The sequence below is a fragment of the Cobetia sp. 2AS genome, assembly GCF_029846355.1.
Lineage (GTDB): Bacteria > Pseudomonadota > Gammaproteobacteria > Pseudomonadales > Halomonadaceae > Cobetia > Cobetia amphilecti.
This window is the reverse complement of record NZ_JARWKQ010000010.1, coordinates 1-53,264: the sequence shown is the minus strand read 5'-3', so window position 1 is coordinate 53,264 and position 53,264 is coordinate 1. Positions and strand designations below refer to the sequence as shown.

Annotated in this window: 45 protein-coding genes, 3 tRNA genes and 1 pseudogene; 23 read left to right on the top strand and 26 right to left on the bottom strand. The window is 64.2% G+C overall.

Annotated elements, in window-relative coordinates; all coding sequences use genetic code 11:
* Positions 1-804: 804 nt before the first annotated feature.
* A complete protein-coding gene (locus tag QD356_RS17585) occupies positions 805-1,701 on the bottom strand; it encodes a Tim44-like domain-containing protein (protein WP_054557289.1) in 897 nt (298 codons plus the stop codon).
* A 74-nt stretch (positions 1,702-1,775) separates the two neighbouring features.
* Between QD356_RS17585 and QD356_RS17580 the strand changes: the two genes are divergently transcribed.
* Positions 1,776-2,381 (top strand): isochorismatase family protein, encoded by a 606-nt coding sequence (locus QD356_RS17580; RefSeq protein WP_225996686.1) that lies wholly within the window; start codon positions 1,776-1,778, stop codon positions 2,379-2,381.
* 27 nt (positions 2,382-2,408) lie between these two features.
* On the opposite strand, the gene yaaA is transcribed toward QD356_RS17580, so the two are convergent.
* The 3 genes from yaaA to QD356_RS17565 all read right to left on the bottom strand — a co-directional run bounded on the left by yaaA (position 2,409) and on the right by QD356_RS17565 (position 4,869).
* On the bottom strand, positions 2,409-3,197 hold the full coding sequence (yaaA, locus tag QD356_RS17575; protein WP_043336567.1) for a peroxide stress protein YaaA: 789 nt from the start codon (positions 3,195-3,197) through the stop codon (positions 2,409-2,411).
* A 107-nt stretch (positions 3,198-3,304) separates the two neighbouring features.
* Positions 3,305-3,757: a DMT family transporter gene (locus QD356_RS17570; RefSeq protein ID WP_043336565.1), complete on the bottom strand. Its 453-nt coding sequence runs from the start codon at positions 3,755-3,757 to the stop codon at positions 3,305-3,307.
* A gap of 80 nt (positions 3,758-3,837) precedes the next feature.
* A complete protein-coding gene (locus QD356_RS17565) occupies positions 3,838-4,869 on the bottom strand; it encodes an NADP(H)-dependent aldo-keto reductase (RefSeq protein ID WP_043336563.1) in 1,032 nt (343 codons plus the stop codon).
* Between the two features lie 317 nt (positions 4,870-5,186).
* On the opposite strand from QD356_RS17565, the gene QD356_RS17560 reads away from it, so the two are divergent.
* Both QD356_RS17560 and QD356_RS17555 read left to right on the top strand, forming a co-directional pair.
* Positions 5,187-5,672, top strand: coding sequence for a sel1 repeat family protein (locus QD356_RS17560; RefSeq protein WP_192839473.1), 486 nt, complete (start codon positions 5,187-5,189; stop codon positions 5,670-5,672).
* A 235-nt stretch (positions 5,673-5,907) separates the two neighbouring features.
* Positions 5,908-6,414, top strand: coding sequence for a hypothetical protein (locus QD356_RS17555; RefSeq protein ID WP_107335865.1), 507 nt, complete (start codon positions 5,908-5,910; stop codon positions 6,412-6,414).
* A 190-nt stretch (positions 6,415-6,604) separates the two neighbouring features.
* Here the strand turns inward: QD356_RS17555 and QD356_RS17550 are convergent, their stop codons facing one another.
* Positions 6,605-7,573: an NAD(P)H-quinone oxidoreductase gene (locus QD356_RS17550; protein WP_043336555.1), complete on the bottom strand. Its 969-nt coding sequence runs from the start codon at positions 7,571-7,573 to the stop codon at positions 6,605-6,607.
* 212 nt (positions 7,574-7,785) lie between these two features.
* Here QD356_RS17550 and QD356_RS17545 point away from each other — a divergent pair, with 212 nt between their 5' ends.
* Positions 7,786-9,567: a lysophospholipid acyltransferase family protein gene (locus tag QD356_RS17545; RefSeq protein ID WP_192839474.1), complete on the top strand. Its 1,782-nt coding sequence runs from the start codon at positions 7,786-7,788 to the stop codon at positions 9,565-9,567.
* Positions 9,568-9,733: 166 nt separating this feature from the next.
* On the opposite strand, the gene QD356_RS17540 is transcribed toward QD356_RS17545, so the two are convergent.
* Positions 9,734-10,276, bottom strand: coding sequence for a TIGR00730 family Rossman fold protein (locus QD356_RS17540; protein WP_043336551.1), 543 nt, complete (start codon positions 10,274-10,276; stop codon positions 9,734-9,736).
* Positions 10,277-10,625: 349 nt separating this feature from the next.
* Between QD356_RS17540 and QD356_RS17535 the strand changes: the two genes are divergently transcribed.
* Positions 10,626-11,966, top strand: a complete 1,341-nt coding sequence (locus tag QD356_RS17535) for a sodium-dependent transporter (protein ID WP_192839475.1) — start codon at positions 10,626-10,628, stop codon at positions 11,964-11,966.
* A 100-nt stretch (positions 11,967-12,066) separates the two neighbouring features.
* On the opposite strand, the gene QD356_RS17530 is transcribed toward QD356_RS17535, so the two are convergent.
* The 9 genes and pseudogenes from QD356_RS17530 to QD356_RS17490 all read right to left on the bottom strand — a co-directional run bounded on the left by QD356_RS17530 (position 12,067) and on the right by QD356_RS17490 (position 19,018).
* Positions 12,067-12,594: a DUF501 domain-containing protein gene (locus QD356_RS17530; RefSeq protein ID WP_043336547.1), complete on the bottom strand. Its 528-nt coding sequence runs from the start codon at positions 12,592-12,594 to the stop codon at positions 12,067-12,069.
* Entirely contained in the window at positions 12,572-12,901 is a 330-nt protein-coding gene (locus QD356_RS17525; RefSeq protein WP_043336543.1) for a hypothetical protein, read from the bottom strand. Before QD356_RS17525 ends, QD356_RS17530 begins: the two co-directional genes overlap by 23 nt.
* Positions 12,902-12,979: 78 nt before the next feature.
* The gene (gene ybaK, locus QD356_RS17520; protein ID WP_192839476.1) at positions 12,980-13,459 is read right to left on the bottom strand and encodes a Cys-tRNA(Pro) deacylase; all 480 of its coding nucleotides are present in this window, start codon (positions 13,457-13,459) and stop codon (positions 12,980-12,982) included.
* An 86-nt stretch (positions 13,460-13,545) separates the two neighbouring features.
* Positions 13,546-13,944: pseudogene (locus tag QD356_RS17515) on the bottom strand (thioesterase family protein); the annotation flags it as partial.
* A gap of 47 nt (positions 13,945-13,991) precedes the next feature.
* Positions 13,992-14,813, bottom strand: a complete 822-nt coding sequence (locus QD356_RS17510; RefSeq protein WP_192839478.1) for a hypothetical protein — start codon at positions 14,811-14,813, stop codon at positions 13,992-13,994.
* On the bottom strand, positions 14,810-15,832 hold the full coding sequence (locus QD356_RS17505) for a zinc-binding dehydrogenase (RefSeq protein ID WP_225996687.1): 1,023 nt from the start codon (positions 15,830-15,832) through the stop codon (positions 14,810-14,812). Before QD356_RS17505 ends, QD356_RS17510 begins: the two co-directional genes overlap by 4 nt.
* Before the next feature lie 216 nt (positions 15,833-16,048).
* Entirely contained in the window at positions 16,049-17,590 is a 1,542-nt protein-coding gene (locus tag QD356_RS17500) for an alanine/glycine:cation symporter family protein (protein ID WP_054557282.1), read from the bottom strand.
* 80 nt (positions 17,591-17,670) lie between these two features.
* A complete protein-coding gene (locus QD356_RS17495) occupies positions 17,671-18,108 on the bottom strand; it encodes a universal stress protein (protein WP_043336528.1) in 438 nt (145 codons plus the stop codon).
* A 484-nt stretch (positions 18,109-18,592) separates the two neighbouring features.
* Positions 18,593-19,018 (bottom strand): hypothetical protein, encoded by a 426-nt coding sequence (locus tag QD356_RS17490; RefSeq protein ID WP_192839479.1) that lies wholly within the window; start codon positions 19,016-19,018, stop codon positions 18,593-18,595.
* 120 nt (positions 19,019-19,138) lie between these two features.
* Between QD356_RS17490 and QD356_RS17485 the strand changes: the two genes are divergently transcribed.
* Positions 19,139-20,293 carry a PatB family C-S lyase gene (locus tag QD356_RS17485; protein ID WP_192839480.1) on the top strand — a complete coding sequence of 385 codons (1,155 nt, stop codon included), beginning with the start codon at positions 19,139-19,141 and terminating at the stop codon, positions 20,291-20,293.
* Between the two features lie 630 nt (positions 20,294-20,923).
* Here the strand turns inward: QD356_RS17485 and QD356_RS17480 are convergent.
* The 5 genes from QD356_RS17480 to QD356_RS17460 all read right to left on the bottom strand — a co-directional run bounded on the left by QD356_RS17480 (position 20,924) and on the right by QD356_RS17460 (position 23,015).
* Positions 20,924-21,889 carry a tetratricopeptide repeat protein gene (locus QD356_RS17480; RefSeq protein WP_043336518.1) on the bottom strand — a complete coding sequence of 322 codons (966 nt, stop codon included), beginning with the start codon at positions 21,887-21,889 and terminating at the stop codon, positions 20,924-20,926.
* 134 nt (positions 21,890-22,023) lie between these two features.
* Entirely contained in the window at positions 22,024-22,503 is a 480-nt protein-coding gene (locus tag QD356_RS17475) for an EVE domain-containing protein (RefSeq protein WP_192839481.1), read from the bottom strand.
* A 185-nt stretch (positions 22,504-22,688) separates the two neighbouring features.
* Positions 22,689-22,765: transfer RNA gene (locus QD356_RS17470), tRNA-Met, on the bottom strand.
* Between the two features lie 43 nt (positions 22,766-22,808).
* Positions 22,809-22,885, bottom strand: a tRNA-Met gene (locus tag QD356_RS17465).
* A gap of 53 nt (positions 22,886-22,938) precedes the next feature.
* A tRNA-Met gene (locus tag QD356_RS17460) sits at positions 22,939-23,015 on the bottom strand.
* Positions 23,016-23,385: 370 nt separating this feature from the next.
* Here QD356_RS17460 and phbB point away from each other — a divergent pair.
* Positions 23,386-24,132: an acetoacetyl-CoA reductase gene (gene phbB, locus QD356_RS17455; protein WP_043336510.1), complete on the top strand. Its 747-nt coding sequence runs from the start codon at positions 23,386-23,388 to the stop codon at positions 24,130-24,132.
* Positions 24,133-24,290: 158 nt separating this feature from the next.
* On the opposite strand, the gene QD356_RS17450 is transcribed toward phbB, so the two are convergent.
* Positions 24,291-27,134, bottom strand: a complete 2,844-nt coding sequence (locus QD356_RS17450; protein ID WP_192839482.1) for a DUF349 domain-containing protein — start codon at positions 27,132-27,134, stop codon at positions 24,291-24,293.
* A 525-nt stretch (positions 27,135-27,659) separates the two neighbouring features.
* Between QD356_RS17450 and minC the strand changes: the two genes are divergently transcribed.
* The 4 genes from minC to sbcB all read left to right on the top strand — a co-directional run bounded on the left by minC (position 27,660) and on the right by sbcB (position 31,218).
* Positions 27,660-28,418 carry a septum site-determining protein MinC gene (gene minC, locus QD356_RS17445; protein WP_107335876.1) on the top strand — a complete coding sequence of 253 codons (759 nt, stop codon included), beginning with the start codon at positions 27,660-27,662 and terminating at the stop codon, positions 28,416-28,418.
* A gap of 82 nt (positions 28,419-28,500) precedes the next feature.
* Positions 28,501-29,319, top strand: coding sequence for a septum site-determining protein MinD (gene minD / locus QD356_RS17440; RefSeq protein ID WP_054557277.1), 819 nt, complete (start codon positions 28,501-28,503; stop codon positions 29,317-29,319).
* A complete protein-coding gene (gene minE, locus QD356_RS17435) occupies positions 29,316-29,576 on the top strand; it encodes a cell division topological specificity factor MinE (protein WP_043336475.1) in 261 nt (86 codons plus the stop codon). Before minD ends, minE begins: the two co-directional genes overlap by 4 nt.
* A 166-nt stretch (positions 29,577-29,742) precedes the next feature.
* Positions 29,743-31,218: an exodeoxyribonuclease I gene (sbcB, locus tag QD356_RS17430; protein WP_192839483.1), complete on the top strand. Its 1,476-nt coding sequence runs from the start codon at positions 29,743-29,745 to the stop codon at positions 31,216-31,218.
* 164 nt (positions 31,219-31,382) lie between these two features.
* Here sbcB and QD356_RS17425 read toward each other — a convergent pair whose 3' ends face one another.
* Positions 31,383-34,367: an insulinase family protein gene (locus QD356_RS17425; RefSeq protein WP_192839484.1), complete on the bottom strand. Its 2,985-nt coding sequence runs from the start codon at positions 34,365-34,367 to the stop codon at positions 31,383-31,385.
* A 140-nt stretch (positions 34,368-34,507) separates the two neighbouring features.
* Positions 34,508-35,218 carry an SOS response-associated peptidase family protein gene (locus QD356_RS17420; protein ID WP_279878444.1) on the bottom strand — a complete coding sequence of 237 codons (711 nt, stop codon included), beginning with the start codon at positions 35,216-35,218 and terminating at the stop codon, positions 34,508-34,510.
* Between the two features lie 295 nt (positions 35,219-35,513).
* Here QD356_RS17420 and QD356_RS17415 point away from each other — a divergent pair, with 295 nt between their 5' ends.
* Together QD356_RS17415 and QD356_RS17410 are read left to right on the top strand one after the other, a co-directional pair.
* Entirely contained in the window at positions 35,514-36,158 is a 645-nt protein-coding gene (locus QD356_RS17415) for a TetR-like C-terminal domain-containing protein (RefSeq protein ID WP_043336466.1), read from the top strand.
* Positions 36,155-38,047 carry an MFS transporter gene (locus tag QD356_RS17410; RefSeq protein ID WP_192839485.1) on the top strand — a complete coding sequence of 631 codons (1,893 nt, stop codon included), beginning with the start codon at positions 36,155-36,157 and terminating at the stop codon, positions 38,045-38,047. The genes QD356_RS17415 and QD356_RS17410 overlap by 4 nt, the downstream gene beginning before the upstream one ends.
* Positions 38,048-38,169: 122 nt before the next feature.
* Here QD356_RS17410 and QD356_RS17405 read toward each other — a convergent pair whose 3' ends face one another.
* From QD356_RS17405 to ccsA, 3 genes are all read right to left on the bottom strand, one after another.
* Entirely contained in the window at positions 38,170-39,405 is a 1,236-nt protein-coding gene (locus QD356_RS17405; protein WP_192839486.1) for a multidrug effflux MFS transporter, read from the bottom strand.
* Between the two features lie 318 nt (positions 39,406-39,723).
* The gene (locus QD356_RS17400; protein ID WP_043336457.1) at positions 39,724-41,001 is read right to left on the bottom strand and encodes an HlyC/CorC family transporter; all 1,278 of its coding nucleotides are present in this window, start codon (positions 40,999-41,001) and stop codon (positions 39,724-39,726) included.
* A 99-nt stretch (positions 41,002-41,100) separates the two neighbouring features.
* Positions 41,101-41,898: a cytochrome c biogenesis protein CcsA gene (ccsA, locus tag QD356_RS17395; protein ID WP_043336454.1), complete on the bottom strand. Its 798-nt coding sequence runs from the start codon at positions 41,896-41,898 to the stop codon at positions 41,101-41,103.
* A 384-nt stretch (positions 41,899-42,282) separates the two neighbouring features.
* Here ccsA and ffh point away from each other — a divergent pair, with 384 nt between their 5' ends.
* The 10 genes from ffh to QD356_RS17345 all read left to right on the top strand — a co-directional run bounded on the left by ffh (position 42,283) and on the right by QD356_RS17345 (position 53,046).
* A complete protein-coding gene (ffh, locus tag QD356_RS17390) occupies positions 42,283-43,719 on the top strand; it encodes a signal recognition particle protein (protein ID WP_054557273.1) in 1,437 nt (478 codons plus the stop codon).
* Positions 43,720-43,942: 223 nt separating this feature from the next.
* A complete protein-coding gene (gene rpsP, locus QD356_RS17385; protein ID WP_043336448.1) occupies positions 43,943-44,194 on the top strand; it encodes a 30S ribosomal protein S16 in 252 nt (83 codons plus the stop codon).
* A gap of 7 nt (positions 44,195-44,201) precedes the next feature.
* Positions 44,202-44,768, top strand: coding sequence for a ribosome maturation factor RimM (rimM, locus tag QD356_RS17380; RefSeq protein WP_082388946.1), 567 nt, complete (start codon positions 44,202-44,204; stop codon positions 44,766-44,768).
* A gap of 25 nt (positions 44,769-44,793) precedes the next feature.
* Complete coding sequence (trmD, locus tag QD356_RS17375) at positions 44,794-45,546, top strand: tRNA (guanosine(37)-N1)-methyltransferase TrmD (protein WP_043336440.1); 753 nt, start codon at positions 44,794-44,796, stop codon at positions 45,544-45,546.
* 196 nt (positions 45,547-45,742) lie between these two features.
* The gene (rplS, locus tag QD356_RS17370; protein ID WP_043336437.1) at positions 45,743-46,099 is read left to right on the top strand and encodes a 50S ribosomal protein L19; all 357 of its coding nucleotides are present in this window, start codon (positions 45,743-45,745) and stop codon (positions 46,097-46,099) included.
* A gap of 270 nt (positions 46,100-46,369) precedes the next feature.
* Complete coding sequence (xerD, locus tag QD356_RS17365; protein ID WP_192839491.1) at positions 46,370-47,275, top strand: site-specific tyrosine recombinase XerD; 906 nt, start codon at positions 46,370-46,372, stop codon at positions 47,273-47,275.
* A 39-nt stretch (positions 47,276-47,314) separates the two neighbouring features.
* A complete protein-coding gene (locus tag QD356_RS17360) occupies positions 47,315-48,085 on the top strand; it encodes a DsbC family protein (protein WP_043336436.1) in 771 nt (256 codons plus the stop codon).
* Positions 48,086-48,257: 172 nt separating this feature from the next.
* A complete protein-coding gene (locus QD356_RS17355; protein WP_153636631.1) occupies positions 48,258-49,574 on the top strand; it encodes a homoserine dehydrogenase in 1,317 nt (438 codons plus the stop codon).
* 115 nt (positions 49,575-49,689) lie between these two features.
* Complete coding sequence (gene thrC, locus QD356_RS17350; protein ID WP_192839487.1) at positions 49,690-51,081, top strand: threonine synthase; 1,392 nt, start codon at positions 49,690-49,692, stop codon at positions 51,079-51,081.
* 159 nt (positions 51,082-51,240) lie between these two features.
* Positions 51,241-53,046, top strand: coding sequence for a DHHA1 domain-containing protein (locus QD356_RS17345; protein ID WP_192839492.1), 1,806 nt, complete (start codon positions 51,241-51,243; stop codon positions 53,044-53,046).
* Positions 53,047-53,264 lie beyond the last annotated feature (218 nt).

The window sequence follows — 53,264 nt, the reverse complement described above, 5'->3', positions numbered from 1 at the left end:
ATGTGAGAGTAGGTCATCGTCAGGCACTTATACCGAACCGCCCCTGCAGCCTTGCTGCAGGGGCGGTTCTCTTTGTGGCGAGAAAAAGTTGTGCTCAAAAAATTAGCGCGGGAAAGTCCACGGATGGCCACCTCATGGGAGGCCTGCACCAAGGGCAGTCATGAAAAGCTCGTCAGACACTTGTCCCGCACCGCCTCTGTCGCCTTGCTGTAGGGGCGGTGCTGTCTGTGGCAGTGCATAGGGGGTGCAAGGCGCCCTGCTGAGGAAGGGAAGCGTACAGGGATCCGCCTGTGGAAAACTGGAGTCTGAGAGTGGCACCTGAATTATCCACAAGGGCTTGTCGAGCATGAGGTGTTTCCTGGGGTAGGCAAGCCTTGCTGAAACCTTGGGTACAGCCGGCTGATGGCGAGGGCTGATCAGACGTCGCGGGTTCTGCACCTCAGGGTTGCTCATGTTTTTTACGATCAGGCTGAACTAAAGCTCAATCGGCGACTCTGAGTATGTGAGTTTCGACGTTCCCTTGCTTAGAAACTTGTCTGTGCTATCCCATCAGCAGACTTTTTGCGATCTGGCGCTCCTGCCTTGCAGTCGAGCAGCCTATCCGCCGGTCACTTCCCCAGTGGCCGGTTTTTTTATGCCTGTCATTCTGACGGTGCCTTTGTGGCCTTCGGCGAACTTTAGCAAAGCCTTGGTAGATCATCTGCAGCGAGACACAAAAAAGCGGCCGGATGAGTGATCATCCGGCCGCTTTGGCGTCTGATGTGGCCCTCACGGAGTGAAGGTCACGTCAGTGAGAGGAGCGTCTTAGCTGTTCTGCTCGATGCCCTGGATGTGCCAATCGGCGCCATCACGCAGTTCACGGACCAGGTGCCAGGTCTCGTTGAACTCGTTCTGCTCGCCATTTTCATCCAGCACGCCGTGGAACAGGACCGTCGCTTCCGCCTGCTTGCCAATCTCCTGCACGCTGCCCAGTTCAGCAAACAGACGCACGATCTCGGTACGGTTGTTGGCCGGTTGCTGAGCGCGCTCTTCACGCAGCAGATTGTAGAGCTCTGGCGTGACGTACTCCTGAATGCGCGGCAGGTCGTTGTTGTCCCAGGCGCGCTGCAGCGTCATGAAGTGTTCCTTGGCACCGCCGAGGAACTGCTCCTTGTCGAACCAGGCCGGTTCGCTGGTCGGGGCACCGCCTGTCAGGCCTGCCCCGATACCACCGGCCGGCGCCAGCGACTCGCCTTGCGGCTGATGCGCTTCACGCGCCTGCACATTGCGCGGCTGGTCATCGTGGCGTGTAGAGGAACCACCACTACCTGCCGGCCCGCCGCTCGCCATGGCGGCCTTCTTGCGCGCGCTGAGGAACTTGAAGGCGATGAAGGCGATCACCGCGATGATCAGGAAGTCTGTCATGCGCAGACCATCGAAGGCGCCGCCGAAGAACAGCGATGCCAACAGGCCGCCTGCCAGCAGGCCTGCCAGAGGTCCGGCAAACTTGGACAGGCCGCTGGAGGGTTTGGACTTCGCTGCGGTGCTGCTGTTGGTGGCCTTGTTGCTGCCAAACAGTGAGCTGGAGGATTTTCCGCTGTCAGCGGATCGTGAGTAGCTACCGAAACTCTTGCCGCCGCCGAGGCGCTTGGCCTCTGCGTGTTCGACGCTCAGACCGAAGCCGAGCAAGCCGACCATCAGCATGATGAACAGATGGCGCATGTGGGATCTCCTTGGATGCGCTAGCGTGTAAGTGGAAGCTCCATTCTAGCCTTAGAATCGTCGTGGGAGGACCAATGGACGACGAAAAGTCTCAACACCTGATGGCGAGGCGATCATTGTTGTTGCTGATCGATTTCCAGGCTCGCCTGATGCCGGTTCTGAGTGGCGGAACCGAGGCCATCAACAGTGCCATCTGGCTGGGCGGAATCGCCCAGGCGCTGGAAATTCCCGTCTGGCTGACCGAGCACTGTCCCGACAAGTTGGGCGCGAGTGCTCCGATGACGCATCTACTGAGTGAGCGCACCCGCTGCTTCACCAAGCGCAGTTTCAGTGCGCTGGATGCGCAGGACTTTCGCAAGGCATTGGAGCAGAGTGGCTGTGACCAGTTGGTGGTGTGTGGTGCCGAGGCGCACGTCTGTGTGATGCAGACCGTGCTGTCCCTGTGTGGCGCAGGCTATCGAGTGGCGCTGGTCGCCGATGGGGTCGCCAGCCGCCGCCCGCGGGAGGCGGCGCTGGGAGTGGCCCGCTGCGAGGCCGCGGGCGCCAGTATCGTCAGTGCCGAGATGGTGGCGTATGAATGGCTTGGGTGTGCAGATCACGTCCTGTTCGGCGATATTCATCGCCGTTACCTCAAACCGCGCGCCGCAGAACACCTGACTTTCCCGGGGCTGGGCGAATGAGGCGTTAAGTGACCCGCCGGTCACGTATCAGGCGCGTGCCGCGTCGGCCTCACTGCGCGTGAAGACCAGCGTATCGCCCTCAGAGGCGGCATTGGAGAAGCGATAACCGGCCACGTCGAAGTCCTTGAGGTCCTCGGCTGTCTCGATGTCGTGCTTGAGCATCCAGGCGCTCATCAGGCCGCGTGCACGCTTGGCGTAGAAGCTGATGATCTTGGACTGGCCATTCTTCTCGTCCTTGAACACCGGCGTCACGATACGGTGGCGGAACGCCTTGGCATCGATGGCCTTGAAGTATTCATTGGAGGCCAGGTTGACCAGTATCGGCGTGCCGCTGTCTTCCACCGCCTGCTCCAGTGCCGGAGTCAGCGTCTTGCGCCAGTAGGCGTAGAGGTCCTTGCCGGCCGGGTTGCTCAGACGCGTGCCCATCTCGAGACGGTACGGCTGGATGAGGTCCAGCGGGCGCAGTAGCCCATAAAGGCCGGAGAGAATGCGCAGCTTGTGTTGTGCGCGTTCAAAATCTTCCTCGCTGAACGAATCCGCCGCCATGCCCTGATAGACGTCGCCCTGGAAGGCCAGCACCGCCTGTTTGGCGTTATCCGGCGTGAAGGGCGGCTGCCATTCCTGGAAGCGAGCGGCATTGAGGCCGGCCAGCTTGTCGGAGAGCTTCATCAGGCTTGCGATGTCCTGCGGCGACTGTTCGCGCAGGATGTCGATCAGCGGTTGAGCCTGCTCGAGAAAATCGGGTTGGCTATGACGGGAGGTCACGGGGGCGCTGTCGAAATCCAGCGATTTGGCGGGCGAAATCACACTCAGCATGTAGACCTCCTGGCAGGGAAAGGTCTCAGTATATCAGGCAGACAAGATGGCCCCGAGTCCGCCAGGACTATCGGGGCCATAGATTGCACTGCGTGACGCCAGAGGCATCAATAACGGCGGATCAGGAAGACCCCCGCGAACAGCAGCAACACGCCTGCCACGCGCCCCAGCGAAAGATCATGCTGCGGAAAGGTCGCCCAGCCGAAGTGGTCCAGCACTACCGAGGCCGTCAGCTGCCCCGCCAGGAAGGTGGCCATCATGGTGGCAGCACCCAGCTTGGGCACCAGTATCACGCTGGCCGCGACGAAGAAGGCGCCCAGCAGACCGCCGGTCCAGCTCCACCAGGGGGCTGCCTTGAGGGCGCCGACGCCCGGCATGGGCAGGCGCATGGCCAGCACGATGACGACCAGCGCGATCGAGCCGACCACGAAGCTGACCATGGCAGCCATGAGCGAACTGTGGGTCTGCAGGGCCAGCGTGGAATTGACGCCAGCTTGAATCGGCATCATGGCACCGGCGGCGACAGCCATGAGGATCATGCTCAATTCAGCGGGATTCATGAGGGGTCCTTGGTCACGAGCAGGCCGGTCATGATGACCGGCCTGTCGGGGTTGTGTATCCGCTACGGGTCAGAGGCGATTCAGGGGCACGGGTTGGGCGCGGTGTTGTGGATCATCTCGATCTCGGCCAGCACTTCCTCGCTCAGCTCCACCTCGAGGCTTTTGATGTTGCTTTCCAACTGGGTCATCGTCGTGGCACCGATGATGTTGCTGGTCAGGAACGGGCGAGTGTTGACGAAGGCGAGAGCCATCTGGGCCGGGTTCAGGCCGTGACGACGCGCGATATCCACGTAGCAGGCGATGACGTGCTGAGCCGGCTCGGCGTTGTAGCGCTGGAAGCGCTCGAACAGCGTCAGGCGAGCGCCTTCCGGACGGGCGCCGTCCAGATACTTGCCGGACAGGGTGCCGAAGGCCAGCGGCGAGTAGGCCAGCAGGCCGACATCTTCGCGGTGCGCGAACTCGGCCAGGCCCACTTCGAAGCTGCGGTTGACCAGGTTGTACGGGTTCTGGACGCTGGCCACGCGCGGCAGGTTCAGGCGCTCGGCCAGATTCAGGCACTGCATCACGCCCCACGGCGTCTCGTTGGACAGCCCCACGGCGCGGATCTTGCCGGCGGTGACCAGCTCGCCGAGGGCCGACAGGCTTTCTTCCAGCGGCGTCATGTCTTCGTCTTCGGTCGGCTGGTAGCCCAGCTTGCCGAAGAAGTTGGTCTTGCGGTCCGGCCAATGCAGCTGATAGAGGTCGATGTAATCGGTGCCCAGGCGACGCAGGTTGTCGTCACAGGCGGCGATGATCTGCTCACGCGTCAGGCGCGAACCACCGCGCAGGTAATCCATGCCCGGGCCGGTGACCTTGGTGGCGATCTTGACCTGATCACGATTGCCGCGTGCCGCCAGCCAGCTGCCGATGTATTCCTCGGTACGGCCCTGGGTCTCGCCATTCGGGGGCACCGGATACATCTCGGCGGTGTCGATGAAGTCGATGCCAGCGTCAAGCGCACGGTCCAGCTGCTGGTGGGCATCGGCTTCGCTGTTCTGCTCGCCGAAGGTCATGGTGCCAAGGCATAGCAGACTGACGTCGATGCCAGTACGGCCAAGAGCTCTACGTTGCATGCAGGATTCCCCTATCGGGTAGGTGTCAATGTAGCGGGCAGGACGAGTGCTTCCAGCACGCGCGTGGCGCGCGGTTCGCGCGCGTACTTTACCCCAAGGATGGCGCACATATTAGCAGCGTAACAAAAACCCACAAGGCGGGCTTGAGTCCCCCCGATTGCGCGAGTATGCTTGGCGCCCCGCTGTCAGGGGAGCAGTCTTTCTAGGCCGCCCGCAAGGGCAAACTGACAGTGTTGGCAAGGAGAATAGCGTCGCGGGCTCAGGATCGGGCCAGGACACGGCGTCACCCCTCTTATTCTGTATCAAGGTTACTCGTCATGCCGCAGGCCCCAACCCTGATGACTGGACTGAAATACCGCCTGGCGGAGCGTCTGTTCCACGCCTCCTGGCTGTCCGGCTCTCAGCAGAAGCATCGTCTGACCATGCGTCTGTTCAATCACTGCGCCAATGCCGGTCACACCGGTGCGTTGTCATTGTACGGGCACATGCTGTTCCAGCGCGGCAACTCCGCTCAGGAAAAGGCCAAGGGCGCGCGTTTCGTCATCAAGGCCGCGCAGGCCGGCGACGTGCATGCCCAGTATCAGGCGGCGCGTATCTATGAGTATGGCTGTGCCCAGTACCAGAGCGATCCGGCCAAGGCCGTGACCTGGTACGCACGTGCCGCCGAGTGCCGCCATGCTCTCGCGGCCCAGCGCCTGGCGCGTGCCTATCGTGAAGGCTCCCTCGGTCTGGCGGTCTGCCCGCACAAGGCCGAGCAGTGGGAAGCCCACGCCCGCACGGGTAGTGAGGCAGACCTGCACTGAGCTGATGTACTGCTCTCGCTGCCACTGACAACGCCCTCTTCGTGAGGGCGTTGTCGTCTCTGGCCTTCTCATGTGCGTCTCTTGAACGTGATGCCAGCGTGATGGAGCAGATCGACCTGATGCCTGCGTTGACAGCGTCGCGCTCAGGACTCGCCAAGCAGGGGGCAATTCCCGTAACCTGAGGACATTCAACCTCTTCTCGCCCGGGCCCTGTCTGCCTGAGATACCTTGGGAGATTCGTGTGACGCTGCCTATTCTGCTCGATATTGAAGCCTCCGGCTTTGGCCGTGGTAGCTATCCGATCGAGATCGGGCTGGCGCGTGCCGACGGCAGCAGCTGCGCCTTCCTGATACAGCCTCTTGATGAGTGGGTGCATTGGGACCCCAAGGCGGAGCTGTTGCACGGCATCTCACGGGCGCGGCTGGCACGCGAAGGGCGGCCAGTGCGTGAGGTGGCGCAGTGGGTCAATGATGAGCTGGGTGAGGCCGGAATCGCCTACAGCGACAGCTGGGGCTACGACAATACCTGGCTCTCGCTGCTGTTCTATCATGCCGGCATGCTGCCGCGCTTTCGTCTCGAGGCGCTCAGACGGCTGCTCGATGAGGAGCAGCTGAATTGCTGGGCGGAGCTCAAGGAAGCGGTGATCGCCGAGGGCGGCATCCAGCGCCATCGCGCCGGAGATGACGCCCGTCTGCTGCAACTCACCTGGCAGAAAGCCCAGTCGATCGGGCGCAGCGAATAAGTCTCTGCCAGGTGCCTCGGGGCCTACGCCTGGCGGCATGAGCGACACTGCTGTCAGGCCGGGTGTTGTCAGGCGGAGCAGCGAGCACGAGGTAGCGCCAATAAAGCCAAAATAGCGGCAGCCCAGTGGGCTGCCGCTATTTCATGCTGGCGCTTTTTTCATGCTGATATCATCAGCGCCATGACGAGGCTCAGGCGCCCGTCACCGCCAGCAACACCTTGCCGGTGCTGGCGTTGTCCTGCACATAGGCATGCGCGGCATCGGCTTCCTGGATCGGCCAGCTCTTGTCGATATGCGGGCGCAGCTCACCCCGTGCCAGGCGTGGCCACACATGCACATAGAGCGCATCCAGTACCATGCCCTTGCCATCGGGGGAGCGCGACCGCAGGGTCGAGCCGATCAGGCGCTGGCGCTTCATCAGCATGCGACCCAGATCCAGCTCATCCATGCGCCCGCCCATCAGGCCGATCAATACCATGCGGCCATCCTGCTTCAGCACCTGCTGATTGTCGGCCAGATAGCCGCCGCCCACCGGGTCGAGAATCATGTCGGCGCCGCCCCAGTCGTTCACGGCCTCGACGAAGCTGCCATCGTGGCGGTTCCAGCCGGCATCCGCGCCGAGGCGCAGGCAGGTCTCCAGCTTCTCCTGGCTGCCGACGGTCACGAAGCACGGATGCCCGAACAGCCCGCACAGCTGGATGGCGGTGGTACCGATGCCGCTGGCACCGGCGTGCAGCAGCACGCGCTCCTTGTGTTTGAGATTGCCCTCGATGAACAGGTTCAGCCAGGCGGTGGCGAACATCTCCGGCAGGGCGGCGGCGTCTCGCAGGCTATAGCCCTCCGGCACCGGCAGCACCTGCAGGGCGTTGACGACCACTTCCTCGGCATAGCCGCCACCGGACAGCAGCGCGCAGACCGGATCACCGACCTTGAAGCGCTCGACGTGGCGGCCAACTTCACGGATGGTGCCGCTGACCTCAAGTCCCAGGATCTGACTGGCACCTTCAGGTGGCGGATATTGGCCGGCGCGTTGCATCAGGTCTGCGCGGTTGACGCCGGCCCAGGCCACCTCGATACGCACCTCATCCGAGGCGATCCCGTGCGGGGCCTCGGTTTCCTGCCAGACCAGTGATTCATTCTCGACGGCTATCGCAAACATTCGCTCTCTCCTTGGCGTGGCAGTCGCGCTGCCTGTTCGTACGCGGATGATCTCTGTGCCGGGGCGCATCGGCCGCGGATCACGTGGGCGACTGTCATCTCACTGTACGGGGACTGTGACGCATCTGTCATGAAGTGGCGCGAACCTGACGTGATATCAAGCCCCATGATCCAGACCTCGCGTTCCGCACTCCGTGCGGCCAAGGAGAGAGCATGATCGATACTGCCCGCGTCATCGCTGCCAAGTATCCTGCCTTTGCCAAACGTCACCCGCTGATCCGGCGGCCAGCTCTGGCCATGCTGCGGCGCCTGGTGCATGAGGGCGAGATCAATGCCTTCCTCGGCGAGAACTCGGACCAGCGTGGCTTCGACTTCATTGACCGCGTGCTCGATCACTTCTCCTTCGGGTACTCGGTGTCCTCGCGGGAGCGCGAGAACATTCCGGCCTACGGGCGTGTCGTCATCGTCGCCAACCATCCACTGGGGTCACTGGATGGCCTCGCACTGCTCAAGCTGGTCGGCGAAGTGCGCCGCGACGTCAAGATCGTCGCCAACGACATCCTGATGAAGGTCGAGCCGCTGGCACCCTTGCTGCTGCCGCTGGACAACCTCAGTCGCCGTGGCTATCGCAAGAGCAGTGGTCAGATCTGCGATGCGCTGATGAATGAAGAGGCCGTGATCATCTTCCCGGCCGGCGAGGTCTCGCGTGCAGGCCCGACCGGGCCACGCGATGGCAAGTGGCTGTCGGGTTTCCTGCATTTCGCGCGCAAGACCAACGCGCCGGTGCTGCCTATCCACGTCAGCGGGCGCAACTCGACGCTCTTCTATGCGCTGTCGTCGATCAACCGCAGCTTCGGCACGCCCCTGCTGGCCCATGAGATGTTTCGCCAGCGCGAGCGGCAGCTCAAGCTGCGCATCGGCGAGCTGATTCCGTTGGAGCGCCTCGACAGTGATGCCCTCAATACCAACGCCAAGACGCGCCTGCTGCGCAAGCACCTGTATCGCATCGGGCGCGGCAAGCGTGGCCTGTTCGTGACCGAGAAGGCCATCGGCCATCCGGAGGAACGCCAGGCGCTGCGTGAGGAACTGACGCCCTGTGAACTGCTGGGCGAGACCCGCGACGGCAAGAAGATCTATCTGTTCGATGCCTTCCCCGGTTCCAGCGTGATGCGCGAGATCGGGCGACTGCGCGAGATCAGTTTCCGGCGGGTCGGCGAGGGCACCGGTGAGCGGCGCGACATCGATCGCTATGACGCCCACTACCGTCACCTGGTGCTGTGGGATGACGCCGATCTCGAGATCGCCGGTGCCTATCGCATCGGAGAGGTACGCAAGATCATGGCGGCACATGGCGAGAAGGGGCTCTACAGCCCGACCCTGTTCCGCTTCACGCCCGAGATGTTCGAGCGCATGCAGGACGGTCTGGAGCTGGGACGCAGCTTCGTGCAGCCGCGTTACTGGGGGCGGCGCAGCCTCGATTACCTGTGGCAGGGGCTGGGCGCCTATCTGCGCTGTCATCCCGAGATTCGCTGGCTGTTCGGCCCGGTCACGCTCTCCAACAGCTATCCGGAGGCCGCCAGGGCACTGATCGTCAGCTACTACCGTCACTATTACGGGGATGATGAGGGGCTGGCACGTGCGCGGGCACCGGTCGCCCAGAGCGTGCCGGGCAGCGCCGCCCATGAAGCGGAGCGGCTGTTCGATGGTCAGGACGCCGATGGCGATTTCCGCCGCCTGCGTGCCCAGCTGGATGCGATGGGTGTGACGGTGCCGACGCTCTACAAACAGTACGCCGAGGTCACCGAGCCCGGTGGCACCCGTTTCCTCGATTTCAGTGTCGACGCCGATTTCGGTTACTGCATCGACGGCCTGGTGATGGTCGATGTCGAGCAGGTTACCGCCAGCAAGCGGGCGCGTTATATCGGCAAACCCGCTCAGCAGCAGGCCGCCTCGGACGACGCCGTTGAGGCTGTTGGCGAGACGGTGCTGAGCTGAGGCGACGATTTGTTAAGACTGTGCGCTGCTGAAAGAGCGCACTGCTGAAAGAGCATGCTGAGCTGAGACGGCCGCTCGCAGAGTCACTCCCCATGGCGCTGGCGTCATGCGCTTGATGGGGAGTGACGCGACAGGCAGTCAGGTCTCAGGCCTTACGTCTCAAGCCTTACGTCTCGGGCGCCAGTCGCTTCAGCAGGGGCGCGATCTCGCGCTCGCTGATCAGGCGCGCGCGAGTATCCGCATCGAGGAAGCCCGCCTCGACGGTGCGGTCCAGAAACTCGAGCAGGGGCGCGAAGAAGCCGTCACTGTCGAGGACGGCGATCGGCTTGGCGTGAAAGCGCAGGTACTGCCAGGTCCAGGTTTCGAACAATTCCTCCAGGGTGCCAATCCCGCCGGGCAGGGTCACGAAGGCATCCGCCAGTGCGGCCATCTGCGCCTTGCGCTCATGCATGTCCGCCACCTCGATCAAGCGCGTCAGGCCGGTATGCGCCTTCTCGTTGCGTACCAGTGCCTGGGGGATCACGCCGATCACCTCACCGCCCGCTGCCAGCGCGGCATCTGCCAACGCCCCCATCAGGCCGGCGCGCGCGCCTCCGTAGACCAGTCCCCAGCCGCGCTCGGCGATGGCCGTGCCCAGGGCTTCGGCCAGTTGGCGGTGCTGTGGGGAGACGCCCTCGCGGGAGCCCAGATAGACACAGATGCGATGCATGTTGCTCTCCTGAATGTTTCTCGGCGGCGCTCACTGCTGGCTGCCGTGCCTTGATGTCATGTCCTTCCTATCCTACGCGAGTTGTGCGGCGACGCTATGACGCCGGTGAGGAACTCGGCATTGCCCCGTGGCTAACGTGGGCACGTGCTGACTTTCGGCGTTGTCGCCTGCATTCGCGGGCCTGCTCTGCTACCCTTGCCGCCCCCGCAGGCGACGGCTGGCGGGCGCTGGCGCCCCGTGAGCTTGCATCGGGATGCACCCCAACTCATCGCGACGCCGCCTTCGGCGAGCGTGGACTCATCGCGACGTCGTCTTCGACGGACGCGGAACAACAAGGCAGGAGAGGCAGATGGCGCAGGTGCGCGGACGCTTTGCCAGTCGGCTGGGCTTCTTGATGGCCGCCGCTGGTTCGGCAGTAGGACTTGGCAACGTATGGGGCTTCCCGTCCCAGACGGCCAACAACGGAGGCGGGGCCTTCGTGGTGATGTATCTGGTGCTGGCCTTCCTGCTGGCATGGCCGGCCTTGATGGCTGAGCTTGTCATCGGCCGCCATGGTCAGGCCAACATCGTCACCAGCATGAGTCTCGGTCGAGGCATCACCAAGCGCTTCGGCGCGCTGGCGGGCTGGGCGGGCATGCTGACCGCCAGCCTGATTCTGGCCTTCTATGCCATCGTCGCGGGCTGGCTGCTGGGCTATACCGCCGCGCCGGTCAGCGAGGCGCTGGGCATGAGCTCCGCCGCCAGCTGGCTGACCACCTTCGACTTCACGCGCAATGTCTCGCTGACGGCGGTCTTCCTCGCCTTGACGATGGCGATCGTGGTCGGCGGCGTGCGCGGCGGGATCGAGAAGTGGTCCACGCGTTTGATGCCGCTGTTGCTGATGCTGCTGGTCGGGCTGATCGGCTACGTGCTGACCCTGCCGGGCGCCGATGAAGGCCTGAGTGTCTATCTGACGCCGCAGTGGGACCGTATCTTCGATGCCGACCTGATGCTGAGCGCGATGGGCCAGGCGTTCTTCTCGCTGTCTCTCGGCGTGGGCGCGATGCTGATCTACGGCTCCTATCTGGGGCCGGAGCAGAACCTGCCGCGTCTGGGCGTACTGGTGACGCTGATCGATGTCGGCATCGCCTTCCTCGCCGGCCTGCTGGTGATTCCGGCCATGTATGCCGCGCGTCATCTGGGCGTCGAGATCTTCGATGCCGATGGCCTGCTCAAGAGCTCGGACACCCTGCTGTTCGACACGCTGCCGGCACTGTTCGGTCAGATGGGCGGCGCAGGTGACGTCTTGATGGTGGCGTTCTTCGCGCTGATGAGCGTGGCGGGCATCACCTCTTCCATCTCGATGCTGGAAGTGCCGGTATCCTTCGTGGTCGAGCGTGGCTGGCTGGGTCGGCGTGCCGCCACCCTGGCCGTCGGTGCCGCCATCATGGCCATCAGCCTGACCATCGCCGCCAACTTCGGGGCACTGTTCGGCCTGGTGATCATGTTGACCACCCAGTACAGCCAGCCGCTGGTCGCGCTGGTGATGTGCCTGCTGGTCGGCTGGGCGATGTCGCGCCATGCGCTGCTCAAGGAGATCCAGAGCGGGGCGCCGGACATCGAGTCCAGCCTGTTCTGGAAGATCTGGCCGTGGTACGTGCGCCTGATCTGCCCGCTGTGCATCGCGCTGGTCTTCGCGCACTCGCTGTAGGCCTGACGCTCGTCACGACGCAAGAAGCCCGCCAATTGGCGGGCTTCTTCGTCTTCTGCCTTCAAGCCGACGGCATCGGCTCGATCGTCGTCGCCAGAGCTCAGGGCAGCTCGGACAGCACGTCGTAATGGGCATCGACCCAGTGACCGATGGCGTTGCCCTCGGCGTAGGCGAGATGCTGGGCGTACTGGGTGTGCAGGCAGCGTACCTGATTCCAGTCACGGATACCGCCGACGCCACGTTCACGCATCAGGTCGGCGAAGCCCTGGGACTCGATGGCGCTGCGCTCGGCCTCGCTCATGAAGCTCCAGCGTTCGGCGACATAGGCCTCATGGCTGGCACGGTAGCGCGCCAGCAGTTCCTCGTCTGTCTTGAGGCGTTCTTCCAGCCCCTTGATGACGCCTTCGGCCTCGATGCGTGACAGCGAGATCTTGAGGCGTTCATCGCACAGCCAGTAGAGGGTCGGGAAGGGCTTGCCGTCCACCAGCGAATGCATGCGCAGCACCAGCGGAGTGCCCTCGCCATCGGTGGCGGCCACGGCCTGGATGCCGCGCGGCTTGCGCCCGAGCTGGCGCTCGATGATCTCGAGCTCCCGCGCGTCGGGACTATGATTGGTCAGGATCACCATGCTTGCGGTCAGGCTCCAGCACACACTTGTTGGACCGGGATACGGCCCGGAAGAAAGCCTGGTTGAGCTGCTGGGGGCTCGGCACATAGCCATGCCACTCACGCTCGCAGTAGTCACTGCCGCGCGCCATCAGCTCCGGGGCCAGACGATTGAACCAGCCATCATAATCGTAGGGGTCAAGGCCCGGCAAGCTGATGTGCGGGTAGTCGGCGAAGCGCTCACTGAACCAGTGCTCCAGCGCCGCCTCGACCTGCGCATGCAGCTCGGTCATGTCCGGGTAGATCCACTTGCTGTAGCGAATGCCCATCGGGCCTCCTCGCTGACGCGGTGCTGTGGCGGATGCTCGTCATGGAGAGTCCATCATGCAGTGCCAGGCCCGTGGCCCTCAGTCGTCACGGGCCAGCGGGGCGAACTGACCATTGCCCAGCTCACACAGTAACGTGGGGGCGAGCGCTATCTCCAGTCCACGACGGCCGCCGCTGATGAAGATTTCCGCCTGTGTCGCGGCGCTGTCATCGACCCACAGTGGCAGGCGCTTCTTCTGACCCAGCGGACTGATGCCGCCGACCACATAGCCGGTGGCACGTTCGGCGGCCTCATGCGCGGCCAGTGCCGCCTTGCGTGCCCCGCAGGCGCGTGCCAATGCCTTGAGGTCGAGCGTACCGCTGACCGGCACCACGGCGACCACCAGCGGCTGACGTGCATTGCCGCCTTCCAGCTGGCAGACGAGGGTCTTGAAGACCTGGGCGGGATCAAGCCCCAGCGTGCGGGCGGCCTCTTCCCCATAGGCGGGAGCGCGCGGGTCGTGGGCATACTCGAGTGTGCGGTGCGGCTTGCCCTTGAGCAGCTTGAGCGCGGGTGTCATGCCGGCACGCTCCCCTCGGAGGTGGCGCTGTGGGTCCCGAGTGCCCGGGCGGCCTCGCGCAGGGCCGGGACATCCAGTTCGGCGCTGTCGGTGTGCTCGTGCACATGGCTGACCAGGGTCGCGCGCAGCTCGCCCTCGATGGGCAGCGACTGCTTGGCATGATGATCGAACTGCACCAGCACGCAGTGGCCGCGTGCGCCGCAGACGCCGCTTTGCCACGCTTCCTGGGTCACGGTGAAGGAGCTGCCGCCGAGACGCGACAGCCAGGTGCGAATCTCCACCGGCTTGCCGTATTGCAGCTCGGCGAGGAAGTCGACCTCGATGCGCGCCATGATCAGCGGCCACTTGCGCGGGTCGAGGTCCGGCACGAAGACGCGGAACAGGTCATTGCGCGCCCACTCGAACCAGGCCGGCAGGCGCGTGTTGTTGACGTGCCCGAGGGCATCGGTGTCGTAGAAGGCCGGTTCCAGCGTCTTGAAGTACATGTCATCGCTCCTGGGCATCCATGCGGCATTTCAGCCTATCAGGAAGCTCAGGCGCTGGCTGTACGTCGTGAGGCTAGTCGACGTTGCAACGGCGTGAACACGCCCAGCCACGCCGTCGCCACGATGAAACCGAGCAGGGTGCCCAGGCCGACCCCCATGCCGGGGTAACTGAGCGAGACCACCAGCGCATAGCACAATAGCGAGCCAAGGCCGGCCGGGTAGTGCTTGATGACGGTCGCGACGGCCATCGGCCCCTGGGTGAGATGCAGAATCACCAGCAGCGGGTACATGGTGACGGGGAAGGCCGCCACCAGGCCTGCCCACGAGGGCGGCAGCAGATGGGCCAGCGCGGTGATGCCGAACACGATGCCGGCGGCCAGTCCGGCGCGCGCCAGCAGCGAGACCCAGGAGAAGGGCGACTTGCGCGCCGTGCTCTCCGGTACGCCGCGATAGAGGCGCATGCACAGTACGATGGCGATCAGCGTCACGATCACGCCGCTGACGCGCGTGAACTCGAACTGCGCCAGCACCAGACTGGCGAGCAGCCAACCCAGCAGGCCGCCCAGGGTGCCATTGATGACGCCGCGCAGTCCTTGTGCACGCCCGCATAGCCAGTAGCCGACCCCCAGCGCCAGCGTCGAGGAGAAGCCTGCCAGAGTGTAGACGGCGCTCTGGCCGGCGAACTCGGGGGAGATCTCCACGCCGATGAAGCCCAGCGTGATGGCCGTGCCAAGCGGGTAGCCGGACAGTAGTCCGGCCATGCGCGTCGAGAGACGCTCCGCGATCAATGACAGCCCGATCACCACCGCCACCGAGATCAGCAGCTTGAGCAGTTGCAGGCCCAGCTCACCCTGAAGCGCTGCGCTCATTGGGCGGCGTCCCAGAACTGACGACGCACCAGCGAGATCTTGCCCACTGCCTTGCCGGAGGCCTGATGACGATGGGCCTCGGCGACCTCGCTGAAGTCGAACTGGCGCTCATCGAGGCGCACCTTGAATTCGCCTTCCTCGACCAGCTCCACCAGCTTGCCCAGCGCCTGGCGCTGCTGCTCATGCCCGATGCCAGCGGTCAGCGGCAGCAGGATCGACAGCACTTCCAGGCTGCGGCTGCCGGCGTGCAGCGGCGAGAGATCCACCGTGGTGCGGGCATTGATGGTCACGATGCGTCCGCCCAGCTTGCTGGCGGCGAAGCTGGCGGCCAGGTTGTCGCCGCCGACGCAATCGAAGACCAGATCGAAGCCCTCGCCCCCCGTCAGCCGGGCCACGTAATCGGCCACGGCTTCCTCGCGGTAGCGAATGACGTGGTCCGCGCCGCAGTCACGTGCCGCCCGGGCCTTGTCATCGCTGGAGACCGTGGTGGCGACTTCCGCGCCGATGCAACGGGCGATCTGCAATGCCACATGGCCGACGCCACCGGCGCCGCCGTGGATCAGCACGTGTTGTCCCGCTTCCAGCCGGCCACGCTCCACCAGTGCCTGCCAGGCGGTGATGAACACTGCCGGCAACGCGGCGGCTTCCATGAAGCTCAGGCGGCGCGGCTTGCGGGTGATCAGGCGCTCATCGGCGAGCATGTAATCCGCCAGCGCCCCCGGATGAGCGGCGACACCGCCGGCGAAGCCGAGCACCTCGTCGCCGGGCGAGAAGGCCAGCACGTCATCGCCGACGGCATCGATCACACCGGCCACGTCGCCGTGCAGCACGCAGGGCGCTGGTGGCAAAAGAGGCACCTGGCCACTGGCCAGCTTGAGATCCAGTGGATTGACGCTGGAGGCAGCGACGCGAATGCGCACCTGGCCGGGGCCGGGAGTGGGCAGCGGGCATTCGGTCGCCACGAAGTCGGCATCCGGGCCGGGATTGCGCAGCACCATGGCATGCATGGAAGCGAGCATGAGACGTCCTCGTTGATACAGGTTCCGGCCAGTGTGGCCAGTGAGCGCCACACCCTACCCATTGCGCTGCGTTGCGGCAATCCGACTTGGGTGGTTTCAGCCGTCCAATGCACGGAATTGCATGATCGACAACGAAAAAGCCCCTGCCGATGGGCAGGGGCCTTGGGTCATGCGACGTCTGACGGCTGTGTCAGGCCCGCCTGGGCGTGATGGGGATCACGCGTTCTGGCGCTTGGCCTCCTTGTCGACCGGTGCGATCTCGCCGGACTTCAGCTTGGCCATGTACTGGGCCAGCTCACGCTTCACGACCGGCATCAGGTAGTAGAGGCCGATGATGTTGGCGATGGACATGGCGAAGATCATGGCGTCGGAGAAGTCGATGACCGGGCCGAGGCTCATGGAGGAACCGATGACCACGAAGGCGAGGAAGATCAGCTTGTAGACGATCTCGGAGCCCTTGCTCTCACCGAACAGGTAGGTCCAGGCCTTCAGGCCGTAGTAGGACCAGGACAGCATGGTGGAGAAGGCGAACATCAGCACCGCCAGGGCCAGCACATACGGGAACCAGGGGAAGGCGGTCTCGAAGGCGTAGGAGGTCAGCTGGACGCCGCCGAGGCCTTCGACCTGGTAGGCGCCGGTGATGACGATGACCAGTGCGGTCATGGTGCAGATGACGACGGTATCGATGAACGGTTCGAGCAGGGCGACGATCCCTTCGGTCGCCGGCTGGGAAGTCTTGACGGCAGAGTGGGCGATGGCCGCGGAGCCGATACCGGCTTCATTGGAGAAGGCAGCACGCTTGAAGCCCTGGATCAGCACGCCGACGATACCGCCGCCGACCGCGACCGGTGCGAAGGCACCTTCGATGATGGCGCCGAAGGCGGCCGGAATCGCACTGAAGTTGAAGCCGAGGATGATGAGTGCCGCGATCACGTAGATGACAGCCATCATCGGCACCAGTTTCTCGGTGACACGTGCGATGGACTTGATGCCGCCGATGATGACCATGCCGACGATGGCGGCCATCACGAGACCGAACAGCCAGCCGTAGCCGACCAGGAAGCTGGCATCACCGCCGGTGACGTTGACGGCCTGCTGATAGGACTGGTTGGCCTGGAACATGTTGCCGCCGCCGATGGAGCCACCGATGGCGCAGATGGCGAAGAAGATCGCCAGAATCTTGCCCAGACCCGCCTTGCCGTTTTCCGCGAAGCCCTTGGACAGGTAGTACATCGGGCCGCCGGAGATGGAGCCATCCGCATTGACGTTGCGGTACTTCACGCCAAGCGTACATTCACAGAACTTGGAGGCCATGCCGAGCAGACCGGCCAGAATCATCCAGAAGGTCGCGCCCGGGCCGCCCAGCGAGACGGCGACCGCGACGCCGGCGATGTTGCCAAGGCCGACCGTGCCGGACAGCGCCGTGGCCAAAGCCTGGAAGTGGGATACCTCGCCTTCATCCTTCGGGTCGGTGTAGTCGCCCTTGACCAGACGAATGGCATGGCCGAACAGGCGGAACTGCACGAAGCCGAAATAGAGCGTGAAGATGACGGCCGCGATGATCAGCCAGCCGACGATCAACGGGAACTGGGTGCCGGCCACCGGCACGGAATAGAAGATGGTCGAGACGATCGGGTTGACGATCGGTCCGACGATGTCACTGATGGCCTGGTCCATGCCTTCGGCACGGGCAGAGCTTGCGGCCATGAGGGCTGCCATCGCGGCAGCCCAGGGGGCCAGGGAGCGGAATCGACTCATGAGAGGTAACCTCGAAAAGCGAATTGTCGTTATTGTCTGGTGCGAATCTCTGCAGGCGGCGGGTGCGGGAGGCGCCTGTCTCAGGGAACGATGGTGACGGGCACCGAGGCCTCTTGAATTAGATGGGCGGTGACGCTGCCGAAGATGCGTGAGCGCACGCTTTCCCCCTTGCGGCCGACGATGATCTGCTCGGCATTCACTTCACGCGCCAGCAGGCTGAGGATCTCGGCGGCATCGCCGTGGCGGACACGCCCCTCGACCTGATAGCCCTCCTTTTCCAGCTCGCTGATGGCAGGCGCCAGCACACGCTCGCGGGCCAGCTTGATCTCGTTCTCACGGCGACTGGCACGCTGGGCGTTCTCTTCCGGCGTGTTGAAGCTGTAGGGCGACCATTCGACCACGTAGCAGAGAATGATCCTGGTTTCCGCGCCCACCAGAGAGGCGACGCGCTTGGCATAGGCAATGGCACTGTCGCCGCCCGGGGTTCCATCCAGTCCGACAATCAGGGAGGTGGTCATGGAGCTTCTCCTGAAGCTTGCTGGTCGTCGTGTCGCGCCAGCGGATTCTTGTTGAATTACCGTTTCGTTGCGGTTGAAAGAACTTTACTCCTCGCTCACACAAGAAATCCCTTCGGGTGTATCGCTTCACAAAACGATGATTAAACGAAATGGCGTCAGTTACGCGTTGACGAGTCTCAGGTTTCCGCTACGCCATTAGCCGGTGATGACGATATTCGCTGAGAAATCTGCTACCCATGGCTGTCAGCAATGCCGAGAGCAGGACGAGCTGTCCTTTAGGGCGCCAGCAGGGTCACCATCAGAATCGCTGTCAGTAGCAGGGGGGCGGGAGCGGGAGCGGACAAGAGAATAGAGCAGGCAAGAGAGGGTCAGCAGGGGAGGGAAATCAGAGCAGAGGGCGGTGAGGAAGGAGAGCAGAGGAGAGTAGAGAGAAACGCAGCGCTGCTCACCAACAGCGCTGCGGGCGCTCGACAATCGAGCGCGGCTAGATCAGCCGCTGGTGCGTCAGGTCTTGCCAGGCGGCTTCGATGGGCCAGGCCAGCGGCTGACGCAGGTGTTCCGGCAGCGCCATCAGGGCGGCCGTAGGACTGTCGTGTTCGCGCATGCGCAACCAGCAATAGGCCCAGGCGCAAGCGTCATCCGGGCCCTGCGGTACCGGGCGTGCCGGCATCTGCATCAACAGGAACAGCGCTGCCTTGGGTGCCCACAGCGGCGCACCGCCCTCTGCGGCCCACTGCTCCAGCGTCTCGCCATCGGGATTGCTGGCGGGCTGGCCAAGACTTGCGACGCGCGCGGTATCGGCCAGCAGCACGGCGAGGCGCTCGCTGTCGCCGCGGCCATGGGTCAGCCAGGCATGCAACAGACCGGGCAGCCCGCGCTGGGCCTGTGGGTAAAAGGTGTCTTCAGACATGCACAAAGCCTTATGCTGTAGTTGGTCCACAGGTATTCTTCTCGCCGCCCGAGGGCGGCGTGAGTCGAGAGCACTGCTCGCGTTGCCTGCCAAATTTGCCCGCCACAGGGAGACTCCATCTTGCCATTCGATTTCATCACCCCGCTCGATCGACGCCAGTATCCTTCCCAGAAGTGGGATCGCTACGCCTCGGACGTCATGCCTCTCTGGATCGCCGACATGGACTTCAGCGCCCCGCCCGCCGTGACGCGAGCGCTGGCCGAGCGAGTGGCGCACCCGGTCTACGGCTATGCCAAGCCGTCGGAGGGCCTCGATGACAGCCTGTGTGACTGGAGTCGCGAGCATTATGGCTGGGAGGTGCCGCGTGACGCCATCGTCTGGCTGCCGGGCGTGGTGCCGGCCTTGCACCTGGCCAGTCTGGCATTGACCTCTCCCGGCGCGGGCGTGGTCACGACGACCCCGATCTACCCGCCCTTCCTCAAGGTGGCCCAGAAGACCGGGCGACTGGCGCAGATGGCACCGCTGGCAGAGCCCGAGACGCAAGGCGGCCCTTGGCGTCTGGATCTGGAGGCGCTGGAAGCGGCCATCACGCCCGAGACCGAGCTGCTGCTATGGTGCCACCCGCACAATCCTACCGGCCGCGTCTGGCGCGAGGAAGAGCTCGAGGCGCTGGCGGAGCTGGTCGAGCGTCACGATCTGCTGGTGGTCTCCGATGAGCTGCATGCTGATCTGGTGGTGGACCCGACGGCCCGCCATATCCCGCTGGCCAGCCTGAACGAGCGACTGGCGGCGCGCTGCGTGACCCTGTGGGCGCCCTCCAAGACCTTCAACACCGCTGGGCTTACGTTCGCCTGCGCGGTGATCACCGATCCCAAGCTGCGTGCACGCTTCACCGGCGCCGCCAATGGCTTGATGCCCGATACCAATGTGCTGGGCATGGCCGCGACCGAAGCGGCGTGGCGCGAGGGTGAACCGTGGCGTCAGGAGTTGCTGAACGTGCTGCGTGACAATCTCGATCTGCTGGAAAGCCACGTGGCACGTTGGGACGGCGTCAGCATGTCGCGCCCGCAGGCCACCTATCTGGCCTGGCTGGATATGCGCAAGGCAGGGCTCGGGGAATCTCCGCAGCAGACCTTGCTCGAGGAATGCGATGTCGCGCTGTCGGATGGCGCAGACTTCGGCTGGCCGGGCTTCGTGCGCTTGAACTACGGCACCACGCGCGTGCAGCTGGAGAAGGCGCTGCAGCAGATGGATGAGCGCCTGCAGAAAGGCTGAGGTTGGCGAAGGGATCGCGGGGGCGAGCGAAGCGGCCGAGAAGGGGAGTCGACAGGGCCGGAGTTGATCTGGGTCAGCCTGCGGCGTTTCGTTGGCAGCTATCGCTCATTGCAAACTTGAATTGAGAATCATTATCGTCAACTCTGAAGTCAGGCCGCTCATCGGGAGGGGCTTGTCATCAGGAGATGCGACGATGAGACATGAGGTGGCAGAGACGCCGCGACAAGGGCGGCCAGCAAGCAGGGATGCAGGCGTGACGGCCTGTCGGGAATGGTGTTGTCAGGGCGGGAGCCTGCGCCTGGCGCGTTCGTCGCCGCCATCTTCCCGCTGCCGTGCGCCCGCGGCGTCATCTGCCACCCCGTCTGCGCCAGACGCCGTGAAGTCTGCGGGCCAGGAACTAGAGGTGGACTTTCCGCCCAGCGTGCGCGAATCGCGTGCTCGCCCCTCGCTTCTCAAGGGCTGGAGCCGTCGTTAGCCCTTGAATCGGCGCGACGGCTGGCCCTCAATGACAAGGCCCCGCTTCCTTTACCGGAGGCGGGGCCTTGTCGTCTGCGTGGCGTGATCAACTCATTGATACGGTCAGCGCACCAGCACGATCAGCGCACCAGCACGATCAGTACATCAGCACGATCAGTACATCAGAGCGAACAGTTGGCGACGGAAGCGCACGGTCAGCTCATGGGTCGCGCCGAGGGCGTCGAAGACACGCAGCAGCGTCTTGCGTGCCAGATCATCGCCGTACTGGCGATCGGTCTTCACCAGGCTGATCAGGGCATCCAGCGCCAGCTCGTAATGGCCATCCGCCAGGTCACGCATGGCGCGCTGGTAGCGGGCTTCGCTGTCGTCCCGCTCGATCATCGCCTGCACCTCTTCGGGAGAGGGAGCCTCGGCGATGAAGTCGATGCGCGCACGTACGCCACGCGCCTGCGCGCCGTCACGGTCTTCCGGCTTGAGGGAGTCCAGCAGCTGACGGGCCTCTTCACCATTGCCTTCGGCGACCAGCACCGAGGCGAGGTGGATGCGGTATTCCGGTGTCTCGGGGGATTCCTGCGCCAGCTGCTGATACAGCGCCTTGGCGGTGACGAGGTCGCCGCTTTCCAGTGCAGTGGCCGCCTGCTCCGCGAGGCTGGGACCTGCTCCTGCCGCCGGCTGGACCTTGTGCTGCTCGAGGAACTGGCGAATCTCGGCTTCCGGACGTGCGCCGGTGAAGTTGCCTGCCAGACCGCCCTGGATGACCAGCTTGACGTCCGGCACCGAGCGCACGCCCAGCTGAGCGGCGATGTCCTGCTGTTCCTCGGCGTTCAGCTTGGCCAGGATGAAGCCGCCTGCATATTCACGTGCCAGCTTCTCGAGGATCGGCGTCAGGACGAGGCAGTGCTCGCTCTGCGGCGACCAGCAATCCAGCAGTACCGGCACTTGCTGTGAGGCTTCCAGCACCTGCTGAAGATTGCTCATGTCCACATCGATGATGTAGGTGTTGGCGTCTTCTGCCTGGCGCGGTGCACTGGCGGCACCGCCGCCGACCACCCCTTGTGGCTGGGCGGCGGTGGTGTCATTGCCGGTCAGTGGCTGGCCGGTATTGGGATCGATGATCATGGTGCATGCCCCGAAATTCTGTCTGCGATTCAAGGCTCGCGCGCGAGCCGGTTGGCCTGATGATGCGGCCCGTCGCAGTGGAGTTCAAGGCGCTGCCGGACACTTCCTCGCGCGAGCGTCCCGGGCGCGTCGGTTCACGGCAGCAGGGTGTCGCCGGCCAGGCTGGCGATGCAGGCGGCTTCGCTCTCGCTGAGCGGCATCACGGACAGGCGTGCGCGGCGCACCAGGTGGCTATCCGCCAGCTCGGGCCGGGCCTTCAGGCGCGCGATGGGCAGGGTGGTGCGCAGCGGGCGAAGATAGCTCAGACGCGGGGCGACCCAGCGCGGAGGCTTGTCGGCATCGATATCCGCCACCTGACGTGGGTCGAAGCCCTTGTGCTCGGGGTCACTGGCCGTCGGGTCGGGCAGGGCGAGTTCGCTGACGACGGCCAGTCCGACCACCGCAGGCACCTTGCAGCTGGAGTGCTGGATGAGCACGACATCACCGAGCTGCATCTCACGCAGGAAGTTGCGCGCCTGATAGTTGCGCACGCCATCCCAGAGCGCCGGTGATTCGCGGCGCAGGTCATCCAGCGAGAAGGCATCGGGTTCGGTCTTGACCAGCCAGTGGCGCATGCAGGCACTCCCTTGGGACTTACGTGATGAGTGTGAAGGGGCCAGGTGTGGAGAGGCCCGGTGTGGATAGGCCCGGTGTGGATAGGGGTAGCCAGGCCCGTGAACCGGCTTCCACGCCATCATCGCACAGGAATTTCACGCATACGAAAAAGGCCTGATGCATGGCATCAGGCCTTTCGAATTCTTGGTAGCGGGGACCGGATTTGAACCGATGACCTTCGGGTTATGAGCCCGACGAGCTACCAGACTGCTCCACCCCGCAACACTGGGTACTGCCTTTGCTCCAACTCTGACGCATCAGAGGTTGGTAGCGGGAACCGGATTTGAACCGATGACCTTCGGGTTATGAGCCCGACGAGCTACCAGACTGCTCCATCCCGCAACATCACGTTGGTGTCTGACAGGCAATTACCTTGATAGGCAACGACTTGTCAGTGGTAGCGGGGACCGGATTTGAACCGATGACCTTCGGGTTATGAGCCCGACGAGCTACCAGACTGCTCCACCCCGCATCAACGTGGGGCGTAGTATAAGGATATACAGTGCTGCGTCAACCGTTATCCCGTAATTGACGCAAACTTCTCGTGTCCGGTGAGTCGTCACCAGCCCGTCTGCGCCTCTTGAGCGATTATCGGCATCTTGTGTGAGAGATCTGCTACATACATTCCCGCTGCATCCTGTCCATACTGAGGAGGACGCGCCTCGCACAGGCGGATGGCAGGCGTCACAGAGTGCACGATTGTCATCAGGCTGTTAGAGACGCGGGTCATTGTTGTCGTTGCAGGCATTCTCGTTTTCTCAGGGCGGGGGTGTCCGTAGATTCGCCAAGCTGTGCCCAAGCCAAGGACACAGGACGTTCCAGGATTAGGGAGACACAATAAGATGACACAAACAGCACCCGTCGCATGGGTTACCGGTGGTACCGGTGGCATTGGTTCCGCTATCTGCCGCGAGCTGGCGAACCAGGGGTATCAGGTAATTGCGGGTTACAGGAACAAGGAAAAGGCAGAGGGGTGGCTGTCGGAACAGCGCGCTGCCGGGTTCGAGAACATCGCACTGTCCGGCATCGAGCTGGACAACTTCGAAGCCTGTCAGGCAGGCGTCAACGAAATCCGCGAGCGCTTCGGCCCGATCGCGGTTCTGGTCAACTGCGCCGGCATCACGCGTGATACCTCCATGCGCAAGATGAGCTATGAGCAGTGGCGCGAAGTCATCAACTGCAACCTCGACAGCGTCTTCAACACCTGCCGTGCCGTCATCAATGACATGCTGGAGCACAAGTACGGCCGCATCGTGAACATCTCCTCCATCAATGGCCGCAAGGGCCAGTTCGGCCAGGTCAACTACTCGGCCGCCAAGGCGGGCATGCATGGTCTGACCATGGCGCTGGCGCAGGAAACCGCGACCAAGGGCATTACCGTCAACACCCTGTCGCCGGGCTACATCGCCACCGACATGATCATGAAGATCCCCGAAGAGATCCGTGAATCGATCCGCGAGACCATCCCGGTCAAGCGTTATGGTCAGCCGGACGAGATTGCACGTGCGGTCGCCTTCCTGGCCGACGAGAAATCCGGCTTCATCACCGGTGCCAACCTGGATATCAATGGCGGCCAGTTCATGGGCTGATGCTCTGCGCTAGCGCTAGCGCGAGCCAGTGCAGGGTTGGCACCCGGCCCCGCCTGGCGAGAGAATGAAAAAGCCCCCGTCTCTATCGAGGCGGGGGCTTTTCGTTGCCATGACTTCAGTCTTGCGAGCGCGTCGTCACCAGCTCAAGAGCACTGACTTCAGTGATTGAACAGCGCATCGAAGCGCGGCAGTTCGGTCTGCCAGGCGTCCCAGTCCAGCGGACCGTTGGCGAGCAGCGCATCCAGCACCTCATCCAGCTCTTCTTCACGTTCCATGCGCTCACCCAGCTGCTGGTTGATGCGCGCGACCTGCACGGTCAGGCGGCGTGATTCATCTTCGCTGCCCAGCGGGGCCTCGAACAGAATGGCCAGGTGGACACGCAGCTCGGCCAGGCGCTCGTTGGCGGCGCTGCAGTTGCTCGGCAGGGCCTGGCGCATCTGGTTGCGCGCCGCATTGGCCTGACGGCTGTTGTCATCGAAGGCCGAGGTGTTCGGCAGCTCGACATCCTGCACGTCGCCGTTGCGCGCGCTGGCATCCGCCACGGCGTGCTGTTCGAGCAGATCACGCCACTGCTGCCATTCCTCACGCAGTTGCAGGGCGTGCAGTTCATCCAGACGCTGCTCGCGACGCTTGAGAATGCCGGTCCAGCGACGACGCATGCCGTCGCCCCGCTTGCCGCGCGGCAGCGGGCCGAGGGTGTCGGCTTCCTTCAGGGCGTCATCGAGCAGGGCGGCGTCTTCCAGTGTCTCCGGCTCCCAGCTGTCGAGGCGTTCGATCAGCGCCTGCCACTGATCCAGACGTGCCTGCTCGCGGCTGTCGCGGTCTTCGCGGTCCTGGTCACGCGCGGCGAAGATGCGGTCGCACGCCGCGCGGAAGGCGGCCCACAGGCGTTGCTCTTCGCCCTTGGGCGCGCGGCCCATCTCGCGCCAGCGGCTCTGCAGTGCCTTGGCCTGTTCGGCGCGGGCACGTGCCGGCGAGTCCTCATTGGCCAGTGCCTCGACGGCGTCGACCAGTGCCTGCTTGGCGGCGGCGATCTGGCCCGCGCGGCTGTCGATCAGCCCCTGCAGTGCCGTCAGTGCCTCACCGAATCGATGCGACAGCTGGCGACCGGGGCCTGCGGGCACCGGCGTGTGGCGACGCCATTCCTCACGGGCGCGATCGCGGATTTGGCGCAGGGAGTCGGGGTCGGCATCGTCCATGGCGTGGCCGTTGAGCGATTCGAGCTGCTCGCAGAGCGCTTCGCGCATGGCCAGATTGTGTTCACGCAGCTGCTTGCGCGATTCGCGGTAATCCCGCAGGCGCAGCTTGATGGCGTCAGAGGCGGTGCGGAAGGCCTGGCTGGCATCGCGGCTGGCGGCCGCATCACCCAGCTCGCGCCATTGCTGAATCAGCTGCTGGTGCTGGCGGTCGCGCTGCTCATCGCTGATGTCATCACGCTCGCTCAGGGTGGTGATGGCCTCGAGCAGCTGCTCGCGCTTGGGCGCCGCGACGAAGTTCTGCCAGTCACGGAGTTCCGCGACCCGCGCGCCCAGCTGGCGCAGGCGGGTCTGGCGGGCATTGTCGAGCTGGCCTTCGGTGCGATCGCGCAGTGAGCGATGCAGGCGGCTGGCCGGCTTGAGCTTGCCGGCATCGAGATCCGCTTCCAGGCGTGCCAGTTCGGCATCCAGTGCGTCCAGATCCAGGCTCGCCTTGCCGTCGGCCGCGCGGGAGGCGTCGGCTGACTCGGCGTCTTGTGCAGGGCTGCCATCGAGCGCGTCCTGCTCTTGCGCTGCCTCTGTCGGCTCTTCCGGCTGCGCCGCGCTGATCGCCTGACGCACCGCGCTCAGGCTGGCGGTCTGCGGCAGACCCGCAGGCCAGGCCACTTCGCTTTCCAGACGACGCAGCTGGTCGATGTCATTGTCGACCAGCGCGGCATCCAGCTCGCCCTGGCACAGCTGATGGCGATGCCAGGCATCGAGGGCGTCCTGCAGCTGCTGTTGCAGGCGCTGCTGACGTTCGAGCAGTTCGGCCGGGGCCGAGAACTGGTCGGTCAACTCGCGCCAGCGTTCTCCCTGCAGACGGCGCTGGGCCTGCAGGCTGGCGAAGTCGTGGTCATTGACGCAGTCGCGGCTGTAGAGGTCTTCCCGCGCCTGATCCACGGCGCTGAGAATCTCTTCCAGGTGCGTGTTGAGGTTGGCGCTCAGGCGCTCATGGGCGCGAATGGCTTCCTCGCGGGCCTCATGGTCGCTGATGACCTTGTGCGCCTGCTGGCGCGCCTCTTCGAAGCGCTGTTGAATCTCGTAGTCCGCGGCCGGCAGACGCTCCCACTCGCGCAGCAGCGAGCGGTAACGCGAGGGCACGCTGTCTTCCCACGCCTGACGCGGCAGCTTCTCCATCTGGCGCAGCAGGTTGTCGCGGCTGGCGGCCAGCGCGTCGGCCTGCTGGGCATCGGCGCGGCGCTGGGCGAGGGTGTCGCGCGCCTGACGCTGCACGTGACGGTCCCGCTTGGCATCGCGCACCAGACGCTCGAGGCCGGCCTGGCTGGTGATGCGGGCGGCAGCGGCATGGCGCACGGCGGCGATGGTGTTGTGGCAGGCCTGATGGATCAGCGCCTCTTCATCTTCCAGACGGCTCAGTGCGGTCAGACGCAGTTGCTGGTTGTCGCCGCGGGACGCCACGGCGGACAGCAGTTCGCTATCGTCCAGGCGCTCGACCAGCTGTTCACGGCTCAACAGTGAGGGCGCATCCTGGCCGCCGCTCAACAGTTCGATCAGGCGCTCGCGTACCAGGCCATCGGCGCGGTCGAGCAGCGGCAGCAGACGCTCGGGAGATTGCATGCGCGTCAGGGCGGCATGGCGCACTTCCAGGGCGTCATCTTCGAGAATCAGGGTCTCCAGGATCTTGCGCTGGTCTGGAATCTCCGGATCAAGCTGGTCAGTGGCAGCGGAGCGAATGGCAGGGTTGGCGTGTTGCCAGCGAGGAGTGAACAGGCGGCCAGTGAGGCGGGAGAGCAGTCCGGTCATGAGAGAGCGGTTATCCAGGCAAAAAATAGAGGGGCGCAACAATTGGCCGCACACTCGGCAGGTGCAATCGGGTGGGCACGACGGAGTGGGCGGAGTGACGGCGCATGAATTTCGTCACCCCGCTATCTTACCAGTCACAGCCCCCCGTTGTGTGGTATCGCATGTCGATCGATGTGCCTTATTGCACGCGCGCGGCGGCGTGCAGGGCGACCGGCGGCGGGTGACAGGTCGGCAAGGGAGCCACGTCGTAGGCTCGCGACACCTGACAGTGCCTGCTGCTGGCCGTATCATCAGTTGCAGCACTGTGTTCGCTCACATAGTTTTGTACGTTACCGCTATGCCATTCAGTGTCTGTCATTCATGCTCGGCGCCTATCAAGCAGTCGCTGTGCCGTGTGCGACGGCGAGCTATGTTATTCAGGTGGCCTTTCCATTCGAGGGTCGCCTTGAGGATGCCGTGAACAGCACGTGCATCATCAAGAGTGTCGGAGGGCTTCGACACTCCTTACGCAACCGGAGTCAGGTCATGAGTCTCAGTACGGACAGGGCCCCTCAGGCCTTCACCTTCAAGGGCGGCATGCTGCCGATGACGGTCATGGAGCTGGTCAGCGGTGATCCGGAGCAGATCCGTGCTCAGCTGGCCAGCAAGCTCAGCCAGTCGCCGGCCTTCTTTCAACATACGCCGGTGGTGCTGAGCGTCGAGAAGCTCGACGAGCCGCATCTGGCGCTGGAGCGCATCTGTGCCGTCTGCCGTGGCCACAAGCTGCTGCCGGTCGCGGTGCGTGGCGGTGGAGACCCGGTGCGTCAGTCCGCCTGGGCGTTGGGGCTGGGGTGGTTCCCGCCGCAGGAGAATCGCGGGCGTTCCCTCGAGTCCGTGCCGCCGGTGGCCGCTGAACCGGTCGCCGAACCTGCCGAGACGGTCGCGGACAGCGCGGCCGAGAAAGCGGAGCCAGCCCACGCCAGCAAGGTGTATCGCGGCACGGTGCGCTCTGGCCAGCAGGTCAGCGCACCGGAGGGCGATCTGGTCATCATCGGCGCGGTGAATGCCGGCGCCGAGATCCTGGCCGCCGGCAGTGTGCACATCTATGGCGCTCTGCGTGGCCGCGCGCTGGCGGGGATCCATGGCGATCGCAACGCCAGCATCTATTGCAAGGAACTGCACGCCGAGCTGCTCTCGGTGGCCGGAACCTACAAGCGGCTCGATGACATCGACAATCGCCTGCTGGGTGCCAATGTCGAAGTCGTGCTTGAACACGACCAACTCTGTATCGCACGACTCGGCTGACCCCAGCACTGTGTTCTGAACGATATCCAATATTTACAGGTGATCCTCGCTCGGCGAGGGACTCTCAGCAAGGAAGATACCTTTGGCCAAGATTATCGTAGTGACGTCAGGCAAGGGCGGAGTCGGCAAGACGACCAGCGCCGCCGCCATTGCCACCGGACTGGCTTTGCGCGGCAACAAGACCGTAGTGATCGATTTCGATGTGGGCCTGCGTAACCTGGACCTGATCATGGGCTGCGAGCGCCGTGTGGTCTATGACCTGGTCAACGTCATCCAGGGCGAAGCCAATCTCAAGCAGGCCCTGATCCGCGACAAGCGCATCGACAACCTGCACATCCTTCCGGCCTCCCAGACCCGTGACAAGGACGCGCTGACGCTGGAAGGCGTCGAGAAGGTGCTCGACGCGCTGCGCGAGGAGTTCGATTACGTCATCTGTGACTCGCCGGCCGGTATCGAGCGCGGTGCCCAGCTGGCGATGTACTTCGCTGACGAGGCCGTGGTGGTGACCAATCCGGAAGTCAGCTCGGTACGTGACTCCGACCGCATCATCGGCCTGCTGTCTTCCAAGACGCGTCGCGCCGAGAATGGCGACACCCCGGTGCGTGAACACCTGCTGATCACCCGTTACCATCCGGCGCGCGTCACCGGCGGTGACATGCTCAACCTGACCGATATCCAGGAAATCCTGTCGATCCCGCTGATTGGCCTGATTCCGGAATCCGACGCCGTGCTGCGCGCGTCCAACCAGGGTGTGCCGGTCACGCATGACCAGAAGAGCGATGCCGGCCAGGCGTACGTGGATTGCGTGTCCCGCCTGTTGGGCGAGGAAGTGCAGCTGCGTTTCCATGAAGTCGAGAAGCGCGGTCTGCTGGCCAGAATGTTTGGAGGGGGGCGCAAGTGAAATTACTGGATTTTCTGAAGCGAGAGCGCAAGAAGACCGCCAATGTCGCCAAGGAGCGGCTGCAGATCATCGTCGCGCACCAGCGTAGCCAGCGTGACCAGCCGGATTACATGCCGATGCTGGAGCGTGAGCTGCTCGAGGTGATTCGCAAGTATGTGCAGGTCGACCAGGATGCCATCAACATCTCGCTGGACCGCGAAGACGACTGCTCGGTGCTGGAACTCAACGTCACTCTGCCGCGCCCCGGCGAGGCCTGAGTTCGCGGGGCGTCGGGTACTTGCCACCTGAGGCGTTGCCGAGCGGGCACCGCCTGCGACGTCCCGAGCCAGCCCATGCCCATTGCCTGCCAGAGCACCGTGCCAGCCTTGCTGGAGACGGTGCTCTGGCACGTTCATTTTTCGACCGCCCGCGTGGAGACATCCTGTGGCAGAGCCCACCTTCCTGTGGCACGACTACGAGACCTTCGGCGCCGACCCGCGCCGTGATCGTCCTTCGCAGTTCGCGGCCATCCGTACCGATGCTGACTTCAATGAGATCGGCGAGCCGCTGACCCTCTATTGCAAGCCGGCCGATGACTTCCTGCCCCAGCCGATGGCGTGTCTGATCACCGGCATCACCCCGCAGCAGGCCGAGCGTCGCGGCATTCCCGAGGCCGAGTTCGCCGGGCGCATCAATGACGAGATGAGCGTGCCGGGGACCTGCACGCTGGGCTACAACAGCCTGCGCTTCGATGATGAAGTCAGCCGTCATCTGTTCTACCGCAACTTCCTCGACCCCTACGGGCGTGAGTGGCAGAACGGCAATTCACGCTGGGACCTGATCGATGTCGTGCGCGCCTTCCATGCCCTGCGCCCGGAAGGTATCGAATGGCCCAAACGAGAAGATGGTGCGCCCAGCTTCCGTCTGGAGCACCTGACGGCGGCCAATGGCATCGAGCACGCCGGCGCGCATGACGCGCTGGTGGACGTGCGCGCCACCATCGCGCTGGCACGTCTGCTCAAGTCGCGCAATGCGCGCCTGTTCGATTATCTGCTCAAGCTGCGCAACAAGCGCCATGTCGCCAGCCTGCTGGATATCGGTGCACGCAAGCCGATGCTGCACATCTCGCGTCGCTATCCGGCCTCGCGGGCCTGTGGCGCGCTGGTGGTGCCGCTGGCGGAGCATCCTTCGAATGCCAATGGCGTGATCGTCTATGACCTCTCGGTAGACCCGGCACCGTTGATGGAGCTGTCACCGGAAGAGATACGTGCCCGTGTCTTCGCCAGTGCCGATGACCTCGCGGAAGGCGAGGAGCGGATTCCGCTCAAGGTCATCCACCTCAACAAGAGTCCGGTGCTGCTGCCGGCCAATGCGCTCAAGGATGTGTCCGGGCCGCATGAGGGCGAGTACGGCGAGATCGCCGCGCGCTTCAAGATCGACCCGGCCCAGTGTCGCGTGCACTGGAAGTGGCTGAAGGACAACGCCGGTGTCGGCGTGAAGGTGGCGCAGGTATTCGCCGAGGCGCCGCCGGCCGGCCCGGCTGATCCGGACCTGATGCTCTATTCCGGTGGCTTCTTCTCGCCCGCGGACCGCAAGGAGATGGAGCGTGTGCGCGCCACCCATCCCGAGGCGCTGGATGATACGCCGTTCGCCTTCCAGGATGGTCGGCTCGAGGAGATGCTGTTCCGCTATCGCGCGCGCAGCTACGGCTACACGCTCAACTCCGTCGAGCGCGAACGCTGGGAGCAGTGGCGCTGGGAGCGCATGAACGATGAGCAGGTCGCGAGCCTGACCGTGAAGGGCTTCGTCAGCGAGATCCAGCGGCTGGCCCAGAGCGAACAGGACCCGGACCGCGTGCAGATTCTCGAAGAACTGGCGATGTACGTGGAAGGCATCATGCCGCCGCAGGCCTTCGGCTGATGACGGGCTAGCCGGTCCGCTGTGCTTGCCGGCAAGGCATGAATGAACAAGACCCCGACGCGGTTATTGAACTGCACCGCGTCGGGGTCTTGTCGTTTCAGGCGCCCGTCCGGTGAGGGCCGGCGCCTTGTTTGCCCGTCAAGCCGCTGGCGGGCCGTCGAGACTCAATGCTGAGCATTGCCGCTGGCCTCGGCTGAGGGTGCCGCCAGGGTCGCGCCTGTCTCGGCGCGCGGCGCCTCGGGCAGCGGCGGCAGGTCCAGTTCCGTGAGGCGCTGGTCGAAGTCGCTGGGCGTGCCGGGATCGAAGGCCAGTTCCAGCGCGCTGGAGGCATTCAGCTGCTGCCAGATGGCGCGGATATCCTGCGCGCTGACCTGCTCGACGGCCGCGACCAGTTGCTGGCGGCGGTCAAAGCCTGTCCAGCCGAAGCTCAGCTCGCTCCAGTTGCGCGCTGCCAGCTCGGACAGCTTGCGGGGCTTCTGGGTCAGGCTGTCGACGACGGCGTCGCGGTAGCTGGCAAGCGCCGCCTCATCCAGTGACTGTACGCGGTTGTCGAAGCGGGTGAGGAAGGCATCCATGCGCGAAAACAGCGTCTTGCTGTCCTTGGACGGCGACTGCACCAGCAGGCTCAGCCCCGGCGCATCGAGCATGGGCGAATAGCGTGCGGAGACGATATAGCCGAGTTGCTCCTCGGTGCGCAGCTGGCTGTAGAAGGGCGCTTCGAGCAGCTGACCCAGCACCGCGATGCGGGCCTGGGACTGCAGCGTACGGTCCTTGCCCTGCAGGTAGCGCAGGGCACCGGAATCGCCGCGTGTGCTGTCCGGGCGCAGTACCGTGTGCTGGGTGACCTGACGCACTTCCAGGTCTGGCACCGCCTCGCGCGTGATGCGCGGCGCAAGCCCGTTGATCACCAGCTGGCCGGTCTCGCGGGCCTGGTCGGCGGTCAGATTGCCGGTCACCATCGCCTGCACGTGCAGCTTGGCAAGGAAGCGCTTGCGGAAGCTGTCCAGTGATTGGGCGTCGATCTTGTCCAGGGCCGCCAGTTGTTGCTCGGCGGTGCTCGGCAGGCCGACCAGCGTTTCACTGAGGCTGCGGCCCAGGCGCGTGTAGAGCGGTGCCTGAACGCGATTCTGCAGGCTGCGACGCAGGCGTTGAGTGATGCGCTCCAGGGTGGCGGGGGCCATCTCGCCATTCACCAGCTGGTCGAGCACTTCGCGCATTTCCGGCTGCTGACCATCACGCCAGCCACTGAACTGCAGGGTGATGCCACGCCCATGGGCATAGACCAGCGCATCCTGCCCTGCCAGACGTGCCGGATACAGACGCGCGTTGAGGCTGTCATTCAGCCACGCCGCCAGCACCTGACTCATGGCCTGGTCATCCACCGAGCGACTGACGTCGGGATTGAGCAGACCGAAGCGCCATTCGGCCTTCGGCACGCCGAAGCTTGCATCGCCCTGATACCAGAGCTCCGCACCGGGCTCATCGATCAACTGGCTCGGCTTGGCGTCGGGCAGGTCGAGTACGCGGAAGCCCTTGGCCAGATAGGGGTTGGGACTGGGCAGCGCCAGCTGGCTGGCCAGGGTGTCGCCGCCAGCGGTCTGAGCAGCGGCATCCGCCGTCAGACGCGTCAGGGTGTAGGGCGCCTTGAACCACTCGCCCTGTTGATCTCCCTCCACCTGCGGGCCGGAGTAGACCTCCAGCAGGTTGTCGGGTGTCAGGCGAGCGAGGGTGTCCTCGATCAGGTCCGGATCGAAGTCCTGCATCAGGTAGGGCGCCGCAAGCACGTCCTCGATCGGATAGCGCGTCATCATCATCGCCAGATTGCTGGCCAGATTGACCGGCGAGCTGCGCTGCTGGAAGCGGAAGCTCTGCTCGCCCAGCTGCGCCTGTTCGCTATAGCGCCAGTCGTTGATGCCCTCATCACGGATCAGCGCCAGGTAGTCGAACAGCGCGGCACGGATCTCCGCCTGATGCTGCGCGCCCTCCGGGGTCAGGCTGATGTCGACGCTGAGCAGGGCATGCTCGCCATCACTGAGGCCACCGCCGGCCGAGAGGCCATCTGCCCAGCCCTTGTCCTTGAGCACTGCCAGCAGACTGCCTTCGCCCTCATGACCGATCAGGTTGGCCAGGTAGCTGACCGGCTGTGAGCGGTAGTGGGCAATCGGGTCGTCGATGGGGAACATGAACGACAGCTTGCGCTCCTGCTTGAGCGCCTTGACCTCAAGGCGTGCCGGCAGCTCGTCACCGCTGGCCAGGGGCGTGGTGATCTCGGGGCGCGACAGCCCGCGGTCGGGCACATCACTGAAGTTGTCACGGGCCAGCTGCTCGAGCGTTTCCAGCGACTGCGGCCCGACCAGTGACAGGCGCATCACGTTGGCGCCGTAGTGAGCCTGATAGAAGTCGACCAGGCGCTGGCGCAGGCTGCCGGCCTCGGTGTCCTTGAGAGTCTCGAGGCTGCCGACACTGAAGCGGTTGAAGGGGTGTTCCGGGTTGAGGGCCGCTTCGACAGCCTCGTAGATGCGCCGGCCATCGTCCTGCAGGCGTGCCTGATACTCGGAATTGACCGCATGGCGCTCGCGGTCCACGTAGTCGGCATTGAACTGCGGGGCGACGAAGAAGCGCGCAAAGCGCGGCAGTGCCTCATCGAAGGCATCCGGGTCGATGTCGAAGAAGTAGTTGGTGTCCTGGCTGGCGGTGAAGGCGTTGTGCTGGCCGCCATGCTTGGTGATGAAGTCCTGGTAGGCATCCGGCTTCGGATAGCGATCGGTGCCGAGGAACAGCATGTGCTCCAGGAAGTGCGCCAGCCCCGGGACATCGTCGGGGTCCTGGGCGCTGCCGACTTCGACATCGACGGCGGCGGCGGCCTTGTCGGCCTTGGCATCACTGACCAGCAGGACCCTGAGGCCGTTGTCGAGGGTCAGGCTGCGATAGAGTCGCTGGTCGTTCTCGCTCTTGATGACGGGGCTGGCCTGCTCGGCCCTGGCGGGCGCCGTGCTTGAGGCTGAGTTGGCGGCCGGCGCGAGGGACGACGCGGGCGCGGAAGCCGGGCGGGTATCGGCATGGCTGATGGCCGGCGCCAGACCACTCATGACGATGGCGGCAATGGCCGTGCCCAGTGCAAGAGGGCGAAATCCTGAAGGCAGTGACATCTTCTCTCCTGATTCACGCCACCGCTGCTCGGGCTGGTGGCGCTGACTCGGTGATGGTTCTCATTGGGCGAACATGCGCGCGAGGCGGTAGAGCGATGCAGTGCCGCCATCCTCGATACGTGCCGTCGGCGCAGGCGGATTCAGGTCAGCATCGGGCCGGTGGGGTGCGCGACGCTCCACTCCTGATGCTCGGGGTCGTTGACGAGACGTGCGACCGGGAAGGCGGCCAGGCTGGCATTCGGGGTCAGCATATTGCGTACCGTCTCCAGCGGCGTCTCGGCATTCAGCCAGTCGCGTACCTGATGCGGCGCGATCACGGCGGGCATGCGATCGGTCAGGCGTGACGTGACCCCGGCACACTCGACACTGATCAACGCGAAGCTGTCGCGACCCTCGGGGGGCAGCCCCTCCATCAGGGGAGCGCTGAAGTGGCGCGTCCACAGGGCGGCCAGCAACAGCGGGGCACGGGTCGGGTGCGTGACCAGAAACGGCTGCTTCATGCGCGGTTGTTCCTTCCACACATAGACACCGCCGACGGGGATCAGTGCCCGCTGGCTGATGAACGACTCGCGGAACATGCGTCGCGTTTCCAGCGACTCTGCACGTGCCACGTGCGGGGCGTGGTCCATGATCTCCAGCCAGCTGGGTGTCAGGCCCCAGAGTGCCGGCACCAGGCGCAGGCGGGGGCCTTCCATGCGCAGCATCGAGGCGGGCATGCGCGGGGCGCGATTGGCGCTGACCAGCAGTTCGCTGCGCAACTGGCGTTCGAGCGCGGGAGTCGCCAGCGACCCGAACAGTTCGTCGGGGGGCAGGTCAGCGGGGTAGGGGGGGATGTACAGACGACCGGCCACGAGAATCCTTTGAGGCGATGAGGCGAAGGGAACATGCAGCGGCAGCTGCTGCCTGAGATGGGGTGTGGATCGCGCTGCACGCCACGGATGCCAGCATGCCACACCTTGGTGGTGCTTGCGTTTGTGCTCAGTCTCGATATGCTGGACGGAAACACTGTTCGATTCAATGACCGATACGGGGTGCTCCAAGAGATGACCGCAAGGCGTCGCAACCCTTTGCCCACCCGTGCTGTCCGAACACACACCGCGTCAGATTCGCTACGCGGTAACGCATCTCAAGCATCAGAGGAATTCGATGGCCCGTCCACGTCAGCATGCACCGGAAGCGCTGCATGCGCGGGTAATGGAGACCTGCGATGAATGGCTCAAAGAGCAGCCCGTTCACGCCCTGTCTCTGCGCAACCTGGCTCGCGAAGTCGGTTGTGCGCCCAGCACCCTGCTCAAGCTCTATGGCAGCTTCGGCAACCTGCTCCAGCACGTCAATCTGGCGACGCTGGACAGGCTGCGCGATGCGATAGCCGGACAGGAGACGCCGAGTCCTTCGGAGCGCCTCAAGGCACTGGCGCGCGCCTACTGGGGCTTCGCCCAGCGCGACCCTTACCGCTGGCAGCTGCTGTTCGACTTTCCGCTCGCGCAGGAAGGGGAGCTGGACCAGCGTCAGAACGCGATGATCGAAGGGCTGTTCGAGCGTGTGGAGGGGGCCTTGGTCGAGTACGCCCCACGCGTCGAGTCCGTCGAGGCCAAGCGCATGGCGCGCACGCTGTGGGGTAGCGTGCACGGTCTGGTGCAGCTGGGCATGAACGAGCGTCTGGGACTCTGGCAGGGGCAGCCACTGGAAGTGACGGAGCTGCTCGATCAGTTGCTGGACACCATGTTGGCGGGGCTCAAGGTACGCAGCGAGGCTGCGTGTGCGGGGGATGCCACGGAAGCTGGCAAATGAGTCGAGAACTGCTCCGGCGACCCCGTTTTGCGCCCTTCTTCTGGACCCAGGCCCTCGGGGCCTTCAATGACAATCTGTTCAAGAACGCCTTGCTGCTGCTGATGACCTTCGTGGTCATCGAGCAGCGGGGCTGGGACACCGGCATCGTCAACAACCTGGCGGCCGGTCTGTTCATCCTGCCTTTTCTGCTGTTCTCCGCCTGGGGCGGCCTGTTGGCTGATCGCCTCGACAAGCAGCGCCTGATCGTGCGACTCAAGTGGCTGGAGCTGGCCACCATGAGCGTGGCGGCCGGCGCCTTGATCTTCGAAGCCTGGGAGTTGCTGCTGGCGCTGCTGTTCATGATGGGCACCCAGTCGGCGCTCTTCGGCCCGGTCAAGTACGCCATCCTGCCCCAGCACCTCAAGCCGGATGAGCTGGTCAGCGGCAATGCCTGGGTCGAGCTGGGCACCTTCCTCGCCATCCTGATCGGTACCCTTGCCGCCGCGGCCTTGATGGCACTGGGCGGCGAGCTGGCACGCTGGGCGCTCTCCGCGTCGCTGGTCTCCCTGTCCCTTCTGGGCGTGATGGCGGCCGGCAAGATTCCGCCGGCCCCCTCCGCTTCGCCCGGCCCCGTGCCGTGGCGTCCGCTTTCCGGCAGCATCGCGGTGATGCGTGAAGGGCTGAGCAACCGCCGGCTACGCTGGGCGCTGCTGGGCATCAGTGCCTTCTGGTTCCTCGGCGCCAGCTATCTGACGCAGTTGCCGGCCTATGCGCGCGATATCGTGCATGGGGCCGAAGGGGCGACCTCTGCCTTGTTGGCGGCCTTCGCCATCGGTATCGGGCTGGGGTCGCTGGCCTGTGAGCGTGTCTCGCGCGGGCGTCTCGAGACGGGGCTGGTGCCCTTCGGCGCGCTGATCATCTTCGCTGGCGGGCTGGATCTTGCCCTGCGCCCGGCACTGGCCGAGGCGCAGATGGCCACGCCCTTGATCGAGCTGCTGGGCATCGCCGGTTTCTGGCGCATGTGGCTGGATCTCGGTGTCATCGGCTTCGGCGGCGGTCTCTATATCGTGCCGCTGTACACCCTGCTGCAGATCCGCAGTCCTGAAGATCACCGCGCGCGCATGATCGCGGCCAACAACGTGCTCAATGCCCTGCTGATGGTGCTGTCGGCCGGTGCCGGCATTCTGGTGCTGGGCGTGATGGGGCGCGATATTCCGGACTTCCTGCTGCTGCTGTCCCTGATCAGCGGGCTGATCGCGGTGGTCTGCATGCTGCGTGACCCGCGGCCCTTCCTGCGCCTCAATATCTTCATCCTCATCCATCTGATGTATCGCCTGCACCTCAAGGGGCGCTGGCGGATACCGGCGGAAGGGGCGGCGCTGGTGGTGTGCAATCACGTCAGCTTCATGGATGCGCTGATTCTGGGCGGGGCCAGTCCGCGCCCGCTGCGTTTCCTGATGGATGCCGAGATCTATCATTCGCCGTGGCTGAAGTGGTTCTTCCGCATCGCCGGGGCGATTCCGGTGGATTCCTCACGCAAGGACCCGGCAGGGGTGCGCCGCTCGCTGGAGGAAGTTGGCAAGGCGCTGCGCGAGGGAGAGGTGGTGATGATCTTCCCCGAGGGCAAGCTGACGCGTGACGGTGAGGTCGGGCGCTTCCGGCGCGGGCTGGAGTTGATTCTGGCGCGTGACCCGGTGCCGGTGATTCCGATGGCACTGGGTGGCCTGTGGGGCTCCTGGTTCTCCCACGGCGGCGGGCCTGCCTTCGCCAAGTTTCCGCGGCGCCTGCGCGGGCGGGTAGAGCTGTGCGTCGGGCGTACCTTCGACCCAGTCGGCACCAAGGCGGTGGAGCTCGAAGAGGCGGTGCGTGACCTGCATCGCAAGGCGACACGCCTGGCGCGCTCCCGCTAGCCGCTCACTTTTTTCAGCGCTGCATGAAAATGCCGCCCATGCCGACACGATCGTCAGGCAGGGGCGGCATTTCACGTTCTGGCGACCAGCGGATGGCTACTGGCGTCGAGCGCGGTGTCGCGTCAGTCGCTGGACTGCTCGGAGGGAGCGGTGTGGCGCGTGACCCAGAAGCCGAAGCCGCCGATGGCCCAGGCGCCCAGCATGACCAGCGGCACCGCCAGTATGTCGTCGCCGCTCAGCCACAGGCTGGCCAGGGCGCCATAGAGGCCGCCGCCGAGATACAGCACCGTGCCGGAGATGGCATTGGCGGCACCATGGCCACGTGTGAACAGCGACTGGTAGTCGGCCATTACGTTGGGTGTGATCATGCCGCCGGCGCCCAGCACGAACAGGATGCCCGGAATCAGGGTGGCGACCTGGACGTTGTCGGTGATGACCAGCGAGATCAGCCAGGTGATGCCGATCCCCTGCATGCACAGCGCCACCTGAACCAGCTTGCGCGTGCGCAGATGCTTGAGGCCGAAGTGGTTGAGACGGTTGCCGATCAGCATTGCGCCGACATTGGCGCCGAAGGCCAGCGCGAACTCACCGGAATTCAGCCCCAGCACGCCCTGATAGAGATAGCTCGCGTTGGTCAGGAAGGTGAACATGATGCCGGGGCCGCACAGCAGCAGCATCAGGTGCCCGGGGACGCCGCGCGTGGTCAGTACCGTGCGATAGCTGGCCAATGCGCCGCGCAGGCTGAGCGGTGAACGCTCGCTGGCAGGCAGGGTCTCCGGCAGCCATTGGCGAATGGCGACTCCGGCGATCACGCCATAGACGGCCAGGCCGATGAAGACCATCTGCCAGGTGCTCAGTGCCAGGATGAGGGCGCCGAGGCTGGGGGCGACCAGCGGGGCTGCCATCAGCACCATCATGACGTTGGTCATCAGGCGTGCGGCGTCCTTGCCGGTCGCGACATCGCGCACCACGGTGCGAGAGACGCCGCCGGTCATGCCGGTCGCGATCCCCTGCAGGACACGGAAGACCATCAGCCATTCCAGGCTATGCGTCATGGCGCAGCCGAGGCTCGCGATCAAGAACAGCACGATGCCGCCCAGCGCGATCGGGCGACGGCCCAGGCTGTCCGACAGCGGGCCACCACTCAGCTGACCGAAGGCGTAGCCGGCCAGAAAGAAGGTGATGGTCAGGCCGAGACGGGAGTGATCGACACCGAATTCCGCGGCCATGGCGGGGATGGCGGGCAGGAAGGCATCCATCGATAGCGGGGCGAGCGCCACCATCAGGGCCAGCAGCACGGTGAAGTGAGGTTGTCGATGCAGGGCGGGGGTCGCCGTTGGGGCGGAAGCTGAAGTCATGAGGGCCATTCGAAGGTTGTGGGGCATTGCAGGGGGAGCGGTGAGTCAGCCTGCTCTGGCGCAGGTCCGTGACGTCTGGCGCTGGCGGGCAGCGCGAACGCGCACAGCATAGCGTGGGTTCGGGCCGCTTGCGTGTCGTGGTCTGCAACACCGTATTGCAGCTGGATCTTGCACCTGAGCAGCTGCGTCCGAGCACCTGCAAATGAGCACCTGCAAATGAGCACCTGGGCGAGTTGGCGTGCCCCAGACGCGACAGGCCCGCCAATTGGCGGGCCTGTCGTCGAGAGTGCCGTGCTGCGTGGCAATACGGGTGGCGCGTCAGCTGCGCGTGGTGCGAGCCGCCTGCCAGCAGCGTGCCGAGGTGATCTGGTTGTCCTTCACCTGCTGGATCTCGATGCGCGTGGTGCCGATGGCGAGACTGGCCGGGGCATCCGGGAAGGATTCCAGATGTTCCAGAATCAGGCCGTTGAGCGTCTTGGGGCCGTCAGTCGGCAGCTGCCAGCCGATGGCCTTGTTGATCTCGCGGATGTTGGCGGTGCCTTCGATCACGTAGCTGCCGTTGTCCTGCGGGTGGATCTCCTGATGCGTACCGGCGACATCGGTGGTGAACTCGCCGACGATCTCCTCGAGGATGTCCTCCAGCGTCGCCAGCCCCTGCACATCGCCATACTCGTCGACCACGATGCCGATGCGGCGCTTCTGCTTCTGGAAGTTTAGCAGCTGGGTATGCAGCGGCGTGGATTCCGGGATGAAGTAGGGCTCGCGGGCTTCCTGGATGATGGAGGCCTTGGTGACCTCGTCCAGCGACAGGAAACGCGCCGCGTTGCGCAGGTGCAGGATGCCGATGATGTTGTTGATGTCGCCCTTGTAGACCGGCACCCGCGTATGCTGACTGGCGCGGATATGGCTGAGGATGATGTCGAGGTCATCGTCCAGGTCGATGCCGAAGATTTCCTGACGCGGCACCATGATGTCATCGACGGTGACGTTCTCGAGATCGAGAATCGACAGCAGCATGCCCTGGTGGCGACGCGGGATCATGCTGCCGGCTTCGTGGACCACGGTGCGCAGCTCGTCACGGGTCAGGCTGTCGGCGCCGCCGCTGACATCGCGCACGCCGAACAGGCGCAGCAGGCCATTGGAGATGCCATTGACCAGCCAGACCAGCGGGTAGAGCAGCTTGAGCAGGGGTTCCAGCACCAGCGAGGCCGGATAGGCGATGCGCTCCGGGTTCACGGCGGCCATGGTCTTGGGCGTCACTTCGGCAAAGATCAGCACCACGATGGTCAGCACGGCGGTCGAGACGGCCGGGCCCGAGACATCACCGAAGTAATGGATCGCGATGATGGTCGCCAGCGAGGCGGCCAGGTTGTTGACGAAGTTGTTGCCGATCAGGATGACGCCGATCAGGCGGTCCGGACGGGAAAGCAGGCGGGTAACACGCTTGGCGCCGCGCTCACCGCCCTTGGCGCGGTGACTGAGACGGTAGCGGTTGATCGACATCATGCCGGTCTCGGAACTCGAGAAGAAGGCAGACAGGATGATCAGGATGACCAGTAGGCCGAACAGCAGCCCCAACGGGGTGTCGTCGCTCAAGAGTGAAGGGTCCTCGGTGGCGGATTTAGGCGCATGATACTGACACGCTCGCTGCAATGCATCAGGCGCAGCGAGCGATCTCTGTCGGGGTGGCAGGGCTTAGTGGGAAAATACCACTTGCAGCACGAACTTGGTGCCGAAGAAGGCCAGCGCCAGTACCAGGCAGCCGCCCAGTGTCCAGCGGGCGGCACGCTGGCCGCGCCAGCCCAGCACGTGATGCCCGAACAGCAGCACGGCGAAGATGATCCAGGCGCCGAGGCTGAGCACCGTCTTGTGAGCCAGATGCTGGGCGAACATGTTGTCCAGATAGATGGTGCCGCTGATGATCGACACGCTGAGCAGGATCATGCCGGCCCAGATCAGCTCGAACAGCGCGCGTTCCATGCTGGTCAGTGCCGGCAGCACCTGGACGATGCCGCGGGTATGGCGCTTCTTGAGCGCGTGCTGTTGCAGCGACAGCAGTCCGGCCTGCATGGCCGCGATGCTGAAGAAGGCCAGTGCCGCCACCGAGGTGAAGATGTGGGCGACCAGACCGGGGGAGAGCGGGTTCTCGGTGGTGGCGCTCGGCAGGTTCATCACGCCGAGCACACAGGCGGCAGCGACCGGGAACAGCGCCGCGCCCCCGGCGATCACCGGCTTGAACAGGCTGGCGATGACCAGCAGCAGGCAGATGGCCCAGCTGACAAGCGAAGCGCTCTCGAACAGTCCGAGGTGCAGCGCGCCACCGTGGTTGAGCGTGACCCAGACGATGACGGCATGGCAGGCGACGGCGATCAGCGCCAGACTGCGCACCAGACGCGTGCGTGCCGGGACGCGGCGTGTCAGGGTAAGGCCCTGCCAGAGGCCGGCGCCGAGATAGAAGATGATGGCCAGAAAGGCAAAAGGCAGAGCCTGCATGTGCTGTTGTCCAGGTGCCGGAGGGTAGCGGGAGATCAGGCCTCGCATGAGGCACTGTCTATCTGCAGAGACTATACCGAATGCGCCGCCGGGATTGCATCCACTCGCGGTGTCCTGTCGCGTGCTCTCGCGGGCGATGAGGCCTGCGCGGCGACAGACTCCGCATTGCATGACGATTGTCGGCGCTGCTTCCTTCATGCATGTCATCGCCAGGATGGCGACTTGCAAGTCTTGCATGCATGGAGACACGGCCGCCCTGTGCGTATAATGCGCGACAGGATAACCATTCACGCGCTGGGGCGTCATGCCGTGCGCCGGTCACGAGGTGGCTTACGCCCTCGTCCCCGCAGCGCGGACCCCAGACGTCCCTAGCCGGAGAGGCCCATGTTTCAAAGTTTGAGTGATCGCCTGTCGCATACGCTGAAGTCGATTACCGGCCAGGCCAAGCTGACGGAAGACAACATCAAGGACACCCTGCGCGAAGTGCGCAAGGCGTTGCTTGAAGCCGATGTCGCGCTGCCGGTGGTCAAGGCCTTCATCGAGCGAGTGCGCGAACGCGCCGTCGGTCAGGAAGTGTCCAAGAGCCTGTCGCCGGGCCAGCAGTTCGTCAAGATCGTCCAGCAGGAGCTGGAAGCGATCATGGGCGAAGCCAATGAAGGTCTGACGCTCAAGGGCAGTCCGGCCGTCATTCTGATGGCAGGCCTGCAGGGTGCGGGCAAGACGACCACCGTCGCCAAGCTGGCACGCTACCTGCGCGAGCGCGAGAAGAAGAAGGTGCTGGTGGTCTCGGCCGACGTCTATCGTCCGGCCGCCATCGACCAGCTGGAAACGCTGGCCAAGGAAGTCGGGGTCGATTTCTTCCCCTCCGACTCCTCCCAGCAGCCGGTGGCCATCGCCGAAGCGGCGATGAAGCACGCGCGTATCCAGTTCCACGACGTGGTGCTGGTCGATACCGCTGGTCGCCTGCATGTCGATGCCGACATGATGGACGAGATCGCTGCCCTGCACCGCAGCGTCAATCCCGACGAGACGCTGTTCGTCGTCGATGCGATGACAGGTCAGGATGCCGCCAACACCGCCAAGGCCTTCCATGAAGCCTTGCCGCTGACCGGTGTCGTGCTGACCAAGGCCGACGGTGATGCGCGTGGCGGTGCGGCCCTGTCCGTGCGTCACATCACCGGCAAGCCGATCAAGTTCATGGGCATGGGGGAGAAGGTCGACGCCCTCGAACCCTTCCACCCGGACCGTATCGCCTCGCGCATCCTCGGCATGGGCGACATGTTGTCGCTGATCGAGGAAGCCGAGCGCACCGTCGACAAGAGCAAGGCCGAGCAGCTGGCCAGCAAGGTCAAGAAAGGCGAAGGCTTCGATCTCGAGGACTTCCGTGACCAGCTCCAGCAGCTCAAGAACATGGGTGGCATGGGCAGCCTGATGTCCAAGCTGCCGGGCATGGGTCAGCTGGCGGAAGTCGCCCAGAGCCAGGCCAGCGAGAAGGAGCTGGGCAAGCTCGAGGCGATGATCAACTCCATGACGCCCAAGGAACGCCGCAACCCCGACCTCATCAACGGGTCGCGCAAGCGCCGCATCTGCATGGGTTCCGGTACCCAGGTGCCGGACCTCAACCGTCTGCTCAAGCAGCACAAGCAGATGGCCAAGATGATGAAGAAGGCCGGCAAGAAAGGTGGCATGCAGAAGATGATGCGTGGCATGTCCGGCATGATGGGCGGTGGCGGTGGTCCTGGCGGCCCCGGCGGTATGGGTGGCATGGGCGGTATGGGTGGCCCCGGCGGCATGGGCGGCGGACGCTTCCCGCGTCGCTGATTGCTGACCCGATGCCCGATGCAGCGCTGATGAGACATGGGCGCTGACACCATGAATTGCGCTCCGTGGCACGTCCCGTGCCACGGAGCGTGTGTATGGCCTTGGAAAAAGGTTTCCAAGGCTTGCCAATTTCCGTAGAATGTCGCCTCTTCGTGTGGACCCTCCATGCGAAGACGAGTTCTGTGGCACGATTTTCACTTCAACACGAAGGACAGATTACGCAATGGTTACCATTCGTCTGGCACGTGGTGGCGCCAAGAAGCGTCCCTTCTACCACCTCGCTGTGGCTGATTCCCGCACAGCCCGTGATGGCCGCTTCATCGAGCGCGTCGGCTTCTTCAACCCGGTCGCTCGCGGCCAGGAAGAGCGTCTGCGCGTCGATCTCGAGCGCGTCGCTCACTGGCAGCAGCAGGGCGCACAGGTCTCTGACCGTGTCGCTCAGCTGATCAAGGAAGCTGGCAAGCAGCAGGCTTGATTCCAGGATGCCAACTCAACCGAACAACCCGCAGCCGACCGCAGCGTCATCGCATGACGATGATGTCGTGGTAATGGGGAAGCTTACCAGCCCCTATGGCGTCAAAGGCTGGCTCAAGGTGTATTCCTACACCAGCCCGATTGACGGCATCTTCGATTACGCTGGCTGGATGCTGAAGCTGGACGGGAAGCAGATTCCCGCCCGCCTCGCTCAGGCACGTCGCCATGGCAAGGGCCTGGTGGCACAGCTCGAAGGTATCGACAGTCGCGAAGCAGCACAGGAGCTGGCCGGGGCGGAGATTCTCCTGCCCAAGCAGCACCTGCCGCAGCTGGAAGTCGGTGAGTACTACTGGCATCAACTGGAAGGTCTCGAGGTGGTAACGCTGGATGGCCAGCGCCTCGGGAAAGTGAGCACCCTGATGGAAACCGGTGCCAACGACGTTCTGGTGATAAAGCCGAACGACGACAGCATCGATGAGAAGGAACGGCTCGTGCCGTACCTTCCCGATCAGGTGGTTCGCGATGTGGATCTCACCACTGGGCGCATGAGCGTCGACTGGGATCCCGAATTCTGATGTTAAGCACAGAGAGCTGACGCCTGTGTGGATTGGTGTAGTGAGCCTGTTTCCGGAAATGTTCACGGCGATTACCGCCAGTGGCGTGACCGGCCGAGCGGTCGACAAGGGCCTGCTCGAGGTCGATTTCTGGAATCCTCGCGACTATGCCACCGACAGGCACCGTACGGTCGATGATCGTCCCTACGGCGGTGGTCCCGGCATGTTGATGAAGGTCGAGACCCTGCGTGGCGCCATTCGTGACGCCCGCGCCGCTGGCGGTGACAACGCTCGTGTGATCTATCTCTCCCCGCAAGGCCGCAAGCTGGATCAGGCCGGTGCCCGCGAACTGGCGACGCAAGAGCGTCTGATCGTGGTGGCCGGACGCTACGAAGGCATTGATGAGCGCGTGGTGGAGGAGGAGATCGACGAGGAGTGGTCGATCGGCGATTACGTCCTGTCTGGCGGGGAACTGCCGGCCATGGTCCTGATCGATACGGTGGCACGCCTGGTGCCGGGCGTACTCGGGCATGAAGCCAGCGCGGAGGAGGATTCCTTCACCGATGGCCTGCTCGATTGTCCGCACTATACCCGCCCTGAAGTCATCGACGGCAAGCGGGTGCCGGATGTTCTGCTCAGTGGCAATCATGCCCTGATCAAGCGCTGGCGGTTGCAGCAGTCTCTGGGACGTACCTGGCTCAGGCGTCCGGATTTGCTGGAGAGTCGCACGTTGACTCGTGAGGAGCGCAAGCTGCTCGACGAGTTCATCGCGCAGCACGCCCGGAAAGGCAAGGCCTGACCGCTGCGAACCGAAGGTTCGCTGTCAGGAGAAGGCCGCCACCGTGGCGGAGGTGCGGCACGGCCCGGAGTCATCTTGCGGGAGTTCCGTGGCGCGTCACACACAAGGTCGATCCCCGTGTTCAAGGCCGTTTGCGGTGCCGGGGTCATGACGAACATCAATCCCAGGATTGATGCTAACGAATTTGGAGCTAGCGATGAGCAGCAAGAATAAACTGATCCAGGCGATCGAAAACGAGCAGATGGCCAAGGAAATCCCGGCCTTTGCACCGGGCGACACCATCGTCGTCCAGGTCAAGGTCGTCGAAGGTACTCGCGAGCGTCTGCAGGCCTTCGAAGGCGTGGTGATCGGCAAGCGTAACCGCGGTCTGAACTCCGCCTTCACCGTCCGCAAGATCTCCCACGGTGTGGGCGTCGAGCGTACCTTCCAGACTTACAGCCCGCAGGTTGCCGCTATCGACGTCAAGCGTCGTGGTGACGTCCGTCAGGCCAAGCTGTACTACCTCCGTGAGCGTAGCGGCAAGTCTGCACGCATCAAGGAAAAGCTGGGCTAAGCGCTCCGCATTCCCTGACTGCAGAACTCGGCAGTACTGCGGGGGAGCGAATTGCCACTTGCTCCTCCGCCATATGAAGACCCCGCCATGCATCGCATGGCGGGGGCTTCGTGTTTGTGCACCTGGGAAATCCGCTGTGACTTGCAGCGGGTTCATTTCATCGTCAGGGCATCACGGTAGAATCGAGGCTCACGCAGGCCAGGTGCCGCGGAACATGACGGCCACGGCGAGCGCGGATGACGCGTCATTCAGGACGGGGAAGCGGGAATGATGGACGACGATGCGTTGGTCGAGGCCTTTCTCGATACGTTGTGGCTAGAGCGGGGTGCCAGTGACAATACGCTCGGCGCCTATCGCAGTGATCTCACGGCCTGGCGGCGCTGGTTGGCCGATCAGGCGGAGACGGGCGCTGACACGGTGCCGTTGCTGAGCGTGGCACCGCAGCAGGTGCAGGCCTTCTGTGACTCGCGACGTGAGTCGCATGCGCTGCGCTCCACGGCGCGTCTGCTGTCGGCATTGCGGCGCTTCTATCGCTGGGCGCTGGCCGAAGGCATGATCGAGGCGGACCCGCTGCATGAGGTGCGCCTGCCGCGCGTGATTCCCAGCCTGCCGGGCACGCTGGATGAGGAAGAGGTCGAGCGCCTGCTGGAGGCGCCGGATCTCGACACGCCCATCGGGCTGCGCGACCGCACCATGCTCGAAGTGCTCTATGGAGCGGGGCTGCGCATCAGCGAGCTGGTCAACCTGAGTGTCGATGCGCTCAATCTGCGCCAGGGCGTCGTGCGTGTCACCGGCAAGGGCGATCGTGAGCGGCTGGTGCCGCTGGGCGAGGAGGCCTGTGACTGGTTGTCACGCTGGCTGTCCGTTGGCCGACCTGCGATGATGGCCGACCAGACGCGTCCGGCACTGTTTCCCGGCCGACACGACAAGGCCATGACGCGACAGACCTTCTGGCATCGCATCCGTCGTCACGCCGTGACTGCGGCCATCAGCAAGCCTCTGTCACCGCATACGCTGCGCCATGCCTTCGCCACGCACCTGCTCAATCACGGTGCCAACCTGCGTGTCGTGCAGCTGTTGCTGGGACATCGCGATCTTTCCACGACCCAGATCTATACCCATGTGGCCCAGGCGCGTCTGGAGCGTCTGCATGCCGAACATCATCCGCGTGGCTGAGTGTCCTTCCCTCTGCGCGCGGACGCCAAGGAGTGTTTGATGAGCAAGTCTTTCCGTCGTCCGCAGGCCCTGTCCCGTGCGATCCGCCTCCTGAGCGCCGGCGCCATGCTGACGCTTGTGGCGCCATTGGCCCAGGCTGATGCGCTGGATGATCTGCGCGACAAGCTCGTCGTCAATGGCCAGCCGCTGCCGGTCGAATCACTGGCCTCAAGCCCCATCGACGGCCTCTATGAGGTGCGCCTGACCAGTGGCGAGAGCTTCTTTACCGATATCGACGGCAAGCATCTGATCGTGGGTGAGATGTACCGCAACGATGGCGACAAGGGGCTGGTCAATCTCAGCGAGCAGAAGGCTAATGGCGAGCGCCTCGAGCTGCTGGCCGAGGTCAGTGAAGATGATATGGTCATCTTCCGCCCGGCGGGTGAGGTCAAGGCGGTGATCAGTGTCTTCACCGATACCACCTGCCCGTATTGCCGCAAGCTGCACCAGGAAGTGCCGGAACTCAATGCACGTGGCATCGAAGTGCGCTATCTGGCCTTCCCGCGCGGTGGCATGCGCTCGCAGGGGGCGCGTGAGCTGGCGCAGGTGTGGTGTGCGGACAACCCCACCGAGGCGATGAACCAGATCAAGAATGAAGGCGAAGTGCCCAAGCAGGCGGCCAGCTGCGATGCACCGGTGCAAAGCCAGTATCAGCTGGGCACGCGCATGGGAGTGCAGGGCACCCCGGCCATCGTGATGCCGGATGGCCAGATGGTGCCGGGCTACCTGCCCGTGGAGCGTCTTGCCAGCATGCTGGGCATCGATGACTGAATCACAGGCGACAAGACTGCGCGTTGACAGGGCGTCCTGCCTTGCTACCGTGGTCACGACAGACGTACGTGCACGATGTCTGGATAATAGACCGACGTGAGATCGGCAAGGCCGTCGCTGACAGTGGCGCGGCCCTCAAGGCTGGATACCGTAACAAGAGAGGAAAGCGACGTTGAAACCGGTGAAAGTAGGAATCTGTGGTCTAGGGACCGTAGGCGGCGGCACTTATAACGTGCTGATTCGCAATGCCGATGAGATTGCGCGTCGTGCTGGACGCCCGATCATCGTCGAACAGGTCGGCGCACGACGCGACAATCCTGACTGCGATATCACCGGCGTCAGCCGCACGCATGACATCTTCGAGGTCGCGCGCAATCCCGAGGTCGACGTGCTGGTCGAGCTGATCGGCGGCTACGATGTCGCCTATCAGCTGGTGATGGAAGCCATCGCCAACGGCAAGCATGTCGTGACCGCCAACAAGGCGCTGATCGCCGTCCACGGTAACGAGATCTTCCGTGCCGCGGCCGAGAAGGGCGTGATGGTGGCCTTCGAAGCCGCAGTGGCCGGTGGCATTCCCGTCATCAAGTCGCTGCGTGAAGGCCTGGGTGCCAACCGCATCCAGTGGCTGGCCGGCATCATCAACGGCACCGGCAACTTCATCCTCAGCGCGATGCGTGATGAAGGTCGCAGCTTCGAGGACGTGCTGGCCGAGGCGCAGGCGCTGGGCTATGCCGAAGCCGATCCGACCTTCGATGTCGAAGGCATCGATGCCGCGCACAAGCTGACCATCCTGGCCTCGATCGCCTTCGGCGTGCCGCTGCAGTTCGACAAGGCCTACACCGAAGGCATCTCGCGCATCACGGCCGAGGACATCGAGCAGGCCGATAACCTGGGCTATATCATCAAGCATCTGGGCATCACCCGCGCCACGGCCAAGGGTCTCGAGCTGCGCGTGCATCCGACGCTGATTCCCAAGGAGCGCCTGCTGGCCAACGTGCATGGCGTCAAGAATGCCATCGAGGTGATGGGCGACGCTGTCGGCCCGACCCTTTACTACGGTGCCGGCGCCGGTGCCGAGCCGACGGCCTCTGCCGTGGTCGCGGACCTGCTCGACGTGGCGCGCGATATCGCCACCGACCACCGCTACCGTGTGCCGTATCTGGCCTTCGCCGAGATCAATCAGCACGGCGACACCCTGCCGATCCTGCCGATGGAAGAGATCGAGACGGCCTGCTATCTGCGTCTGCACGCAGTGGACCGCCCGGGCGTGTTGGCGCGTGTCGCGTCGATTCTCTCCGAGCAGGGTATCTCCATCGAGGCGATCATCCAGAAGGAAGCCACCGAAGGGGAGCTGGTGCCGATCATTCTGCTCACGCACCGTGCGCGCGAACTGCACATGAACGAAGCGATTCGTCAGCTGGAAGCGCTGGTGGATGTCGCCGGTTCCGTGGTGCGCATTCGTGTCGAGGATCTCGACGACAACGCCTGATCGCGGGCAAACGGGGTGGGACTATCGACGGTGATGGCACCGCCCCGCTGGGCAGCCGGCGCAGGCCGGAAGAGCAAGAATCATAACGGTGGCAAGAGCCACGGGAAGACACGACATGCGTTATATCTCCACGCGCGGCCAGGCGCCGGCGCTCGGTTTTGAAGATGTGGTTCTCACGGGGCTTGCCAGCGATGGCGGCCTGTACGTGCCGGAAACCCTGCCGCAGTTCAGCGCCGAAGAGCTGACGGCGATGGCCGGTGAGTCCTACGCGGAAATCGCCTTCCGTGTCATGAAGCCCTTCGTCGATGGCGCCATCAATGACGAGACCTTCCGTGACATCGTGCGCGAGACCTACGCGACCTTCAGTCACGATGCCGTCGTGCCGCTCAATCAGCTCGACAGCAACCATTACCTGCTGGAGCTGTTCCACGGGCCGACACTGGCCTTCAAGGATGTCGCGCTGCAGCTGCTGGGTCGCCTGCTGGATCACTTCCTCGCCAAGCGCGGCGAGCGTGCGGTGATCATGGGGGCGACCTCCGGCGATACCGGTTCTGCCGCCATCGAGGGCTGCCGTGCCTGCGATCATGTGGATATCTTCATTCTGCATCCGCACAACCGTGTCTCCGAAGTGCAGCGTCGCCAGATGACCTCCGTGCTGGCGCCCAACGTCTTCAACATCGCCATCGAAGGCAACTTCGATGATGCCCAGGCGATGGTGAAGGCCAGCTTCGCCGATCAGGACTTCCTGAACGGCACGCGTCTGGTCGCGGTCAACTCGATCAACTGGGCGCGCATCATGGCCCAGACCGTCTACTACGTGGCCGCCGGTGTGGCGCTGGGCGCTCCGGCGCGTCAGGTCAGCTTCACGGTGCCGTCGGCCAACTTCGGCAACATCTTTGCCGGCTATCTGGCCTCGCGCATGGGGCTGCCGGTGCGCCAGCTGGTGATCGCCACCAACGCCAACGACATCCTGCATCGCACCATCTCCTCCAATGACTTCTCGCGTCAGGAGCTGAAGGCGACGCTGGCACCGTCGATGGATATCGTGGTGTCCTCCAACTTCGAACGTCTGCTGTTCGAAGCCTATGGCCGCGATGGTCAGGCGATCCGTGAGCTGCTCGAGCACTTCTCGCGGGAACCGGCAGCGCTGGCGGATGCTCCGTTGGCGAAGTTGCGAGAGCTGTTCTCCAGCCACAGTGTCGATGACGAGACGATCCTCGAGGTCATCCGTGAGGCGCACCATCGCACCGGCGAGATTCTCGATCCGCATACGGCAACCGGCTATCGTGCGGCTGAGGTCTGCCGTACCGATAGCGCGACGCCGATGATCACGCTGGCGACGGCGCATCCGGCCAAGTTTGCCGAAGCCGTGGCGCGTGCCGGCTTTGCTGGCGTCGATCTGCCGCCGCATCTGCATGACCTGCTGGAGCGCGAGGAGCGTTACAGCGTACTGCCGGCGGAGTTGGCGGCAGTGCAGGACTTCGTGCGCGAGAATCGCCGCGGGTGATTGCAACAACTGCCGGTTGGCCCGTTCGGGGTGATCGGCAGTCATCTTTTCATGGCCGTCATGTCTGCAGTTCGCTGCCGAGATGACGGCCATGTCGTTTGTCAGGAGCTCTCCATGTCTGTCACTTCCCCCGTGTCGCCCCCATTCTCGCAAGATTCCATGAGCCGTCCGGACGAGCGCACGCTTGCGGCCAGCATTGCGCGGGTCATTCAGCCGCGCGTGCGTGACGAGCGTCTCTATCAACAGGGCATCGCGACCGGGCTCAGCGAATTGCAGGCACGTGTGCTGGCAGGGCGCCTGACGCTGGAGAGCTGCAAGGCTCCCCTGGAGGCGCTGGTCACGCCGGCGCTCCGGCATATCGAGCATCCCGAACGGCTGGCCGATGGCCGACGCGCGGCAGAGCGCATCGCGCGCGCCGTCGCCGAGGGGGAGCATATCGGCATCCTCACGGACTATGACGTGGACGGTATCACCTCGCATGTGGTGATGCTGCGCACGCTGACCGAGCTGTTCGATGTGCCCTACGACCGCGTGCACAGTCTGATCGGCCATCGCATCCATGATGGTTATGGCATCAGTCTGCCGCTGGTCGAGCGCATCATGACGCTGTCACCGCGCCCGTCTCTGATCGTGACCGCGGACTGCGGCTCCAGTGATGAGGCGCGTCTGGCGTTGCTCAAGGAGGCGGGGATAGAGGTGGTGGTGACGGATCACCATGCGTTGCCTCAGGAAGGGCCGCCGGCTTCCGCCTACGCGACCGTCAATCCGACACGAGATGACTGCGCCTATCCCGATGCGACCATTGCCGGCTGCATGGTCGCCTGGCTGACCATGTCATTGACCCGTAACGTCTTGATCGAACAGGGCAGGTTGCCGAGCGATGCCCCCAAGCTGTCGCCGTGGCTGTCGTATGTGGCGCTGGGGACGGTGGCGGACTGTGTGTCGCTGGGGGGCAGTGCGATCAATCGCGCGGTGGTCAATCTCGGCCTCACGTTGATCAACCGCATGCAGGAACCCTGCTGGCGCGCGATGGCAGAGCGGCTCGGGGCGGATAGCGTGCCCTTCAATGCCGAGACGCTGGCCTTCCAGATGGGGCCGCGTATCAATGCCCGCTCGCGTCTGGATGACCCGTACGCCGCGCTGCATTTCATGTTGGCGCGGGAAGATGACGCGGCGCAGCGTGCACTGGAGGTGCTCGATCAGGACAACCAGTCCCGCAAGGCGATCGAAGCCGAGATGGTCGAGTCGGCGCGTGCCCTGGCGCTCACCTCCTTGCGGGAAGGGCATCAGGTGATCGTGGTCCATCTGGAGGATGGTCATCCCGGGGTGCAGGGCATTGTCGCTTCGCGCCTGGTGCAGCAGTTCGGGCGACCGACCGTCGTGCTGACGCCAGCCGCGGTGCCCGGCATGTTGACGGGCTCCGGGCGCTCCATCGAAGGATTGCACCTGCGGGATGCGCTGCAGCGTGCTCATGATCTCGCGCCGCAGTGCCTGCCGCGCTTCGGTGGGCATCGCGGCGCCGCCGGGGTGGGCTTGCCGCTGACGGAAAAGGATACCTTCACTCGTGCCCTGCAACAGGCAGCCGCGGAGCAGTTGGGGGAGAGGGCGCTCAATCCCTTGATTCTCAGCGATGGTGAACTGGTGGAAGGGCAGTTGAGTCTGGAGACGTTGGATGAGCTCGAGCGTCTGGCGCCCTTCGGGCGTGAGTTCGAGGCGCCTCTCTTCGAGGGCAGCTTCCTGGTCGAGAGCCTCAGGCCGGTAGGCGCCGATGGCACGCACCTGTCTTTGGAACTCTCGCACGGGCGTACGCGCCTCAAGGCGATCTGGTTCCGTGCGCTGTCACCGGGGGAATCACCGGCATTCGGCGTGGGGGCCTCGCTGAAGTGTGCTTACAAGTTGTCGCGCAATCGCTGGCGGGGGAGAGAGTCACTGCAGTTGATGCTGGAGCACGCAGTGCCTGCATGAGCTTGTTTGAATTGATAGGGATATCTGGCCAAAAAGCCCTTGCCATCAAGCCGATTCCTGCGTAAAGTACGCATCCGCTGCTGGGGACGCATGGCGTTACCAGCGGTGAAAGAGGTTTGCAGGTGATTGTTTTGCTTGATATTTTTGAAGTCCGCTTCGAATTCATCGATTGACAATCCCGGGCGATTCGCTAGAATACGCCGCACTCCTTACGGAAC

Coding starts and splice junctions, on each gene's coding strand:
- QD356_RS17565 (WP_043336563.1), bottom strand. CDS start 4,869: ATGCAACGTAGAGCTCTTGGCCGTACTGGCATCGACGTCAGTCTGCTA.
- rimM (WP_082388946.1), top strand. CDS start 44,202: ATGCCAACTCAACCGAACAACCCGCAGCCGACCGCAGCGTCATCGCAT.
- QD356_RS17490 (WP_192839479.1), bottom strand. CDS start 19,018: ATGTCTGAAGACACCTTTTACCCACAGGCCCAGCGCGGGCTGCCCGGT.
- QD356_RS17360 (WP_043336436.1), top strand. CDS start 47,315: ATGAGCAAGTCTTTCCGTCGTCCGCAGGCCCTGTCCCGTGCGATCCGC.
- ccsA (WP_043336454.1), bottom strand. CDS start 41,898: ATGCAGGCTCTGCCTTTTGCCTTTCTGGCCATCATCTTCTATCTCGGC.
- QD356_RS17500 (WP_054557282.1), bottom strand. CDS start 17,590: ATGAGTCGATTCCGCTCCCTGGCCCCCTGGGCTGCCGCGATGGCAGCC.
- QD356_RS17415 (WP_043336466.1), top strand. CDS start 35,514: ATGGCCCGTCCACGTCAGCATGCACCGGAAGCGCTGCATGCGCGGGTA.
- QD356_RS17505 (WP_225996687.1), bottom strand. CDS start 15,832: ATGCTCGCTTCCATGCATGCCATGGTGCTGCGCAATCCCGGCCCGGAT.
- QD356_RS17510 (WP_192839478.1), bottom strand. CDS start 14,813: ATGAGCGCAGCGCTTCAGGGTGAGCTGGGCCTGCAACTGCTCAAGCTG.
- phbB (WP_043336510.1), top strand. CDS start 23,386: ATGACACAAACAGCACCCGTCGCATGGGTTACCGGTGGTACCGGTGGC.
- QD356_RS17475 (WP_192839481.1), bottom strand. CDS start 22,503: ATGCGCCACTGGCTGGTCAAGACCGAACCCGATGCCTTCTCGCTGGAT.
- QD356_RS17545 (WP_192839474.1), top strand. CDS start 7,786: ATGATCGATACTGCCCGCGTCATCGCTGCCAAGTATCCTGCCTTTGCC.
- minC (WP_107335876.1), top strand. CDS start 27,660: ATGAGTCTCAGTACGGACAGGGCCCCTCAGGCCTTCACCTTCAAGGGC.
- QD356_RS17560 (WP_192839473.1), top strand. CDS start 5,187: ATGCCGCAGGCCCCAACCCTGATGACTGGACTGAAATACCGCCTGGCG.
- xerD (WP_192839491.1), top strand. CDS start 46,370: ATGGACGACGATGCGTTGGTCGAGGCCTTTCTCGATACGTTGTGGCTA.
- QD356_RS17585 (WP_054557289.1), bottom strand. CDS start 1,701: ATGCGCCATCTGTTCATCATGCTGATGGTCGGCTTGCTCGGCTTCGGT.
- QD356_RS17525 (WP_043336543.1), bottom strand. CDS start 12,901: ATGGGCATTCGCTACAGCAAGTGGATCTACCCGGACATGACCGAGCTG.
- QD356_RS17410 (WP_192839485.1), top strand. CDS start 36,155: ATGAGTCGAGAACTGCTCCGGCGACCCCGTTTTGCGCCCTTCTTCTGG.
- QD356_RS17450 (WP_192839482.1), bottom strand. CDS start 27,134: ATGACCGGACTGCTCTCCCGCCTCACTGGCCGCCTGTTCACTCCTCGC.
- yaaA (WP_043336567.1), bottom strand. CDS start 3,197: ATGCTGAGTGTGATTTCGCCCGCCAAATCGCTGGATTTCGACAGCGCC.
- ffh (WP_054557273.1), top strand. CDS start 42,283: ATGTTTCAAAGTTTGAGTGATCGCCTGTCGCATACGCTGAAGTCGATT.
- QD356_RS17540 (WP_043336551.1), bottom strand. CDS start 10,276: ATGCATCGCATCTGTGTCTATCTGGGCTCCCGCGAGGGCGTCTCCCCA.
- QD356_RS17495 (WP_043336528.1), bottom strand. CDS start 18,108: ATGACCACCTCCCTGATTGTCGGACTGGATGGAACCCCGGGCGGCGAC.
- thrC (WP_192839487.1), top strand. CDS start 49,690: ATGCGTTATATCTCCACGCGCGGCCAGGCGCCGGCGCTCGGTTTTGAA.
- QD356_RS17405 (WP_192839486.1), bottom strand. CDS start 39,405: ATGACTTCAGCTTCCGCCCCAACGGCGACCCCCGCCCTGCATCGACAA.
- ybaK (WP_192839476.1), bottom strand. CDS start 13,459: ATGACACCCGCGCTCAAGCTGCTCAAGGGCAAGCCGCACCGCACACTC.
- rpsP (WP_043336448.1), top strand. CDS start 43,943: ATGGTTACCATTCGTCTGGCACGTGGTGGCGCCAAGAAGCGTCCCTTC.
- QD356_RS17570 (WP_043336565.1), bottom strand. CDS start 3,757: ATGAATCCCGCTGAATTGAGCATGATCCTCATGGCTGTCGCCGCCGGT.
- QD356_RS17480 (WP_043336518.1), bottom strand. CDS start 21,889: ATGATCATCGATCCCAATACCGGCCAGCCACTGACCGGCAATGACACC.
- QD356_RS17535 (WP_192839475.1), top strand. CDS start 10,626: ATGGCGCAGGTGCGCGGACGCTTTGCCAGTCGGCTGGGCTTCTTGATG.
- QD356_RS17345 (WP_192839492.1), top strand. CDS start 51,241: ATGAGCCGTCCGGACGAGCGCACGCTTGCGGCCAGCATTGCGCGGGTC.
- QD356_RS17550 (WP_043336555.1), bottom strand. CDS start 7,573: ATGTTTGCGATAGCCGTCGAGAATGAATCACTGGTCTGGCAGGAAACC.
- QD356_RS17530 (WP_043336547.1), bottom strand. CDS start 12,594: ATGGTGATCCTGACCAATCATAGTCCCGACGCGCGGGAGCTCGAGATC.
- rplS (WP_043336437.1), top strand. CDS start 45,743: ATGAGCAGCAAGAATAAACTGATCCAGGCGATCGAAAACGAGCAGATG.
- QD356_RS17580 (WP_225996686.1), top strand. CDS start 1,776: ATGGACGACGAAAAGTCTCAACACCTGATGGCGAGGCGATCATTGTTG.
- QD356_RS17425 (WP_192839484.1), bottom strand. CDS start 34,367: ATGTCACTGCCTTCAGGATTTCGCCCTCTTGCACTGGGCACGGCCATT.